The sequence below is a fragment of the Massilia arenae genome (assembly GCF_008014745.1).
Lineage (GTDB): Bacteria > Pseudomonadota > Gammaproteobacteria > Burkholderiales > Burkholderiaceae_D > Telluria > Telluria arenae.
Genome location: NZ_VPFD01000007.1, coordinates 55016 through 112185 on the forward strand (window position 1 = coordinate 55016; position 57170 = coordinate 112185).

The 57170-nt window shown below is 63.1% G+C and carries 48 protein-coding genes and 2 pseudogenes (1 of these 50 cut by a window edge); 19 read left to right on the top strand and 31 right to left on the bottom strand.

Annotated elements, in window-relative coordinates:
* From FVD38_RS08475 to FVD38_RS08490, 4 genes are all read right to left on the bottom strand, one after another.
* Positions 1 to 136 carry the start of a flagellin N-terminal helical domain-containing protein gene (locus tag FVD38_RS08475; protein ID WP_147934410.1) on the bottom strand. The gene continues 1466 nt to the left of window position 1, outside the view, so only the first 136 of its 1602 coding nucleotides appear in the window; it begins with the start codon at positions 134 to 136; the stop codon falls past the left edge of the window.
* 348 nt (positions 137 to 484) lie between these two features.
* Positions 485 to 2026 (bottom strand): sensor domain-containing diguanylate cyclase, encoded by a 1542-nt coding sequence (locus FVD38_RS08480; RefSeq protein WP_229493518.1) that lies wholly within the window; start codon positions 2024 to 2026, stop codon positions 485 to 487.
* Positions 2027 to 2199: 173 nt separating this feature from the next.
* Positions 2200 to 2847, bottom strand: a complete 648-nt coding sequence (locus FVD38_RS08485; protein WP_147934412.1) for a response regulator — start codon at positions 2845 to 2847, stop codon at positions 2200 to 2202.
* Positions 2844 to 3950 (bottom strand): sensor histidine kinase, encoded by a 1107-nt coding sequence (locus tag FVD38_RS08490; RefSeq protein ID WP_147934413.1) that lies wholly within the window; start codon positions 3948 to 3950, stop codon positions 2844 to 2846. Before FVD38_RS08490 ends, FVD38_RS08485 begins: the two co-directional genes overlap by 4 nt.
* 112 nt (positions 3951 to 4062) lie before the next feature.
* Between FVD38_RS08490 and greB the strand changes: the two genes are divergently transcribed.
* Together greB and FVD38_RS08500 are read left to right on the top strand one after the other, a co-directional pair.
* On the top strand, positions 4063 to 4632 hold the full coding sequence (gene greB / locus FVD38_RS08495) for a transcription elongation factor GreB (protein WP_147934414.1): 570 nt from the start codon (positions 4063 to 4065) through the stop codon (positions 4630 to 4632).
* Positions 4633 to 4660: 28 nt separating this feature from the next.
* A complete protein-coding gene (locus tag FVD38_RS08500; protein ID WP_147934415.1) occupies positions 4661 to 5269 on the top strand; it encodes a biliverdin-producing heme oxygenase in 609 nt (202 codons plus the stop codon).
* A gap of 142 nt (positions 5270 to 5411) precedes the next feature.
* On the opposite strand, the gene FVD38_RS08505 is transcribed toward FVD38_RS08500, so the two are convergent.
* From FVD38_RS08505 to FVD38_RS08520, 4 genes are all read right to left on the bottom strand, one after another.
* On the bottom strand, positions 5412 to 7658 hold the full coding sequence (locus tag FVD38_RS08505) for a RelA/SpoT family protein (protein WP_147934416.1): 2247 nt from the start codon (positions 7656 to 7658) through the stop codon (positions 5412 to 5414).
* A 78-nt stretch (positions 7659 to 7736) separates the two neighbouring features.
* Complete coding sequence (rpoZ, locus tag FVD38_RS08510) at positions 7737 to 7940, bottom strand: DNA-directed RNA polymerase subunit omega (RefSeq protein WP_123069763.1); 204 nt, start codon at positions 7938 to 7940, stop codon at positions 7737 to 7739.
* Positions 7941 to 8017: 77 nt separating this feature from the next.
* The gene (gene gmk / locus FVD38_RS08515; RefSeq protein ID WP_147934417.1) at positions 8018 to 8665 is read right to left on the bottom strand and encodes a guanylate kinase; all 648 of its coding nucleotides are present in this window, start codon (positions 8663 to 8665) and stop codon (positions 8018 to 8020) included.
* 211 nt (positions 8666 to 8876) lie between these two features.
* Positions 8877 to 9764 carry a YicC/YloC family endoribonuclease gene (locus FVD38_RS08520; RefSeq protein WP_123067721.1) on the bottom strand — a complete coding sequence of 296 codons (888 nt, stop codon included), beginning with the start codon at positions 9762 to 9764 and terminating at the stop codon, positions 8877 to 8879.
* A gap of 94 nt (positions 9765 to 9858) precedes the next feature.
* Here FVD38_RS08520 and FVD38_RS08525 point away from each other — a divergent pair, with 94 nt between their 5' ends.
* The 5 genes from FVD38_RS08525 to hemW all read left to right on the top strand — a co-directional run bounded on the left by FVD38_RS08525 (position 9859) and on the right by hemW (position 14430).
* On the top strand, positions 9859 to 10863 hold the full coding sequence (locus FVD38_RS08525) for a serine/threonine protein kinase (protein ID WP_147934418.1): 1005 nt from the start codon (positions 9859 to 9861) through the stop codon (positions 10861 to 10863).
* Positions 10864 to 10865: 2 nt separating this feature from the next.
* Complete coding sequence (locus tag FVD38_RS08530; protein WP_147934419.1) at positions 10866 to 11792, top strand: PP2C family protein-serine/threonine phosphatase; 927 nt, start codon at positions 10866 to 10868, stop codon at positions 11790 to 11792.
* A gap of 17 nt (positions 11793 to 11809) precedes the next feature.
* Positions 11810 to 12541, top strand: coding sequence for a ribonuclease PH (rph, locus tag FVD38_RS08535; protein ID WP_147934420.1), 732 nt, complete (start codon positions 11810 to 11812; stop codon positions 12539 to 12541).
* Between the two features lie 61 nt (positions 12542 to 12602).
* Complete coding sequence (gene rdgB / locus FVD38_RS08540; protein WP_147934421.1) at positions 12603 to 13193, top strand: RdgB/HAM1 family non-canonical purine NTP pyrophosphatase; 591 nt, start codon at positions 12603 to 12605, stop codon at positions 13191 to 13193.
* Between the two features lies 1 nt (position 13194).
* Positions 13195 to 14430: a radical SAM family heme chaperone HemW gene (gene hemW, locus FVD38_RS08545; protein ID WP_147934422.1), complete on the top strand. Its 1236-nt coding sequence runs from the start codon at positions 13195 to 13197 to the stop codon at positions 14428 to 14430.
* Positions 14431 to 14433: 3 nt separating this feature from the next.
* Here hemW and FVD38_RS08550 read toward each other — a convergent pair whose 3' ends face one another.
* The 5 genes and pseudogenes from FVD38_RS08550 to FVD38_RS08570 form a co-directional block, all read right to left on the bottom strand.
* Entirely contained in the window at positions 14434 to 15288 is an 855-nt protein-coding gene (locus tag FVD38_RS08550) for a zinc-binding metallopeptidase family protein (protein ID WP_147934423.1), read from the bottom strand.
* Between the two features lie 97 nt (positions 15289 to 15385).
* The gene (locus FVD38_RS08555; protein ID WP_147934424.1) at positions 15386 to 16507 is read right to left on the bottom strand and encodes a PepSY-associated TM helix domain-containing protein; all 1122 of its coding nucleotides are present in this window, start codon (positions 16505 to 16507) and stop codon (positions 15386 to 15388) included.
* The gene (locus FVD38_RS08560) at positions 16507 to 18882 is read right to left on the bottom strand and encodes a TonB-dependent siderophore receptor (protein ID WP_229493520.1); all 2376 of its coding nucleotides are present in this window, start codon (positions 18880 to 18882) and stop codon (positions 16507 to 16509) included. Before FVD38_RS08560 ends, FVD38_RS08555 begins: the two co-directional genes overlap by 1 nt.
* A gap of 77 nt (positions 18883 to 18959) precedes the next feature.
* Entirely contained in the window at positions 18960 to 19949 is a 990-nt protein-coding gene (locus tag FVD38_RS08565) for a FecR domain-containing protein (protein ID WP_147934425.1), read from the bottom strand.
* Between the two features lie 6 nt (positions 19950 to 19955).
* Positions 19956 to 20441: pseudogene (locus tag FVD38_RS08570) on the bottom strand (sigma-70 family RNA polymerase sigma factor).
* A 187-nt stretch (positions 20442 to 20628) separates the two neighbouring features.
* On the opposite strand from FVD38_RS08570, the gene FVD38_RS08575 reads away from it, so the two are divergent.
* From FVD38_RS08575 to FVD38_RS08590, 4 genes are read left to right on the top strand one after another with little or no spacing between them, the layout of a single operon-like run.
* A complete protein-coding gene (locus FVD38_RS08575) occupies positions 20629 to 23418 on the top strand; it encodes a type VI secretion system Vgr family protein (protein WP_229493522.1) in 2790 nt (929 codons plus the stop codon).
* A gap of 34 nt (positions 23419 to 23452) precedes the next feature.
* On the top strand, positions 23453 to 25195 hold the full coding sequence (locus FVD38_RS08580) for an esterase/lipase family protein (protein ID WP_147934426.1): 1743 nt from the start codon (positions 23453 to 23455) through the stop codon (positions 25193 to 25195).
* Positions 25192 to 26592: a T6SS immunity protein Tli4 family protein gene (locus tag FVD38_RS08585; RefSeq protein ID WP_147934427.1), complete on the top strand. Its 1401-nt coding sequence runs from the start codon at positions 25192 to 25194 to the stop codon at positions 26590 to 26592. Before FVD38_RS08580 ends, FVD38_RS08585 begins: the two co-directional genes overlap by 4 nt.
* A complete protein-coding gene (locus tag FVD38_RS08590) occupies positions 26585 to 26845 on the top strand; it encodes a PAAR domain-containing protein (RefSeq protein ID WP_147934428.1) in 261 nt (86 codons plus the stop codon). Before FVD38_RS08585 ends, FVD38_RS08590 begins: the two co-directional genes overlap by 8 nt.
* 110 nt (positions 26846 to 26955) lie before the next feature.
* Here the strand turns inward: FVD38_RS08590 and FVD38_RS08595 are convergent, their stop codons facing one another.
* Genes FVD38_RS08595 through FVD38_RS08605 form a run of 3 tightly spaced genes read right to left on the bottom strand, consistent with a single transcriptional unit; the run spans position 26956 to position 32811 of the window.
* Positions 26956 to 28404, bottom strand: a complete 1449-nt coding sequence (locus FVD38_RS08595) for an efflux transporter outer membrane subunit (protein ID WP_147934429.1) — start codon at positions 28402 to 28404, stop codon at positions 26956 to 26958.
* Complete coding sequence (locus FVD38_RS08600) at positions 28401 to 31559, bottom strand: efflux RND transporter permease subunit (RefSeq protein ID WP_147934430.1); 3159 nt, start codon at positions 31557 to 31559, stop codon at positions 28401 to 28403. The genes FVD38_RS08595 and FVD38_RS08600 overlap by 4 nt, the downstream gene beginning before the upstream one ends.
* 22 nt (positions 31560 to 31581) lie before the next feature.
* Positions 31582 to 32811, bottom strand: coding sequence for an efflux RND transporter periplasmic adaptor subunit (locus FVD38_RS08605; protein ID WP_147934431.1), 1230 nt, complete (start codon positions 32809 to 32811; stop codon positions 31582 to 31584).
* 166 nt (positions 32812 to 32977) lie between these two features.
* Between FVD38_RS08605 and FVD38_RS26815 the strand changes: the two are divergent.
* Both FVD38_RS26815 and FVD38_RS08610 read left to right on the top strand, forming a co-directional pair.
* Positions 32978 to 33151, top strand: a pseudogene (locus FVD38_RS26815) (TetR family transcriptional regulator); the annotation flags it as partial.
* 33 nt (positions 33152 to 33184) lie between these two features.
* The gene (locus tag FVD38_RS08610; RefSeq protein WP_229493535.1) at positions 33185 to 33595 is read left to right on the top strand and encodes a TetR family transcriptional regulator C-terminal domain-containing protein; all 411 of its coding nucleotides are present in this window, start codon (positions 33185 to 33187) and stop codon (positions 33593 to 33595) included.
* 198 nt (positions 33596 to 33793) lie between these two features.
* Here the strand turns inward: FVD38_RS08610 and tal are convergent, their stop codons facing one another.
* From tal to FVD38_RS08650, 8 genes are all read right to left on the bottom strand, one after another.
* Complete coding sequence (gene tal / locus FVD38_RS08615; RefSeq protein ID WP_147934433.1) at positions 33794 to 34723, bottom strand: transaldolase; 930 nt, start codon at positions 34721 to 34723, stop codon at positions 33794 to 33796.
* 26 nt (positions 34724 to 34749) lie between these two features.
* Entirely contained in the window at positions 34750 to 35247 is a 498-nt protein-coding gene (gene msrC, locus FVD38_RS08620; protein ID WP_123067738.1) for a free L-methionine (R)-S-oxide reductase MsrC, read from the bottom strand.
* Positions 35248 to 35275: 28 nt separating this feature from the next.
* Complete coding sequence (locus FVD38_RS08625; protein ID WP_147934434.1) at positions 35276 to 36250, bottom strand: hypothetical protein; 975 nt, start codon at positions 36248 to 36250, stop codon at positions 35276 to 35278.
* A gap of 68 nt (positions 36251 to 36318) precedes the next feature.
* Positions 36319 to 38055, bottom strand: a complete 1737-nt coding sequence (locus FVD38_RS08630) for a S41 family peptidase (RefSeq protein ID WP_147934435.1) — start codon at positions 38053 to 38055, stop codon at positions 36319 to 36321.
* Between the two features lie 93 nt (positions 38056 to 38148).
* Complete coding sequence (locus FVD38_RS08635) at positions 38149 to 39003, bottom strand: SIS domain-containing protein (RefSeq protein WP_123067741.1); 855 nt, start codon at positions 39001 to 39003, stop codon at positions 38149 to 38151.
* A 19-nt stretch (positions 39004 to 39022) separates the two neighbouring features.
* Positions 39023 to 40492, bottom strand: a complete 1470-nt coding sequence (gene zwf / locus FVD38_RS08640) for a glucose-6-phosphate dehydrogenase (protein ID WP_147934436.1) — start codon at positions 40490 to 40492, stop codon at positions 39023 to 39025.
* A gap of 186 nt (positions 40493 to 40678) precedes the next feature.
* Positions 40679 to 41059 carry a response regulator gene (locus tag FVD38_RS08645; RefSeq protein ID WP_147934437.1) on the bottom strand — a complete coding sequence of 127 codons (381 nt, stop codon included), beginning with the start codon at positions 41057 to 41059 and terminating at the stop codon, positions 40679 to 40681.
* Positions 41053 to 42240 (bottom strand): sensor histidine kinase, encoded by a 1188-nt coding sequence (locus FVD38_RS08650; RefSeq protein WP_147934438.1) that lies wholly within the window; start codon positions 42238 to 42240, stop codon positions 41053 to 41055. Before FVD38_RS08650 ends, FVD38_RS08645 begins: the two co-directional genes overlap by 7 nt.
* 489 nt (positions 42241 to 42729) lie before the next feature.
* Here FVD38_RS08650 and FVD38_RS08655 point away from each other — a divergent pair, with 489 nt between their 5' ends.
* The 3 genes from FVD38_RS08655 to FVD38_RS08665 all read left to right on the top strand — a co-directional run bounded on the left by FVD38_RS08655 (position 42730) and on the right by FVD38_RS08665 (position 45889).
* A complete protein-coding gene (locus FVD38_RS08655) occupies positions 42730 to 44169 on the top strand; it encodes a methyl-accepting chemotaxis protein (RefSeq protein ID WP_229493524.1) in 1440 nt (479 codons plus the stop codon).
* Positions 44170 to 44288: 119 nt separating this feature from the next.
* Positions 44289 to 45362, top strand: coding sequence for a catalase family peroxidase (locus FVD38_RS08660; RefSeq protein WP_147934440.1), 1074 nt, complete (start codon positions 44289 to 44291; stop codon positions 45360 to 45362).
* Positions 45359 to 45889: a cytochrome b gene (locus FVD38_RS08665; protein ID WP_147934441.1), complete on the top strand. Its 531-nt coding sequence runs from the start codon at positions 45359 to 45361 to the stop codon at positions 45887 to 45889. The genes FVD38_RS08660 and FVD38_RS08665 overlap by 4 nt, the downstream gene beginning before the upstream one ends.
* 9 nt (positions 45890 to 45898) lie before the next feature.
* Here FVD38_RS08665 and FVD38_RS08670 read toward each other — a convergent pair whose 3' ends face one another.
* The 4 genes from FVD38_RS08670 to pgi all read right to left on the bottom strand — a co-directional run bounded on the left by FVD38_RS08670 (position 45899) and on the right by pgi (position 52436).
* Positions 45899 to 46996 carry an extracellular catalytic domain type 1 short-chain-length polyhydroxyalkanoate depolymerase gene (locus FVD38_RS08670; protein ID WP_147934442.1) on the bottom strand — a complete coding sequence of 366 codons (1098 nt, stop codon included), beginning with the start codon at positions 46994 to 46996 and terminating at the stop codon, positions 45899 to 45901.
* Between the two features lie 222 nt (positions 46997 to 47218).
* A complete protein-coding gene (locus FVD38_RS08675) occupies positions 47219 to 49558 on the bottom strand; it encodes a DUF4214 domain-containing protein (protein WP_147934443.1) in 2340 nt (779 codons plus the stop codon).
* Between the two features lie 319 nt (positions 49559 to 49877).
* The gene (locus FVD38_RS08680; protein ID WP_229493526.1) at positions 49878 to 50774 is read right to left on the bottom strand and encodes an SMP-30/gluconolactonase/LRE family protein; all 897 of its coding nucleotides are present in this window, start codon (positions 50772 to 50774) and stop codon (positions 49878 to 49880) included.
* An 18-nt stretch (positions 50775 to 50792) separates the two neighbouring features.
* Entirely contained in the window at positions 50793 to 52436 is a 1644-nt protein-coding gene (gene pgi, locus FVD38_RS08685; protein WP_147934444.1) for a glucose-6-phosphate isomerase, read from the bottom strand.
* Between the two features lie 229 nt (positions 52437 to 52665).
* On the opposite strand from pgi, the gene edd reads away from it, so the two are divergent.
* The 3 genes from edd (at position 52666) to FVD38_RS08705 (ending at position 55679) form a co-directional block, all read left to right on the top strand.
* Complete coding sequence (gene edd / locus FVD38_RS08690) at positions 52666 to 54585, top strand: phosphogluconate dehydratase (RefSeq protein WP_147934445.1); 1920 nt, start codon at positions 52666 to 52668, stop codon at positions 54583 to 54585.
* A 20-nt stretch (positions 54586 to 54605) separates the two neighbouring features.
* The gene (gene eda, locus FVD38_RS08695) at positions 54606 to 55229 is read left to right on the top strand and encodes a bifunctional 4-hydroxy-2-oxoglutarate aldolase/2-dehydro-3-deoxy-phosphogluconate aldolase (RefSeq protein WP_187271520.1); all 624 of its coding nucleotides are present in this window, start codon (positions 54606 to 54608) and stop codon (positions 55227 to 55229) included.
* Positions 55230 to 55496: 267 nt separating this feature from the next.
* On the top strand, positions 55497 to 55679 hold the full coding sequence (locus FVD38_RS08705; RefSeq protein WP_147934447.1) for a hypothetical protein: 183 nt from the start codon (positions 55497 to 55499) through the stop codon (positions 55677 to 55679).
* Here the strand turns inward: FVD38_RS08705 and FVD38_RS08710 are convergent.
* The 3 genes from FVD38_RS08710 to FVD38_RS08720 all read right to left on the bottom strand — a co-directional run bounded on the left by FVD38_RS08710 (position 55647) and on the right by FVD38_RS08720 (position 57155).
* Positions 55647 to 56255 carry a Rhs element Vgr protein gene (locus tag FVD38_RS08710; protein ID WP_229493528.1) on the bottom strand — a complete coding sequence of 203 codons (609 nt, stop codon included), beginning with the start codon at positions 56253 to 56255 and terminating at the stop codon, positions 55647 to 55649. The genes FVD38_RS08705 and FVD38_RS08710 overlap by 33 nt on opposite strands.
* 133 nt (positions 56256 to 56388) lie before the next feature.
* Positions 56389 to 56913 (bottom strand): hypothetical protein, encoded by a 525-nt coding sequence (locus tag FVD38_RS08715; protein WP_147934448.1) that lies wholly within the window; start codon positions 56911 to 56913, stop codon positions 56389 to 56391.
* Positions 56910 to 57155 carry a helix-turn-helix transcriptional regulator gene (locus FVD38_RS08720; protein ID WP_222706905.1) on the bottom strand — a complete coding sequence of 82 codons (246 nt, stop codon included), beginning with the start codon at positions 57153 to 57155 and terminating at the stop codon, positions 56910 to 56912. Before FVD38_RS08720 ends, FVD38_RS08715 begins: the two co-directional genes overlap by 4 nt.
* Positions 57156 to 57170: the final 15 nt, after the last annotated feature.

A 57170-nucleotide genomic window follows, 5' to 3' on the forward strand; every position in this document is an offset into this window, starting at 1 on the left:
CAGCGTCATCCTTTGCGCTGTTGATACGCAGGCCCGACGACAGGCGCTGGATCGAGGTATTCAGGGACGACTGTGATGCGGCGAGATTGCGCTGCGAGTTGAGGGATGCGACGTTGGTATTGATTACGGATGCCATGGTGTCTACTCCAGAGACGTGGTCTTACGGGGTGCAGCGACCTTGCTGCTGTGTACTTTGGTCCGTCGCGCTGTTCCGTGACGTTCAAACCGCTGTTGTTGCTGGTAACGGTGCTCGATGGAAAAAGTTTAGGCCTGGTTCGAAGAAATTTCGCTTCAGGCGGCAATGCAGGCCCTGGAGTGGAACGCCCTGTCGACAAGCCCGGATGAAACTTGAGGGTCAAGAAAGATTTATTTTCAGGGGCTGAATGCACACCGGATGGCCATGTGGACAGCGCTAGCCAAACCAGATTATTATCCATTGAGCACCATCTGCTTGATGACGAGTGTAAGTCATGCAAGCCTCCCCTCAATCCGCGATCACCACCCGATTCTTGCCGCTATTCTTGGCTTGGTACATCGCTTTGTCGGCCCTCGCCATGAGCGACGCCTGTTCCTCGTTGGGCAACCTGAGCGCCACCCCGCACGAGAACGTGATCAGCATCTTCTCGTTATCGTGCAAGAAGAAGTGTCTGGTCAATTCCCTTTGTACCCGCACCATGGCCGCCGCCGCCGCATCGACCGAGGTCTCGGGCAGCAGGATCAGGAATTCCTCGCCGCCGAAGCGGGCGATCACATCCACCGCGCGCAAGGTGTCGCGCACCACCTTCACCAGGTGCTTGAGCGCGGCGTCGCCCGCCATATGGCCATAGGTATCATTCAGACGCTTGAAGTTGTCGAGGTCGAGCAGGGCCACGCATAGCGGCGTTTTTCTCCGGTCGGCGCGCGCGCTTTCGCGCTCGAACACATCGTCCAGGCCGCGGCGGTTGAGGCTGCCGGTCAGCTGGTCTTCGCGCACCAGTTCGCTCATATGCTGGAGCTCGGCTTCGAGTTCGCGGATGCGCTGCTCGGCTTCCTGCACCTCCTTGTGGGCGCTGACCATGCGGTCGCGCGAGGCCAGCGCTTCGTCCTGGGCATTGCGCATCTCGCGCAGCACCTCGTCGAGCACGCCGTTGATTTCGTTGACGTCGGTGGCGTTGCCGATGCGCTCGGAGAAGCCGCCCAGCTTGGCGTGGTAGTCGCTGGTGGCGGCGGCGGCCGAGCCGAGGCGGTCGATGAATGTCATCATCATGTTCTTCATGGTCGCCCGCACGTCGTCGATGCCGTGCTTGAGGTGGCCCTGCTTGATGATCACGTCCTTCAGGCTGCGGGTGGCGTCTTCGAGCGCGCGCGTGTCGAGCGGACCCTTGATCAGTTCCTGCACCACCAGCACCTGGCCGCGCATATAGTTGTCGTCGTCGAGCAGGCCTTCGATATTGTCGAGCAGCAGGCGGAACAAGCGCAGCAGCAGTTCCTGCTGCTCGGCGCCGTCGTCCTTGCGCAGTTCGATCTGGAAGCACAACTGCTTGAGGCGCGCCGCGATCTCTTGCAACTCGGCTTCGCCCACGGCGGTCTTGACCGCTGCGCCGAGCGCTTCGGCCTCGGCCGACAACTCCTTGTCGCCGCTCAGCAGCGAGGCGCAGGCAAACGACAGGGTGCGCGCCAGCATCTCGCGCAGCAGGACCGTATCGGGTTCTTCGTCGCCCAGCGCCATCACCGGCGTGTTGCGGCGCAGGTGGCGGTCGGCCATCTGGCCCAGCGCCTGGGTATAGCCGGTCCAGTCCTCGGCCTTGGCCGCGCGCACCATGCGCCGGCCGTATTCGGACAGCTCGCCCGGCGTCTCGGCCATGCGGCGCGCAAAACCGGCCAGGACCTCGAGCGCGCCGGCGTCGGGCGCCGACGGCGGCGCGGGTGGCGCCGGCGGGACGCCTGCGATCTCGTCATAGATCGCGCGGTAGGCGTCCGGCGTCGGGGCGATGCGGCGGGTGGCGAGGCGGCGGAAGGCTTCGCGGGCAATGTCAGCGGGATTCATGGCGGAAGCCGCGGCCGGGATGGCAGGAGGAGGCGAGATGGACATAGATTGCTGCGCTGGATTCGCGGGATTGGCGACATGATAATCAGCTTTTTTGCCGTATATCAATTAAAAAACGGTAACACAGCCCTTGAGCGCGCCGGTTGCCGCCGGCGCGCAACGGAATGTCACATTCAGTCCACCAAACCGTTACGGATGGCGTAAGTCGTCAGCTCGGCGCTGGTCTTGAGTTTCATTTTGACTAACAAGCGCGCGCGGTACTCGCTGATGGTCTTGACCGACAGCGACAGCTCGCGCGCGATCTCGCTCACCGTCATGCCCGAGGCGATCATGGTCAGGGTCTGGTATTCGCGGTCGGACAGGCCTTCGTGCACCGCCGCCTCGTGGTCTTCGCCGATCGCGCTGGCCAGGGTCTGGGCCAGCGCGGCGCTGACGTACTTCTGGCCGCCCGCCACCTGGCGGATGGCCGTCACCAGTTCGCGCGGCGCGCTCTGCTTGGTGAGATAGCCGGACGCGCCGGCCTTCAGTGCGCGGATCGCATACTGGTCTTCGCGGTGCATCGACAGCATCAGCACCGCCAGTTCGGGCTTGTCTTTCTTGATCTGTTTCAGCACGTCGATGCCGTTGCGGTCGGGCAGCGAGATATCGAGCAGCATCACATTGGCCTTCGACTTGCCCACCAGGCGGGCGGCGTCGACGCCGTTCTCGGCTTCGCCCGCGACATTGATGTCGCTCTGCTCGGCCAGGATCTGCTTCAGTCCTTCGCGCACGATGGCATGGTCGTCGGCAATGAAAACGCGGATGTTTATTTTTTCGGTCATTCTTCTTCTTGTGCTGCCCTGTCTGCGGCCGCCTGCGGCGCGGAGGTCCGGGTTGCCAGCCTGGTCTTGATGGTCACCATCGTGCCACCTCCGGGCGCGGACGACAAGGCCAGCGTGCCGCCCAGCGCGCTGGCGCGCTCGCTCATGCCGCGCAGGCCGAACGATTGCGGCTTGAGGCGGTCGGCGAGCTGGATGCCGCGGCCGTTGTCGCAGATCGACAGGGTGAGCAGCTTGCGCTGGCGCCGCAGCGACACCGTGACGCGGGTTGCGTCGGCATGCTTGGCGATGTTCGTGAGCGCTTCCTGGAAGATGCGAAACAGCGCGCTCGCATGGTCGGGCTCGAGCGCCAGGTCTTTATCGGGACAGCGCATGATGACGGCGATCCCCATCTGCTTCTCGAACTCGCGCGCCTGCCATTCCAGTGCGGCGACGATGCCGAGGTCGAGCGTGCTAGGGCGCAGGTCGAGCGAGATGCGGTGCACCGCCTCGATGGTGCGGTCGACCAGGTCGTCGACGTAGTTGGCCTTGTCGATCAGGTCTGGCTGGTCCGGCGGCAGGCGCGCCGACAGCATGGCCAGCGCCATCTTGATCGCGGTGAGATTGCCGCCCAGGTCGTCGTGGATCTCGCGCGCGATGCGGGTGCGCTCGTCTTCCTTGGCCTGCTCGATATGCGCGGTCAGCTCGGCCAGGCGCTCGCGCGAACGGTGCGATTCTTCCTGCTCCTGCTTGCTTGCCGTGATATTGGTCATGATGCCATCCCACTGAACTGCGCCGTCCTCGCGGGTGTGCGGGGTGGCGCGCAGGTTGATCCACTTGACGTCGTTCCAGGCTGGAATGCGGATCCGACCTTCCCAGTTCCAGGCCGCCAGGGCGGCGGCCGACATCTGCATCGCCTCGTGGTAGGCGCGGCGGTCTTCCGGCAGGATCAGGGCTTCGAACAGGGACGGATCGTCCTGCAGCTCGCCGGGCGCCAGGCCGAGCAGCGCGCTGCAGCCGTCGTTCAGGCAGGGGAAGCTGGTGCTGCCGTCGCGGTGCAGGACGAACTGGTAGACCAGGCCGGAGGTGGAAGGATGTTCGGTGTGGAAAGGGGAGGGCAGGCTCATTGTTTTGTCTCGTCGCTTCTTTTGCGCGCACTGCTTTGGGGTTGTCTGCATCATACGATAAAAGCGCGCGAATCCCGGCGCAGGCGACGCCAAGTCTCGTTACAATAAGGTCATGAATAAGGCATTTGTAAAAGAGTCCGATGGCGACGATGACGACGCCGAGGCATTGGCCCTGGTGCAGGCGATTCCCGCCGGCGCCAAGAACTACATCACCCCGGCCGGCTACCAGCGCATCAAGGACGAGCTGCTGCAGCTGATCGACGTCGACCGGCCCGAGGTGGTGCGCATCGTGCACTGGGCCGCCTCGAACGGCGACCGATCCGAGAACGGCGACTATATCTACGGCAAGCGCCGCCTGCGCGAGATCGACCGCCGCATCCGCTTTCTCACCAAGCGCATGGACTCGGCCTTCGTGGTCGATCCGACTGTTCATTACGGTAATGACCAGGTCTTTTTCGGGGCGACGGTGGGCTATATCAACAAGGCGGGCGAGGAACACACCGTCACCATCGTCGGCGTGGACGAGCTCGATCCGTTGAAGGGCAAGATCAGCTGGGTGTCGCCGGTGGCGCGCGCGCTCACCAAGTGCCGCGAGGGCGACGTGGTGCCGCTGCAGACGCCGCTCGGCATGGACGAGCTGGAGATCTTATCGGTCGACTATCCGGAGCCCGTGGCCGACTGAGTGATTGGTTCGCTGCTAAGATGAGGGCATGAACCGACCTCACGATACGGCGCCCGATGTGGACGCCCTGGCCGCGCTGCGCGCCGCCACTTCCGAACGCCACGAACGGCTCGACAGCGGCCTGCCGCTGTCCGGTCCCGCTCCCGATATGCACGACTATGCCACGCACCTGACCCTGGTGCGCGACTGGCTGGCGCCGCTGCAGGCCTGGCTGGATGGTTTCAACGATGGCCCGCAAACGGTCTTGCCGGCGGTCGGGCGGCTGGCGCTGATCGATGCCGATCTGAACGAACCCGGCGTGTCGCCGGTGCGCGTGCCTTCGACACCGCATGCCTGGCCACAGGATGCCAGCGCCGCCTACCGCTGGGGCGTGGCGTACGTGATCGAAGGATCGCAGCTGGGCGGGAAGGTGTTGTACGGGAAGCTCTCGGAGCGGCTGGCGCCGCATCCGCTGCGCTACCTGCGCGGAGCCGACGAAGGCCCGGGGCCGCGCTGGCGCGCGTTCATGCTGGCGCTGAAAGAGCACGTGAAGTCGCCCGACGAGATCGCGGATGCGTGCGCGGGTGCGTGCGCGGCGTTCGACAGCATCCTGGCGCTGAGTATTGACAAGGTCGACAAGGTCGACAAGAACGCCTGATCGGCTGACCACAGCCCGCACCCCCAGCACGTCGTTCCCGCGAAGGCGGGAACCCAAGCCTGCTTGCTAAGTGGTGCTGTTTAATTTAACTCTAAGCGTAAAACTTAGGTTCCCGCCTTCGCGGGAACGACGGCGGGCAAGCTTACGACCGCTCCCGCTCCACCCGATTGACCCCCGCCACCCGGCGCAGATTGCGAATCAGCTGCGCCAGATGCACCCGGTCCTTGATCTGGATCGTGAAGCGCAATTGCGTCATGCTGTGCTCGTCATCCTCGTCCATGCCCACATACGTGATGTTGGCGTCCGACTCGCCGATCTCGGCGGCCACGCGGGCGAGAATGCCTTTTTCGTTGTTGATCAACAGGCGGATGCGACAGTCGAAGCGGCGGTTGAGCTCGTCGCCCCATTGCACCGCGATCCAGCGATCGGGTTCCTTGGCGCGGACGCGCTTGGCCGGCAGGCAGTCGCAGGTGTGGACCACCAGCGCCTGGTCGCGCCGCAGCTGGCCGGTGATCTGGTCGCCCGGGATCGGCAGGCAACACGGCGCCAGCTGCACCGCCACGCCTTCGCTGCCGTAGATCGTGACCGGCGCGATCTCGCTGCTGGGGATCGGCTTGTTCGAGGGCAGCAGGTCGGGGTCGCCTTCCATCAGGCCGAAGATGTGGCGCGCCACCAGGGCCGGCATGCGCTTGCCGATGCCGATGTCGGCATACATTTCTTCGAGTGACTTGGCCGAGGTCTCGGCCAGCAGGCGCTCGATGACGGCGTCCGACAGTTCCGGCTTGATATTGCGCACCGCTAGCGCCTGGGCCAGCAGTTCCTGGCCCAGCTCGACCGATTCGTTGACGTCGATCGCACGCAGGTGGTGGCGGATCGCCGAGCGCGCCTTGCCGGTGCGCACGAACGTGAGCCAGGTCGGGCTCGGACGCGACTCCGGCTTGGTGATGATCTCGACGATGTCGCCGTTGTGCAGCTCGGTGCGCAGCGGCTGGTCTTCGTTGTTGATCTTGACCCCCACCGTGTGGTCGCCGATGCCGGTGTGGATCGAGTAGGCGAAGTCCAGCGCCGTGGCGCCGCGCGGCAGCGCGATGATCTTCGACTTGGGCGTGAACACATAGACCGAATCCGGGAACAGGTCGACTTTCACGTGTTCGAGGAACTCGGCCGAGTCGCCGGTCTGCTGCTGGATGTCGAGCAGCGACTGCAGCCAGGCATGGGTGCGGTGCTGCAGGTCGGTGATGTTGGAGTCGCCCGTTTTGTACAGCCAGTGCGCCGCCACGCCGCTTTCGGCGGTGCGGTGCATCTCTTGCGTGCGGATCTGGAATTCGACCGGGGTGCCGTAGGGGCCGATCAGGGTGGTGTGCAGCGACTGGTAGCCGTTGATCTTGCCGATCGCGATGTAGTCCTTGAACTTGCCGGGCATCGGCTTGTACAGGGCATGCAGGGTGCCGAGCGCCACATAACAGTTGGGCACGCTGTCGACCACGACGCGAAAGCCATACACATCCAGCACCTGCGAGAACGACAGGTGCTTGTTGCGCATCTTTTTATAGATGCCGTACAGCGTCTTTTCGCGGCCGTCGACTTCGAACTGCAGTCCGCTCGAAGCCAGCTGGTTCTTGACCGCCTCGAGGATCTTCTTGACCACTTCGCGGCGGTTGCCGCGCGCGGCCTTGATCGCCTTCGACAAGGTCTGGTAGCGCAGCGGATACAGGTGCGAGAACGAGAGGTCTTGCAGCTCGCGATAGATATTGTTCAGGCCGAGGCGGTGGGCGATCGGCACATACACTTCCATCGTCTCGCCGGCGATGCGGCGCTTCTTGGCCGGCACCATGACACCCAGCGTGCGCATATTGTGCAGGCGGTCGGCGAGCTTGATCAGGATCACGCGCACGTCGGACGCCATCGCCAGCAGCATCTTGCGGAAATTCTCGGCCTGGGCTTCGAGCTGGCTCTGGAACTCGATCTTCTCGAGCTTGGACAGGCCGTCGACGAGGTTGGCGACCTGGGCGCCGAAGCGCTCGATCAGCTCATCCTTCTTGACGTCCTGGTCTTCGATCACGTCGTGCAGCAGGGCGGCCATGATGGCTTGCGCATCGAGCTTCCACTCGGCGCAGATCTCGGCGACGGCGATCGGATGGGAGATATAGGGCTCGCCCGACTTGCGGACCTGGCCCAGGTGCATCTCGTCGGAGAAGCGGTAGGCTTCCTTGACCTTCTTGAGTTCGGCGGGCGTGAGGTATTCGGACAGCTTCGCGATCAGCTGCGTAACGGACGCTACGCCGGGCGCGACGGGCTCGGCAAAGTCCGGAGGACGATTGTCGGCGCGCCGCTCGCGTGGAGCAACGGGGTTGCGTGAATTGGTCGAATCTGGAGGAAACAGGTTCATTACGTTAATCGTCAAGCCGTAGTAGGTACAGAATAACAGAAGACGGGATGACGCTAATTCAGGCAACCCCGAAGGGAATTACATCGGCACTTTTTTCAGCATTTCGATGCCGACCTTACCGGCGGCGATCTCGCGCAGGGCGACGACGGTCGGCTTGTCCTTGGCTTCGACCTTTGGGGTGTGGCCTTGCAGCAGCTGACGAGCACGGTAGGTGGCGGACAGGGTCAGCTGGAAGCGGTTAGGGATGTTCTTGAGGCAGTCTTCGATGGTGATGCGGGCCATGTGTGCTCCTAATGTGCAATAAATACAAAACGCGAGGGCAACGACAACAGTGAAAGCGCGCCTAAATGGCGCGCTGATCAGGATTGAGGTTGATGCGCGTGGATTCCCAGCTGGGCAAACAGCGTAGCGTTGCGGGCGGCCTGTTGGGCGAACCGGCAACGTGTCGCTTTGACAATCGCCTGCAGTTCGGCCAGGGCGACGTTAAACTCTTCGTTGATGATAGCATACTCGAACTCGGGAGCGTGAGCGATCTCGCCGCCGGCCGCCAGCAGGCGGCGTGTGATGATGTGCGGCTCGTCGGTGCCACGCTTGTGCAGGCGTTCTTCCAGCGCTTCGATCGACGGCGGCAAAATGAAGATGCCGGCCGCGTCCGGGAACAGCTTCTTCACCTGGCGGGCGCCCTGCCAGTCGATCTCGAGCAGGATGTCGGTGCCGTTCTTCATCTCTTGTTCGACGGTCAGGCGGCTCGTGCCGTAGTAATTGCCGTGCACCTCGGCCCATTCCAGGAATTCGCCGCGTTCGGCGCGGGTGACGAAATCCTCGGCGCCGGTGAAGTGATAGTGCTCGCCATCCAGCTCGCCCATCCGCGGCTTGCGGGTCGTGGTCGAGATCGACAGCTTGATGCCGGGTTCCTGCGCCAGCAGGGCGTTGACCAGGCTCGACTTGCCGGCGCCGGACGGGGCGGCGACGATGAACAGGCTGCCGGAGAAGGCTTGTGGGAGCATGGGAATTCCTTTGTTAATACGTTTTGTCGCGAGTTCGTGTCGCGATAATAATGACAATCACGCTAGCATAAATACGTCGTTCCCGCGAAGGCGGGAACCTAAGTTTGCCAGCGATATCGAAACGCTTGCAACTTGGGTTCCCGCCTGCGCGGGAACGACGGTTTTGGGGCTAACAAAAAAATAAATGTCCGTGCTGAACAACGTCAGCCGATTACTCCAGATTCTGCACCTGTTCCCGCATCTGCTCGATGAGCAGCTTCAGCTCCATCGACGCATCCGCCAGCTCCTTGACCGAGGCCTTGGCGCCCAGCGTGTTCGCTTCGCGGTTCAGTTCCTGCATCATGAAGTCGAGGCGCTTGCCGACCTGGCCGCCTTTTTTCAGGATGTGGCGGGTTTCGTTCAGGTGGGCCGACAGGCGCGACAATTCTTCTGAGACGTCGATGCGGATGCCGTACAAGGTCACTTCTTGCCGGATCCGCTCCAGCACTTCCTGGCGCGTGAGCGTCGATGGATTGCCGTGGCCGGCCAGACCCAATGCATCCTGCATGCGCTCGATGGCCTTGTGCTGGAATTGCGAAATGACTTGCGGGATCAGCGGCGTGATGCGCTTGACGATCGCTTCCATCGATTCGATCCGCGATTGCAGCATCGTTTCGAGCGCCGCGCCTTCGCGCCTGCGGCTGTCGACGAAAGCGGCGATGGTGGTGGCGGTGAGCGCGGCGACGTCGGCCTGCAGCGACTCCTGGCCGATCGTCGATTCTTCGATGACGCCGGGCCAGCGCAGCAGTTCGGCCACCGTCATCGGGGATGCCTGGGCAAAGTGACGCGTCACTTCGCCCTGCAGGCGGGCGAGGTCGGCCAGCAGTTCCTGGTTCAGTGCCGAGGAGCCGCCGCTGACCTTGCGGCCGAACGACAGGCGTACCTCGACCTTGCCGCGCGTGATCGCGGCCATGATCGCCGAACGCAGGTCGGGTTCCAGCGCGCGCAATTCGTCATTGATGCGGAACTGCAGATCGAGGAAGCGCGAGTTGACGCTCTTGATTTCGATCGTGAGGGTTCCGGCAGCGCCTTCGCTGGTGGCGACCGCATAACCTGTCATGCTTGAAATGCTCAATGGGATCCCCGGTTTTTATTCTTTACAAAGCCGACATTTATCCACACAATCGCCCTGTTTAGCAAGGAAACCCACTTGGATGGCTGCACAGAATAACGCTCCCCTGCCCGATGGGCTGGACATTGCCGGATACCGCATTGTAAAGAAAATTGCGTCCGGTGGGTTCAGTATTGTTTACCTTGCCTATGACAGCGAAGGCAATGCGGTCGCCATCAAGGAGTATTTACCGAGCGCGCTCGCGCTGCGCCAGCCGGGCGAACTGGTGCCCGTCGTCGCCAAGCCGCACCTGGCCGTGTTCCGCATCGGCCTCAAGTGTTTCTTCGAAGAGGGCAGGGCGCTGGCGCGCATCGTGCACCCGAACGTGGTGCGCGTGTTGAACTTTTTCCGCGCCCACGACACCGTGTATATGGTGATGGCCTACGAATCCGGCCACTCGCTGCAAGAGCACATCGCGCGCGCCGCCGCCAAAGGCAGCCGCCCCGGCGAGCAGTTCGTGCGCCAGGTATTTACGGGTGTCTGCGCCGGCCTGCGCGAAGTGCACGCCAACAAGCTGCTGCACCTGGACCTCAAGCCCGCCAACATCTATCTGCGCCTTGATGCCTCTCCCTTGCTGCTCGACTTCGGCGCCGCGCGCCAGACCCTGCACAGCGACGCGCCGATGCTGGCGCCGATGTACACGCCGGGTTTCGCCGCGCCCGAACTGTCCACGCGCGGCGCCAGCCTCGGACCGTGGACCGATATCTACAGCCTCGGCGCCGCCATGCTGGCCTGCATGAGCTGTTCGACCCCGCAGTCGGTCGAGGCGCGCCGCGCCGGCGACAAGCTGCTCGAGCAGCTCGATAAACTGGTGGGCCGCTATTCGCCCGAGCTGATCGACCTCGTGCAAGCCTGCCTGGCGCTCGATCCACTCGCGCGTCCGCAGAGCGTGTTCGCGATCCAGAAAGCGCTGCAGGCCGCACCGGCCAAGCCGCTCGCGGCGCCGTCCGCATCGGTAGCGGCAAAGGCGGCGCTCCAAGGCGAGGCGCGCGGCGGCTGGCGCGGACTCGTCGACCGTCTCGGCGCAATCGGGCGCGGCCAGGGGTAATCATGCAATTTTCCGTCTACCAGCAAAGTCATATCGGCGGCCGCAAGGTCAACCAGGACCGCATGGGCTACTGCTTCACGCGCGACTCGCTGCTGCTCCTGCTGGCCGACGGCATGGGCGGGCACATGAACGGCGAGATCGCCGCGACCATCGCGCTGCAGACGGTGTCGATGATGTTCCGCATGCAGGCGCGTCCCTACGTCAAGCGCCCCGAGCGCTTCCTGGAAGAAGCGCTGCTGCAGGCCCACCACGACATCCAGGCCTATGCCGCCACCCACGGCCTGCCCGAGATGCCGCGCACGACCGTCGTGGCCTGCCTGGTGCAGCACAACTGCGCGGTATGGGCCCATGCCGGCGACTCGCGCCTGTACTGGGTGCGGCGCAACCAGGTGCTGGCGCGCACGCGCGATCATTCGCATTTCGAGTATTTGGTCGACCGCGGCCGCGCCGATCCGAGCGAGCGCGCGACCCACCCCGACCGCAACAAACTGTACAACTGCCTGGGCGCCTCGAGCGCGCCGAAGATCGAGCTGTCGCACCAGGTCAGCCTGCAGCCGGGCGACGTGCTGCTGCTGTGCTCCGACGGCCTGTGGTCGATGCTGCCCGAGGCCGAGATCGTGCACCGCCTGGCCACCGGCAGCGTGGTGCAGGCCGTACCCGACTTGGTGCAGATGGCGGCCGCCGTCGGCGGCGCCCAGGCCGACAACACGACCGCGCTGGCCATCGCCTGGCAGGGCGCCGACACCGCGCATGCTGGCCTGCCGAATGTGATCTCGACCCAGCTGCTGGGCGAGGACATGGTCAGGTCGACCATCGTCGAGGCCGATGCGGTCCCGGGCGGCGCGGACGCCTTCGGCGACGACGATATCGAAAAAGCGATTGCCGAGATCCGTGCGGCGATCGAGAAGTCATCCCAAGTCATCAAGTAAATAAGAAAGCAACCGTCATGACATTTGAACAGCGGCCCAGCGGCCGCGCGGTCGACCAGCTGCGCCCCGTCGCCATCACCCGCAACTACACGCGTCACGCCGAAGGCTCGGTATTGATCGAGTTCGGCGACACGAAGGTGATCTGCACCGCCAGCATCGAAGAGAAGGTGCCGGGCTTTTTGAAAGGGAAGGGCCAGGGCTGGCTGACCGCCGAATACGGCATGCTGCCGCGTTCGACCCACAGCCGCATGGACCGCGAAGCCGCGCGCGGCAAGCAGAGCGGCCGCACCCAGGAAATCCAGCGCCTGATCGGCCGCTCGCTGCGCGCCGCCTTCGACCTGGAAGCGTTCGGCGAGCGCACCCTGCACCTCGACTGCGACGTGATCCAGGCCGACGGCGGCACCCGCACGGCAAGCATCACCGGCGCCATGGTGGCGGCCCATGACGCCTTCGCCAAACTGGTGGCGGCCGGCCTGATCCCGGCAATCCCGGTGCGCCATTTCGTGGCCGCCGTCTCGGTGGGCGTGTATCGCGGGGAGCCGGTGCTCGACCTCGACTATCCGGAGGATTCGGATTGCGATACCGACATGAACGTGGTGATGACCGAGACCGGCCACTTCATCGAAGTGCAGGGCACGGCAGAGGGCGCGGCCTTCGACCGCGCCGGCATGAACCGCCTGCTGGATCTGGCGCAGCAGAGCATCGCCGACCTGATCCAGCTGCAGAAGCAGGCCTTGCAGCTGCTGTAGCCTGCGTTGCCCTTATGAAGCCGGTAAAATAGCCGGCTCATTTAATCCAACCCGCATAACCATGACCCAACGCCTGATCCTCGCTTCCAACAACGCCGGCAAGCTGAAGGAGTTCGCCCAGCTGCTCGGCCCCATCGGTTTCGAGCTGCATCCGCAGGGCGAATTCGACGTGCCGGAGGCGGAAGAGCCGTTCGGCACCTTCGTCGAGAACGCGCTGGCCAAGGCGCGCCACGCGTCGCGCCTGACCGGCCTGCCGGCGCTGGCCGACGATTCGGGCGTGTGCGTGAATGCGCTCGGCGGCGCGCCGGGCGTGTATTCGGCACGATTTGCCGGCGAACCGAAATCGGACGCCCGCAACAACCAGAAGCTCGTCGCCGACCTGGCGGGGCTTGGTGACAAATCGGCCTATTACTATTGCGTGCTGGTCTACGTGCGCCATCCGGACGATCCGCAGCCGGTGATCGCCGACGGCCGTTGGAATGGCGAGATCATCGCCAATCCGCGCGGCGAGAACGGCTTCGGCTACGATCCGCATTTCCTGATCCCGTCGCTCGGCAAGACCACCGCCGAGCTGGCGCCGGAACAAAAGAATGCACTGTCCCACCGCGGCCAGGCGCTGCGCGCGCTGGTCGAGAAACTGAAGTCCGCCTGACATGATCCCGATTAAAGTCGCCGCCCCCGGGCCGAGCGAGCCGCGTTCGCCGGCCAGCGCCGCGCTGCAATACCTGCAGCCGGGTGCGCTCAACCTCTCCGCCTTGCCGCCGCTGTCGCTGTACGTGCACTGGCCCTGGTGCGTGCGCAAATGCCCGTACTGCGATTTCAATTCGCACGAGGCGAAGGGCGAGCTGCCCGAGCAGGCCTACCTGGACGCGCTGCGTCTCGACCTGGAGCAGTCGCTGCCGCTGATCTGGGGCCGCAAGATCCATACTGTCTTCATCGGCGGCGGCACGCCGAGCCTGATGTCGGCCGCCGGCCTGGACCGCCTGATGTCCGACCTGCGCACCCTGCTGCCGCTGGAGCTGGACGCCGAGATCACGATGGAAGCCAATCCCGGCACCTTCGAGGCCGAGCGCTTCAAGAGCTACCGCGAGAGCGGCATCAACCGCCTGTCGATCGGCATCCAGAGCTTCAACCCGGCGCACCTGAAGGCGCTGGGCCGCATCCATGACGGCGACGAAGCGCTGCGCGCGGTCGAGATCGCGAAGAACACCTTCGAGAACTTCAACCTCGACCTGATGTATGCGCTGCCGTCGCAGACATTGGAAGAAGCGCGCCGCGACCTGGAAACGGCGCTGTCGTTCGCGCCGCCGCATCTGTCGCTGTACCACCTGACGATGGAACCGAACACGGTGTTCGCCAAGTATCCGCCCGCGCTGCCGGACGACGACCTCTCCGCCGACATGCAGGACATGATCGCCGAGGTGACCGGCGCGAGCGGCTACGAGCACTACGAGGTCTCGGCCTATGCCCAGCCGGGCCGGCGTGCGCGCCACAACCTGAACTACTGGAAGTTCGGCGACTACCTGGGTATCGGCGCCGGCGCCCACTCGAAGCTCTCGTTCCCGCACCGCGTGCTGCGCCAGGCGCGCTTCAAGCAGCCGGCATCCTTCATCGAGGCGGCCAAGCGCGGCAATCCGGTGCAGGAAGAACACGAGATCGGCCGCGCCGACATGGGCTTCGAATTCATGCTCAACGCGCTGCGCCTGACCGGCGGCTTCGATCCGAACCTGTTCGGCGAGCGCACCGGCATGAACATCAGTGCGATCGCGAAGGCGCTCAACGAGGCCGAGGCGAAAGGGCTGATCTACCGCGACCACAAGCTGATCAAGCCGACCGAGCTGGGACAGCGCTTCCTGAACGACCTGCAAGAGATGTTCCTGGCCGGGTAAGGCCTACGTGTCGACCGCGCCGGCCAGCGCAGCCAGGGTGCGCGACAAGCCGCCGACGATGCGCGCCATGCCGTCGTAGTCGTTACGATCCTGGGCCTGAGCTTGCGCCTGTCGCGGTGGCGCCTCGGCGTGGAAATAGGGAAAGCGCAGGAAGCCGGCATCGGTGATCACCAGCGCAGGCCCGTCTTGCGGCCCGCTGCCATGCCCGGACAGGGTGAGCCCCATCACGTGGGCCGGCGCCGCCAGCCCCTGGTGGGCCAGCCTCGGATCGCTGCGCAGGGCAGCCAGCGCCTGGCGCACCTGCGCCGACGAGTCACGCGTTCCGATAAAAGCCATGAAGTTGCCGCCATCGCGGCGGCCGGCGCTGGCGCGCCGCTCCGCGCTTGCGTAAGGCTCATCGTTCACGAAAAAGACGAAGCGGACCTCGGTGCCGTAGGCGGGATGCAGCGTCCGGGCCGCGCGCGCCAGTTCGAGCACGGCGGCCGTGCCCGCGCTGCCGGCGGCCGCGTCGTGACCGAAGTGGGCGCCGACGATGAAAGTGCGGCTGGGACGCTCGCCGGACGCCAGCCTGGACACCGTCACCTCGATGCTGCGGCCCGCATGCGCCACGTCGCCGCCTTGCCTGACACGAGGGGTATAACCGTAACGCCGAAGCGAGGTTTCGACGTGGCGGAGCGCGCCATGTCGTGTGTAATTCGGGGCGCCCGGTGCGACCGAGGCCAGCGCCTGGGTATGCGCCTGCAGGCGCGACGCCAGCGGCGGCACGCTCGAACTCGTGTCCATGGTCACCATCGCCAGCACGATGGCCAGCAGGATCGCGAGGATGACTTTCCAGTGTGAGTTGAAAAAATTGCGCATGGCGTCACACTGCGCCGCGGGGCGCATTGGCAGCAGTCGGTGAATCCAGTGTATCCAAATCGCCGCAGATACGCGCCGGCGCACCGGCAATTCCGCGTTACAACTTGGACAAGACGGGCTGCGCCGGCGTGCGCCGACCGGCGCGCAGGCGCGCCCGGCGGCGCTGCCACCACAGCACCAGGCCGGTGCCGCCGAGGGCGCCCAACATCAGGCCGAGCACGGCCACCGCGGCCTCGCCCGCGATGCCGCCCAGTTCCCCCGTATGCAGCGGATAGACGATGGAATTGATGCGCGTGCCGGGATCGAGCGTGTCCCAGCGGTGGCGCGCCAGCACCTGGCTGCTGCGCGGGTCGAGCCAGACGACCGAACGCCCGTTGGGATGCGGATCGTCGGGCACGTGCATGCGCACGGCCAGCGGGCGATCCAGGCGCGGCGTGTACAGGAACAGGCCGATGCGGCCATCCGGGAAGGCCGCTTGCGCGGCGGCGGCCAGCTCGTCGAGCGAGGCCGCCGGTCCGTCACCGGCGGGCAGCTTCGGGGCCGCGACGACGGGGGCGCCCGCGAGCCGGCTGATCCAGCCGCCGATCGGCCGCCAGGCAAGATAGGCGCCGGTGGCGATGCTCACCCCCAGGACCAGCGCGAACACGACGCCGCCGATGCGGTGCAGGTCGAAGGAAGCGCGTGTAAATCCCTTGCCGAGTTCGATCCGCAGCGAGGGCGGCCAGCGGCGCGGCCACCACAGCACGACGCCGGACACCGCCAGCAGCAGGTACACGGCCGCGGCCAGCGCCAGGATGGCCTTGCCGGTCTGCTCCAGCCACAAGGCGCTGTGCAGGCCGTGCAGCAGCGACACTATCCCTTCATGTTCGCCGCGCCGGCCCTGTTCGGCGCCGGTGGCCGGGTGCAGGTACAGCGAGCCGCGCCACTCACTGCGCACCAGCACCTCCAGCGTGGCGCCGGCTTCGCGTGGCGGACGGAAGGAGAAGGCGGCCTTGGGGCCGAATTCGGAGGCCAGGCGCGCGCGCAGCGCTTCCAGCGAGACCGCCTGCGCCGCCGGCTGCTGCGCGGCCACGAAGTAGGCCGGATGCAGCCAGCGGTCCAGCGGCCACGCCACGACCAGCAGCGAGCCGGTCAGCCCGGAGACGATCAGCAGCCACCCCAGGCCGAGCGCGGTCCAGCGGTGGCACTTGAGCCAGAGGCCGCGCAACGATGCCGTCATCAGTACGCCAGCCGCAGCTGGACGTAGAGCATGCGCGGTGCGCCTACCATGCGGCCGCCGTTGGTGTCGGTATTGCGCGTGTAGTAGCGGCGGTCGGCCAGGTTGTTGATCCCCAGCTGGAAGTCGGGTCCCTTCTTGCCCGCCATCTTGTAGCTCAGCTGCGCATTGATCACGCCGAAGCCCGCGACCCGACCGAGCGCCGCGTTGGCCGTCTCGGGCACCGTGTTCGCGGTGTCGGTGTAGTGCTTGCCCTGCGCCGTGGCCGACAGGCCGAAGGCCCACGCGTTCACCGTATAGCGTGCGCCGAGCGAGCCGGTCTGGCGTGAGTAGAAGGGCACGTCGCGGCCTTCGAACTCGCCCGACTCCTGGATCGCGCGCACATAGGTATAGTTGGCGTACAGGTTCAGGCCGGCGAGCGGACCGGTCTTGTCGAAGTCGTAGTCGAGCGCGAGCTCGACGCCGTCGTGGGTGGTCGCGCCCAGGTTGCGGAACACGGCCGGATTGGTCCCGGGGATCGACAGGATCTGGTTGTCGAAGCGCAGGTCGAACAGGGTGAGTTCGGAGCGCAGCTGCTGGCCCGCATAGCGCACGCCGGCTTCCCATGTTTTGGCGACTTCCGGGTCGAGCGGATTGGTCTCGGACATCGAGTTCAGCTGCGTGTACTGCACGGCGCCGAACGAGGTGCTGTAGGCCGTGTACAGGGTAAGGCGCTCGCTCGGCAGCCAGGAGACGTTCATCGACGGCAGCGCGCGGCTGTTCCGCACGTGGAAGGGCGTGTCGTCGGCCGTGCCGCTCGGGTTGCGGTCGCTTTCGATCTTTTCGTAGCGCAGGCCCGGTGTGATCCGCCACTTGCCGTAGGCGATGCGGTCGTCGACGTAGACGGCGTGCGCGCGCGTGCCGTTCTCGAACACCTGGATGGCGCCGACCTGCTGGCCGGTGGCGGCGATCGTCGGAATGCGCCGGTCCTGGCCCGTTTCGCGGATGTAGCGGTAGCCGACCGTGACGTCGTGGGTGGCCGGCCCCCACGCCAGGCGCTGCGTGTAGCGCGGCTCGAATCCGCGCACCTCGTTGTCGCGCGGCTGGTATTCGATGCGGCCTTGGGCGGCATTGGCCAGCGAGCTTTCGCGCGCGCTGTCGTAGGCATAGGCGCGCACCTCAAATTCCTGGGTGGCCGAGAGGGCATTCACATAGCCGACGTCGACCTGGTCGCGCTCGCCCTTCCAGTAGTCGGTGGGATGGGTGTTCTGGAACGGATCGCGTTCGTACTGGGCTGGCGTGAGGCCGCCCGGCGTCATCGACTTGACGTCGTAGTGGGCGATCTTGCCGTAGACCTCGGACGATGGGCCGAGCTTCCGGCGCCACTTCAGCGCGATGTCGTTGTAGCGGTCGTCACTGCCGGCGCGCCAATGGTCGCCCTCCATGCCGGAGTAGAGCAGGGCGACGCCGAAACCGCTATCGAGTTCGGTGCCGAGGTAGGCCGAGACCTGATGGTTCGAGCCGCCGCGTTCATAGCTGTTGTAGCGCGCCGAGGCATCCGCCGTCAGGCCGCCCTGGCTGGGCACCGGGCGGGTCTTGAAGTTGATGATCCCGCCGACGTTCTGCGGGCCGTAACGCACCGCGCCGCCGCCGCGCACGACGTCGATCGAATTGAGGTTGCCGAGACTCGTCGGCGCCAGCACCAGGTTCGGCTGGCCATACGGCGCCATGGCCAGCGGGATCCCGTCGATCAGCATGGTCGAGCGGAAGGAGTTGCGCGGGTTCAGGCCGCGGATGCCGATATGCAGGCCGACCGAGCTGCCGGTATTGCTGGTGCTGCCGCTGACCTGCACGCCGGGAATGCCGCGCAAGACGTCGGAGATCGTCGACGCGCCGCTGTCGACGATCTGTTCGCGCCGCACCAGGGTCCTGGCGCCGCCAAACCCCTGCACGCTGTTTTCCAGGCCCGTGCCCAGCCAGTCGCCGACCACCGTGATGGTCTGCAGCATGCCGATGTCGCGTGGCGTGGCGTCCGCTTTCGATAGCGCCGGCCGGCGGCCGATGACGTAGCCCTCGCCCGATTGCGGCGCGGCCTGCGCGCCGGTGTCGGCCAGCAGGGCCGCAAGGCCGTCGGCGACCGTGTAGCGTCCGTCCAGGCCCGGGCTGGCCAGGCCGGCCACGTCCTGCGGACGAAACGCGACCGTGACCCCGGCTTCGCGGGCGAAGCTGGACAAGGCCTGCGCCAGGGGACCGGCGGCGATCCGGTATTGCCGCACGTCTGGGGTGGCGGCTTGCGCATGGGCTGCGGGTGCATGCGTGGCTGCACCCAGCGTTATACAGGCGATGAGCGCCGGCAGGGTGAGGTGGGCCAGGGCGGCAGGGATGTGCGGCGACTCCAATTCGATTCCTTTCGTTTGCTTGACGGCGTAGTAGCCGAACGGGCGACGAAAAAGGGACAGGAGGATGCAAAAATTTTTCAGCCGGCCTGCGACGTCACCGTGACCAAATAGGCGGTGCGCCGGACGATGCGCACCGGCAGGGTCTGGCCGATGACGTCCAGGACATGGTCGGTATCCTCGATCCGGAACACGCCCGACACGCGCAGCTTCGCTACCTCTGGCGCGCAGCGGATGATCCCCGGGCGAAAGCGCGCGAGCTCCTGCAGGAAGGCGTCGAGCCGCATGGCGTCGGCTTCCAGCATGCCCCTGGTCCAGGCCGGGGCAGACGACGAAGGCAGGCGTGCGGGTTCGATGTCTTCGAACGCCCGCGCCGAGAACCTTACGCTGCCGCCGGCCTCCACGATCCTGCGCTCGCCGCTGTCGCGCAGGACGACTTCCACCCGGTGCTCCAGCACGTTCAACAGCGTGCGGCCGCCATCCGCGTCGAGCGCGCGCACGGTGAAGCGGGTGCCAAGGGCCTGCAGCCGTCCGTGGGCAGTATCGACCATGAAGGGCCGCGCCTTGCCGAGCGTGTCGCGGGCGGTCTCGATATAGATTTCTCCACGTTCAAGTTCGACCAGTCGCGTGCTCTCCGAATAGCGCACCGCGATATCGGTGGCCGTGTTGAGCCGCACCGCGCTGCGGTCGGCCAATACCACGGGACATTGTTCTCCGACGCCGGCGCGGAAGACGCCGTCCGCTTCGCCGCGTGACATCCGGTGGCCGAACCAGCCGGCCGGCAGCGCAACGCCCAGCGTCGCCAGGGTCTTGAGGATGGCGCGCCGGTTGCCGCCTGGTTGCCGGGTGAGGACGGGAACGCCCAGCTCGGGCGCGACCGCGCCGAATTTGCGGCTCAGCCGTTCGGCGCGCTGCCAGGCCTGTTCTTGTTCGGGCCTGGCCTGGCGCCAGCGCGCGAAGGCCTGGTGGTCGGCTTCGCCGGCCGCGCCGGAATGCAGGCGCACCAGCCAGTTCGCCGCTTCCTTGGCGACTTCCGGATCGAGCGGCGCGGTGAGGTCAGGGCCGGGCATGGTGGTTCAGCACATCGCGTTCAGGCACAGCTCGAAGCCCTGGGCCATATAGCGCTTGACCGTACGGTCGCTCAGTCCGGTGCGAGCGGCGATCTGCATATAGGTCAGGCCCTCGAGCTGCGACAGCACGAACACTTCGCGCGCCTTCGGCGCCAGCTGGGCCAGCATGGCGTCCAGCTGCTGCAGTTCCTGCTGCATGGAGACGAGTTGTTCGGGCGAGAAGGCGACATCCTCGGCGAGGGCGGCCAGCGTTTCCAGCCATGCCTGCTCGAGCTACCGGCGCCGCCAGTGGTCGTTGAGCAGGCCGCGCGCGATGGTGGCCAGGAAGGCGCGCGGCTCGACGATGCCGGGGACTTCGTCGGGCCGGCGCAGCAGGCGCAAAAAGGTGTCGTGCGCGAGATCCACCGCGTCGTCGGCACTGTCGAGCCGCTGACGCAACCAGCGGCATAGCCAGCCGTGGTTGTCCTTGTACAGAAGTTGGATGGTAGACATGGCGGATCGCTTCGCGCTGCCTGGTTTTTGCCAAGAGAGCAAAGGCCTTGCGGCAAGGATGGTCGGTGTAAATCGCAAATGATATCGATTATTGTTCTCATTTGCAATCGATGTCGGGCAACCACGGTGAGTCGTGGCAGTTGCGCCCTGTCAACCTCATCGTGATTTGGCATGGCTATGATCGGCTTTGCTCACCGGCACTAGCGAACTGTTCATTCATGAGGTGGATAACGTGATCATCGATAAGACTGCAGCCGGTGTTAGTAGTTTGACCGACATGAACCGCGCCATACGGCTGCGTCTGTCCACCCCGAGCGGTATCGTCGACGACCTGCTGTTGGTGAAATACGTCAGCGGCGTCGAGACGATCTGTGGAGGGATTGAATATGCGCTGCAGTGCGTTTCACTCCAGGCGGGCATGGAGCTCAAGCGCTTTATCGCCAATCCGGTCGAACTTCAGTTCGTGACCGACTCGGGGAAGCTTCGCACTGTATGCGGGATTATTGGCGGCGTGAGCGAAGGGCAGAGCGATGGAGGGCTTGCAACTTATCAGTTGATGGTTCGGGATGCGCTTTCGCTGCTGGAGCAGACCTGTAATACACGGGTCTTCCGCAATCGCAACGAGATCGACATCACCGAGACTATCTTGCGCGAGTGGCGCCTGGCCAATCCAATCGCAGCGGCCGCATTTCGTTTCGAGTCGGTTGGGTTGAAGCAGTACCCGCCTCGCGAGTTCACGATGCAATATAACGAATCCAATGCTGCCTTCTTGCGGCGTCTCTGGAAGCGTCGGGGTATTGCGTGGTTCATCAAGGCGGGCGCGTCGAATGAACGGGGAAGTAGCGATGTCCCGGTCCATACGCTTGTCCTTTTCGATAGCCCGAACGCGCTGGAGCAGAATCCGGCCGGTGCGGCGCGCTACCACCGCGATCACGGTACGGAGCAACGCGACAGCATTACGTCCTGGCATGCGGTACGTAAGCTGACGGCTGGGCGTGTCAATCGCCACAGTTGGGATTATGCCCAGACGTGGTCCATGAGTAGCCAGGAAACGAGTCTGGTCGACAAGGGAGCGATGGGCAACCAGTTCGCGGCCAGTCTCGATGAGTACCTGATCGATTCCCCACATGCTGGAAACAACGCCGACGATTATCGAAGCCTTGGCGTGCTGCGTATGCAGCGCAAGGAATTCGAAGCCAAGTTCTGCCAGGGAGAAAGCGGCGATCGGGACATGCGGGTTGGGCAATGGCGTCGCATGAATGGGCATCCGGAGATCGATACCCATCCGGCGGATCAACGGGAATTCGTTTGTACCGAGTTGCGGGTGGAAGCCGAGAACAACCTGCCGAAAACGCTCGACGAAAAAGTCGGACGTTTATTCTCCCTGAACCGTTGGAGCAGCGATCGCGCAGCCTTGTTGCAGGCCAGCGCTGAACGCGGCGTGCGTTATACGAACCGCTTTACATGTGTGCGGAGAGGGATCCCAATTGTTCCCGCCTACGATCCGCGCATCGAGCTTCCACGGACCGAGGCGCAGACCGCTATCGTGGTCGGACCTGCGAATCAGGAAATTCATTGTGATGAGCGTGGTCGCATCAAAGTCCTCTTTCCCGCATGCCGTTCGGAAAACCATGCGCATGCGGATGGAGCGGGCGCTTCTGGTAGCGATCGTGACTCGGCATGGCTACGCGTGGCGTCAGGGTGGGCGGGAAACCAATATGGGGCGATCTCCCTGCCGCGCGTAGGCGACGAGGTCGTAGTGGTGTTCATGGGCGGTGATCCGGACAAGCCTCTTGTCATCGGAAACGTTCACGGTGCGCGGACGCCGTCACCTTCGTTCAGCCGCTATAGCGTCCTTCCCGGCGACAAGCACCTCTCTGGAATCGTGAGCAAGGAAGGGCAGGGGACGCGGGCCAATCAGCTTCGCATGGACGACACGCCGGGGCAGATCAGCGCGCAGCTTGGGAGCGAGCATGGACACAGCCAGCTCAATCTTGGTTATCTCACGCATCCAAGGCGAGACGGTTCGGCCGAGCCGCGTGGCGAAGGTGCAGAACTGCGTACTGACGCAGCGCTGGCCTTGCGGGGTGGGCAGGGGATTCTCATCAGTGCGGACGCGTCGCTGCGCGCTGCAGGGCGGTTGCTGGATCGCGATGGATTGGCGGGGCTGTCGGAGGCGCTGACGAACATACAGAAACAGCTGGCAGAGCTGGCCGAGACGCATGAGACGGATGCGGTCGAAGGAGAATCGCTGTCACAGCTTAAGTCGCATCTTGAGCAATGGGAGGACGGTGGCAACACAGCGGGGAAATCGGCATCAGGAGACGGAGGGAAGCCGATTGTCGCTATCGAAGCGCCTGCCGGAGTACTGCTGGGTAGTCAGTCGGGTGTGGCGATTGGAGCGCAGACCCATATCGACCTGGTCAGTGTTCGGAATACGCAGGTTTCGGCCGGGCGCAGATTGGTCCTTCATGCGCTGCAGGGAATCAGTTTGTTCGCTCATTCACTTGGGACCAAGTTGGTTGCGGGGAGTGGAAAGGTTGAAATCGAGGCACAGGACGAGAGCGTGGAGATCACGTCGGCGAAACGTATTGTCCTCTCCGCCACCGAAGAAATCGTCTTGCAATCGCCGAAGGTGACAGTTGTGACGCAAGGAGCGCAAATGGCACTCGGCGATGGTGCAGTTATCCATCAATGTACTGGCAGTTTCACAGTCAAATCCTCGAAAACCGAGTTTCCTGGTGCTGGTGACGGAGGTTCGTTGTCGATGCGGATGCCGAAGAGCATGGTTGAACATGACCAGCGCGTGCGGTTGGCCGATATGTCCACCGGGGAGCCGCTTGGTGATCAACGTTATAGGGTGACATTAGAGGATGGACAGGTCATTGAAGGGCGTACCACCGCCGATGGGATGACGCAGAACTTTACTTCAGATATTCCGTTCGGTAGATATACGATCGAAGTGTTGGATAACTAATTCTACGAGTTGCGATCTAATAACAGGATGAGAAATGAATTCTTCATTCAGGCCTTATGGATACAAGCTTCCGGTGAACCCACAGACAAAGCAAGGGGGCATTGCTCAAGGATTTGTCACTCCGAAAAAAGACCGAACTCTCCAAGTGCAGTGTATTCCACCTAAAAAGGTTCTGCCTATCGTTTTTATTCCTGGAATTATGGGGTCGAACCTAAGATTGACTCGGGCACGTCAAGAAGAAATTGGGCAAAAACATAATATATCTTGGAGGCCAGATAATTTTGCAGTCACCATTCAGCAGTTCGATGATACGCCTGCTGAGAGGCAGAGTCGGCTTGACCCAAAGGTTACAGAGGTTGATACTTATGAGCCGGCGCACAACAAGACGGGAAACTCTACAGAGACTGCCGATCAAAGAAACGAGACCGTACGGTATTCGAACGGCTACGGAGGTTGGCATCGTTTCGATGGGCCATTGCTGCAAGGTGATTTGCCCGGAACTAAAAATGGCCGTACACAAGATCAAAAGGCGAGAGCGCGCGGATGGGGTGAGGTTTATTTCGGTAGTTATCAGTCTATTCTGACAGCGTGCGAAAACAAGCTTAATTCCGCATTCTCTGGCGGTGTCATGGAGAAATATCTTAGAAATTATATTGTTGGCGTGGATCCGTCAAAATGGCAGGCGCATCCGAATTTTCCAATGAAGCCTATTGATGAGAAATGCATGCGTGAAGCGGTAAAAGGGTGTTGGTTCCCCGTTCATGCTATGGGATACAACTGGTTAAAAAGTAATCGGCTGGCTGGTATCGCTATTGCGAAGAGAGTCTGTGGCCTGATTGAGGAGTATCGGCGTCAGGGATTTGAGTGCGAAAAAATAATATTTGTCACACATTCAATGGGTGGCCTGGTGGCTCGCGCCGCGATCCATTCAGGAATAGGGGGAATCAGCGATAAGGTGTTGGGAATTATTCATGGTGTTATGCCTGCAGTGGGTGCGGGGGCCGCATACAAGAGAATGCGCTGCGGTGTTGAAGCATCATGGTATAGCCTACCAGCTAATATTGGAGCAGGAATCTTAGGAGATAATGGGGAAGATGTTACTGCTGTCCTCGCAGGAGCGCCAGGCGCGCTTGAACTGCTTCCCAGTCGGTTTTATGGAATGCACTGGCTCGAATTGAGGAAAGGTGACAATCTAGTTGCTAGTTGGCCAGAAAAATGCCCTTATGAAGAAATCTACAAGGCGACAAGAAAGTGGTATGGCCTATTCAAAGAAGAGTGGATTAATCCGGCTGGACTGGTAAATGCTGGAGTCTCTCATACTTTGTGTCATCTAGAGGCGGCGCGAATTTTTCATGAAGAAATTGCTGATGTGTATCATGAGAATAGTTACGCGCACTACGGCTCTGATATTGATAGAAAGGCTTGGTATAAAGTCGTGTGGAGAGCGGAATCTTCTGCAGGATTCAAACACGGCGACTCACTTCGAACTGTAGGCGACGATCGGCGAGGGGAACTCCGACTGGTCAACACTGCAGCAAAAGAAAGGGAGGTGGACGATTCAGAGTTTGGTGTTGAAATGCAGGCCGCCGCAGAGGCCGGCGATCAAACCGTTCCTTTGCACTCCGGCGATGCTCAGCTCAGGAGTGGAAAGTTCCGGGGAATTTTTAGGCAGTCGGGTTATGAACACCAAGCAAGCTATGCTGATCCAGCAGTAGTTAATGCTACATTGTACTGTTTATTTAAAATAATATATGAAATGAATTGGTCTAGATCATGAAGAAATTTTCGCTAGATCAAAATTCATGGATTGTTGCATTGGTGGCTTCAGTTGCTGTTGCCGTAGTGGCGAGTTATGCGTTCAGATATTTTACAGGGGATTTCATGAACAATTCATCTGAACGCGTTGTTGCCATGTTTGAAAAAACTCGATTGGCGTGTTTTGGAAGATTCGTTATTTCCGTCCCGGAAGATACAGTCATCATTCATGGCGTGGCGCAGTTGGACGGTAATTTCAACGTTAAACGCGGTAAGGCAAAAAATATCGATGAAGTAACCTCATCCCGACTTCAAGAGGCAGAAGAGGAAAGAGAGTATCTATCTGCTTCGCAAATAAAGGATCTTCCGTTGGTTGGCGAGGTAATAGATGGCCTCCTGCCTGGTCAGAAGCTCGTTTTCGGAGCAAGAGGGTCAATCGGCTACACCATCCACTCTTACATGCCATTGGGAAGTGACCTATTTGTGTTGGAAGTAGATGACGAATTGAATGTAAAGTCTAGAGTCCAAGAAATGAACCGTTTCGCCTCGCAGTTACGATTACGTAGAAATTCTGAAATTCCAGGCGCTCCGGGATTTTGCGTTGATGGAGGGGTTGTCGATATCCAACCAGAATATGAAAACACTGCATTTGGGCTTCACTTCAAAGAGTTTCCAGATGTCCGTTTCTCGATAAGAATGCGAAAAAATCGTGATTATTTGCAGGAAAGCAGCAGTCCCTCAGCTTTGCGCAAGAGTGCCAAGGAACGCGCTAGTGTTATTCAGCTGGCAAGCTTCTTTGCCCGCATCACGACACTGCGCGAAGGTCGTCGTCAACTTAATGGTTGGGAAGGCGAAGAAATCCTAACCAGAAGGCCAGAATACAAAGACGATACTGATGCACACGAATTTAGGTTCTTCAGCGTGGGTCAGCGTCACGACGCACTGCACCCGCTGTTGGATATCCGTATGGATACTGGCGTGAGGGAAAACGCTAGAGCCAGTGTCAGGCCGAGCCTTACTGACGAAGCGGCATTGGTATTGTGGGACAAGCTCCTCCCAACTATTCGTGTGCGCCAGCCAAGCGATGCCACGCCGCCAAACGCGCCTTCATCCACGGTATCGCTTGGAAGTGTGATGAAATCGGGAGACATCTGTCCTCAATCCGGTTGGTGGGAATGCCTGGAAAAACGGAAAATTGAGGGTGAGCGGCGCCGATTCTTCAAGGCAGGCGACAAGTTGTCACCTGTGTTGGCAGATGGCGGTGCGAGTTTATGGAATACGCTGATCGGTAATACACATCAAATAGCAACGGTCGAGTGGAAGTTGCTTGAATACGATCCCTCATCTGCATTCTCGGTCGATACAAAAAGTGCTGGCATTCCACAAGCTGACAATGATACGAAGGAAAACGATGCCTAATGTAATTCGCTTGAACAACCCCACCAGTCACGGCGGGAAAGTAAGCAAGGTTGCCGCGACCCACTTCACTGTCGGAGGCGTTGGCGTGGCATGCGTCGGCGATACATGTACGTGCCCCGTACATGGTTCAGTGACTATTGTGGAAGGAGAGGAAAACCACACCATCGGCGGTCTTGCCGTCGCTTATGACGGCCACAAGACCAGTTGCGGTGCGACGCTGGTCTCAACGGTAACGAACTTCGTCCACAATTGATCAGGGCCGGAGTCCGGTAACGACGTCAGATCAAACGGAATCTTCTTTATAGCTGTTCAAAAAAAACCGGGCCACATGGGCCCGGTCCGTATAACAGCATTTTCAGCGGCTTAGCGCGCCGCCACCGGCGCCCCACCTTCAGCCGGCGCCGCAGGTTCGGTCCACCCGCCACCGAGCACGCGATACAACACCACCTGATTCTGCAACCTCAGCAAATTCGCCTGCACCGACAACTGCTGCGACTGGAACAGCGAACGCTGTGCATCCAGCAGGTCGAGCTGGCTGGCCGCGCCGCTCCGGTAGCGCAGGTCGGACAGGTTGAAGCGGTCGGCTTCGGCCTCGGTCACCGCGGATTGCGCGCGCAGCTGTTCGCTGAAGGTCGCCTGGCCGGCCAGCGCGTCCGCCACTTCGCGGAACGCGGTCTGGATCGACTGCTCGTACTGCGCCACCGCGATGTCGCGCTGGGCCCGGGCGCTGCCCAGGGTAGCGCTGTTGCGGCCATAGTCGAAGATCGGCAGGATCGCCTGCGGCGCGAAGGTCCAGCCCCAGGTGCCGCTGTCGAACAGGCCCGACAGCTCGGTGCTGGCGCTGCCGGCGGAGCCGGTCAGCGTGATGCGCGGGAAGAAGTTCGCGCGCGCCGCGCCGATGTTGGCGTTGGCCGCGATCAGCTGCTGCTCGGCCGAACGGATGTCCGGACGGTTGGCCAGCAGGTCCGACGGCAGGCCGGCCGGGATGTCCGGCAGCTCGGTCTTGGCCAGGGTGGCGCCGGCGCTGACGTCGGCCGGCAGCGGGCCGCCGACCAGCAGGGTCAGCAAATTGATGTCCTGGGCCCGCAGGCGCTGCTGCTGGGCCAGGGTGGCGCGCGCCGTCTCGACCAGCGAACGCGATTGCTGCAGTTCCAGGCGCGAGGCCACGCCGTTCTCGAAGCGCAGCTGGAACAGCTTGTCCGATTCGAGGCGGGTGTTGAGCGTGTCTTGCGTGATGCGCAGCAGCTCTTCGTCGGCCAGCAGTTGCAGCCAGGCGCTGGCCACCGACGAGATCAGGCTGATCTGCGTGGCCTTGCGCGCCTCTTCGGTGGCCAGGTATTGCGCCAGCGCCGAGTCGGACAGGTTGCGCACGCGGCCGAACAGATCGAGCTCGAAGGACGACACCTGCAGGCCGGCCTGGTAGGTGCTGTTGATCGGTTCGTCTTCGCCCACGGTGGCGCGGTTGCCGCTCACGCCCAGGCCCACGGTCGGCAGGCGGTCGGCGCGAGTGATGCGGTATTGCGAGCGCGCCTGCTCGATATTGGCGATCGCCACGCGCAGGTCACGGTTGTTCACCAGGGCCGCGTCGATCAGCGAGCGCAGGCGCGCATCGGCAAAGAACGACTGCCAGGCGACCGTGCTTGGCGCCGCGGCCAGCACCGGGCTAGTCGACTCGCTGGCTGCCTTCGGGGTTTCCGGGAAGGCGGCAGCCACCGGGGCCGCCGGACGCTCATAGTCCGGCGCCAGCGAGATGCAGCCGGCCAGCGTCATCGCCAGCGCCAGCGGCGTCACGAGTTTGATGTGCTTGATCATGGTTTGCTTCCTTCTTCTACGTGCTTCTGGTGTTGAGTCGCGTACATCTTACTCTGGCGCTCGCTGCCCTTGAAGAGCGTGCGGATCACCACGAAGAAGACCGGCACGAAGATCACGCCCAGCACGGTCGCGGCAATCATGCCGCCCATCACGCCGGTACCGATGGCGCGCTGCGATGCCGAGCCGGCGCCGCCCGCGATCACCAGCGGCAGCACGCCGAGGATGAAGGCCAGCGAGGTCATGATGATCGGACGGAAGCGCAGGTGGGCCGCTTCCAGCGCCGCTTCGTACGGCGACTTGCCCTCGGCCTGCAGGTCCTTGGCGAATTCGACGATCAGAATCGCATTCTTCGCCGCCAGGCCGATGATGGTAATCAGGCCCACCTTGAAGTAGACATCGTTCGGCAAGCCGCGCATATTGGCCGCGATCAGCGAGCCGAGCACGCCCAGCGGCACCACCAGCATCACGGACACCGGGATGGTCCAGCTTTCATACAGCGCGGCCAGGGCCAGGAACACCGCCAGCAGCGAGAAGGCGATCAGGATGCCCGCGGTCGAGCCGGACAGGATCTCTTCGCGCGACTGGCCGGTCCATTCGAAGGTAAAGCCGGCCGGCAGCTGGCCCGCCAGGCGCGCCATCTCGTCCAGCGCGTCGCCGCTCGAGTAGCCCGGCGCAGGTTCGCCGGTGAGCTTCATCGCCGGATAGCCGTTGTAGCGGTTGGTCTGCATCGGGCCGGTGGTCCATTCGGTGCTAGCGAACGACGACAGCGGCACCGGTTCGCCCTGGGCATTCAGGGCATTGATGCGCAGCAGGTCGTCCGGCTGCATGCGCTGTGGCGCATCGGCCTGCACGATCACGCGCTGCAGGCGGCCGGCGTTCGGGAAGTCGTTCACATACGACGAGCCCAGCGAGGTCGACAGTGCCGCATTGATCGCGCCGAAAGTCACGCCCAGGGCTTGCGCCTTGTCCCGGTCGATGTTCAGCTTGAGCTGCGGCGCGTCTTCCAGCCCTTCCGGACGCATGCCGGTCAGGATCTTGCTCTGCGACGCCATGCCCAGCATCTGGTTGCGCGCTGCCAGCAGGGCCGCGTGGCCGTTGCCGCCACGATCCTGCAGGCGGAACGAGAAGCCGGTGCCGGTGCCCAGTTCGGGGATCGGCGGCGGGCTCACCACGAAGATGAAGGAGTCGCGCACCGCGCCCATGTGGCCGGTAATGCGGCCGGCGAACGATTGCGCGTCCTGGCCGTCGCCCTTGCGGTCGTCCCATGGCTTCATCGGGATGAACGCCAGGCCCATGTTCTGGCCCTGGCCCGAGAACGAGAAGCCGGTCACGGCCACGATGTTGGCGGTCTCGGGCTGCTTCATCACGAACTCTTCCAGCGAACGCAGCACGGTGCCGGTACGCTCGGCAGTGGCGCCCGGCGGCAGCTGGATGTTGGCGATCACGTAACCCTGGTCTTCGTTCGGCAGGAAGGCGTTTGGCATGCGGGTAAACATCAGGGCGACCACGGCCACCAGCACCGCGAACACCACCATCCAGCGTCCGGCGCGCTTGAGGATGGCGCCGACGAAGCCCTCATATTTCTTGGCGCCAGTGGTGAACTTGCGGTTGAACCAGCCGAAGAAACCCTTCTTTTCGTGGTTGTGGCCGGCTTCGATGGGCTTGAGCAGGTGGGCGCACAGCGCCGGGGTCAGGGTCAGCGCCAGGAAGGCGGAGAAGCCGATCGAGGTCACCATCACCACCGAGAACTGGCGGTAGATGTTGCCGACCGCGCCGGCGAAGAAGGCCAGCGGCACGAACACGGCGATCAGCACCACGGTCACGCCGATGATGGCGCCCGAGATCTGGCCCATCGCCTTGCGGGTCGCTTCCAGCGGCGGCAAGCCTTCCTCGCTCATGATGCGCTCGACGTTCTCCACCACGATGATGGCATCGTCGACCACGATACCGATCACCAGCACCATGCCGAACATGGTCAGCACGTTGATCGAGAAGCCCAGCGCCAGCAGGCAGGCGAACGAGCCCAGCAGTGCAATCGGCACCACTATGGTCGGGATCAGGGTGTAGCGGATGTTCTGCAGGAACAGGTACATCACCAGGAACACCAGCACAATCGCTTCGATCAGGGTGTGCACCACTTGTTCGATCGAGATATCGATGAAGGTGGTCGAGTCGTAAGGAATCGAGTACTTCATGCCTTTCGGGAAGAACTTCTGCAGTTCCGCCATGCGCTCCTTGATCAGCTCGGCGGTCTGCAGGGCGTTGCCCGACGGCGCCAGCTGCACGCCGATGCCGGCCGACGGATTGCCGTTCAGGCGCGCCGTGGTGGCATAGGCCTGGCCGCCGAGTTCGATGCGCGCTACGTCCTTCAAGCGCACGGTCGAGCCGTCCGGATTCGCGCGCAGCACGATGTTGCCGAACTGTTCGACGTTCGACAGCTGGCCGGTGACGACCACGGTGGCGCTGATCTGCTGGCCCTTGGCGACCGGCAGGTCGCCGATGGTGCCCGAGGCAACCTGGGCGTTCTGCTGCGAGATCGCGGCGGTGACGTCGGCCGGCGACAGGTTCAGGCCGACCAGCTTGGTCGGGTCGATCCAGATGCGCATGGCCTTCTCGGTGCCGAACAGCTGGGCCTGGCCAACGCCGGTGATGCGCTGGATTTCCGGCAGCACGTTGCGCGAGGCGTAGTCGCCCAGCTCGATACTGGTGATATTCGGGTCATCCGACGACAGGATCGTAAACAGCAGGAAGTTCGAGCGCGCCTGGTCTACGCGCACGCCTTGCTGCGTGACCGCCGGCGGCAGGCGCGGGGTGGCGCGTGACAGGCGGTTCTGGACGTCGACTTGCGCCAGGTTCGGGTCGGTGCCGGTCTCGAACGAGACGGTGATCGAGCCAGTCCCATTGGCCTGGCTGGTCGATTCCATGTAAATCATGCCCTGGGCGCCGTTCATCTCGCGTTCGATGATCGAGATGACGGAGTCTTCAAGCGTCTGCGCCGATGCGCCTGGATAGGCGACGTTGATGACGATCGAGGGTGGCGCGACGGTCGGGTATTGCGCGATCGGCAGCTGCTTGATGGCAACGCCACCGAGCACCATGATGAATAGCGCGATCACCCATGCAAAAATCGGGCGGTCAATAAAAAAACGTGCCATTGGAAAGTCCTATTCCTTGTTCTTATCGGCTACTGTCGGCCGGTGTGCTCGCGCCCGCCTGGGCCGGCGCCGGGGCCTGCTGGGCGCCTGCCGGCGTCCACTGCACTGGCTTGACCGCGGTGCCCGGTGGCATCATCTGCAGCTTCTGGAAGCCGTCGACCATCACTTTTTCGCCTTCCTTCAGGCCGCTGGTGACGACCCAGCTCGCGTCCTGCTGCGAAGCGATCTTGACCTGGCGCGGAACCGGCTTGTTGTCGGCGCCGATGACGGTCACGGTGTCGCCGTTCTGGCCGCCGCGGGTGACTGCCTGCTGGGGAATCAGGATACCGTTCGGCAGCGAAGCCTGCGCCACGCGCACGCGCACGTACTGGCCTGGCAGCAGGGCATTGTTCTTGTTGTCCACGGTGGCGCGCAGCGTGATCTGACCGGTGCCCTGGTCGACCGTCACGTCCGAGAACAGCAGGCGGCCGCGGGTCGGCAGCTCGGTGCCGTCTTCCAGCAGCACGGTCACCGGCACGTTGTCGGCGCCACCGCCTTGCTTCTTCAGGCGCTGCAGCTCGGTCGCCGACTGGGTAATATTCAGGTACATGCTGTCGGTCTGCTGGATCAGCGCCAGCTCGGTCGACTGGGTCGCCGACACCAGCGCGCCTTCGGTCACCAGTGCACGGCCGATACGGCCCGAGATGGGGGCGTTTACATTGGTGTAACCAACATTGATCTGCGCAACTTTCAACTGGGCCTGGGCGGCAGCGACTTCGGCTTCACCCTGCTTTTGGGCGGCGACGGCGTTGTCGAATTCCTGTTTACTGACAGCGTTGGCCTCAACCAGCGGCTTGTAGCGCTCGGCAATGGCGCGCGACGCGACCAGGTTGGCTTGGGCGCGCGCGACGTCGGCGCGGGCTGCGGCGAGCTGGGCCTGGTAAGGCGCCGGATCGATGGTGAACAGCGATTGACCCTGCTTGACGATGCTGCCCTCCGTGAAAGAGCGCTTGAGCACCACGCCGTCGACGCGGGCACGGACCTGGGCGGTGCGGATCGGTTCCACGCGCGCCGGCAATTCGCTCTGCAGCGCGACGGTCTGGAAGGCAGCGGTGACGACGCCGACTTCGGGCGCCGGCATCTGCTGGCCGGCGGGGGCGCCGGCCTTGGCCGATTCGTCTTTCTTGCCGCAGGCGGACAGCAGGACCACCGCAGCCATGGTGGCCGCCGCGACCCGGGTGAGGGACATGGATGAGGAGTTGGCAGAGCGCATTACGTGTGCATCCTTCTAGTTAGTAATTCGCGCCGATGTCACACCCCGGTCAACATATGCATGGGATGAGAGATCAACACTGGCTTTTGCAAATAATTTTATATACTATCACGACTGTATGTAAAATGTTTTAAGCACCTATTAATTTGAGGGTTACCCAAAAGAAATGGTTCGCAGGACGAAGGAAGAAGCAGCGGCGACCCGCGACAGCATTCTTGATGCAGCAGAAATCTTGTTCGCTAAACAGGGTGTTTCGCGAACGACATTACAGCATATCGCGACCGCCGCGGGTGTAACACGCGGCGCGATTTATTGGCATTTTGTCGACAAGGGTGCGCTGTTCAGCGCGATGATGGACCGCGCCACGATGCCGATGGACACCGCCATCCAGCAGCTGGGCGAGCGCCAGGTGGCCGACCCGCTGCAGCGCTTGCGCGACGAGCTGATGGCGGTGCTGCACATCGTGGTCAACGACGAGAAGGCGCACCGGGTGTTCGAGATCGCCACCCTCAAGACGGAGTTCACCGAAGACGTGGACTCGGCCCGCGTGCGCAAGCGCGAAGCGGTGGCCGAGTGGCGCGCGCGCATGGAAGCGCAACTGGCCGAGGCGCGCGCCAACGGCCAGCTGCCGGCCAGCGTCGATCCGCACAACGCCGCGACCTGCATGTGGGTGATGCTCGACGGGCTGCTGCGCAACTGGCTGTTCGACCTGGAATCGTTCGACCTGATGGCGCTGGGAGGGGAGGTGATCGATACTTTCCTGGCGGGGTTGAAGGCGCGGTGAGACGGACATTCGTCCAGCAGATTCCACCTTCTACGTTGGCCTAAAAACGTCTTTTTTGCCACTGGCAAAAAAGACTCCCCGCGAAGGCGGGGACCCAAGTTCTCTCGCACCTCCACCTATATTGAATCCAGTGGTCGGCGCATGACTTGGGTCCCGCCTGCGCGGGGACGACGTGTATGGGCGGTGCGTTTGTGACGATTAACGCATGCCTTCGATCATCTGCTTGAGCTTGATCGAATCGGCGACGAAGGCGCGGATGCCTTCGGCCAGCTTCTCGGTGCCCATCGCGTCTTCGTTCAGCATGAAGCGGAAGGTCTTTTCGTCGATCGCGATCTTCTCGATATTAGCGCTGTCGTCCTTGATCAGCTTACGCTCCACCGGCGCGTCGCTGTCGGCCAGCTTCTGCAGCAGGTCGGGCGAGATGGTCAAGAGGTCGCAACCGGCCAGCTCCAGGATCTGCGAGGTATTGCGGAAGCTCGCGCCCATCACTTCGGTGTCGTAGCCGAACTTGCGGTAGTACTGGTAGATGCCCTTGACCGACTGCACGCCCGGATCGTCGGCGCCCTGGTAGTCGGTGCCGGTCGATTTCTTGTACCAGTCGTAGATGCGGCCGACGAACGGCGAGATCAGCTTGACGCCGGCTTCGGCGCAAGCCACGGCCTGGCACAGCGAGAACAGCAGGGTCAGGTTGCAGTGGATGCCGTCTTTCTCCAGGATCTCGGCGGCGCGGATGCCTTCCCAGGTCGAGGCGATCTTGATCAGTACGCGCTCGCGCGACACGCCGTTCTTTTCATACAAGGCGATCAGCTCGCGGCCCTTGGCGACGGTGGCCTCGGTGTCGAATGACAGCGCGGCATCGATCTCGGTCGAGACGCGGCCCGGCACATACTTCAGGATCTCGACGCCGAAGGCGATCAGCAGGCTGTCGACGATCGCTTCGACCGAGGCGCCCGGTGCATCGGCGATCGCTTTTTCCAGCAGCGGACGGTATTCCGGCTTTTGCACGGCCTTCAGGATCAGCGACGGGTTGGTGGTCGCATCCTGCGGGGCATAGGCCTTGATCGACTGGAAGTCGCCGGTGTCGGCGACCACGGTGGTGTACTGCTTGAGTTGTTCGAGTTGGTTCATGTGGGTCTCTGGATGGAGTGGCGCAATTAGAAATCGGTGGCGGCAATGAATGCCGCGAGCATGGCTTCGAGGCCAGCGCGGTCTTCTTCCGAAAAACGGTCCGGCTTCGGGCTGTCGATATCGAACACGCCAATCAGCTTGTCATCCTTGATTACCGGAATGACGATTTCCGAGGCCGACGCCGAATCGCAGGCGATGTGGCCCGGGAAGGCATGCACGTCCGGCACCACGATGGTCTTGCGCTCGACGGCCGTCGTGCCGCAGACGCCGCGGCCGAAGGGGATGCGGGCGCAGGCCGGCTTGCCCTGGAACGGCCCGACCAGCAGGTCCTGGCCTTCGCTTTTTTTCGAGGGAACCGTGAAGTAGAAACCGGCCCAGTTCAGGTCGGACAGGGTGTCGTAGACCAGTGCCGAAAACTGGGATGCATTGGCGGTCAGGTCGCGTTCGCCCTCGAGGACGCTGGTCACTTGACGCACCAGCAGGTCATAGTCGGGACGGTCGCTGCGTTCGGGATTGATATGCATGGCAGGCGAAAATGCTGGTCGAAAACCGCTATTTTACAGCCACCGCAGCCGCAGGCGCTCCGGCGTCAGGCGGCGTCATCGAAATGACCAGCCTGAACCGCTCGCGCAGCCTCGGCTTGCCGTCGGGGAGCTTGCCAGGTCGATAATGCACGTCGGTCTGCAGACGCTCGCCGTTCACCCGCAGGCGTAGCACGGTCGCGTCGGCGCGCGCGTCGAGCGGCATCGCCACCCCGGTCTGGAACAGGTGCTTGCCGCTCGGGTCCAGCAGGTCGAGCAGCAGGCGCGCGCCGTCGCCCGACGCCACCAGGATGAAGTTGCCGGTACAGGCAAAGCTGTCGACGTCGCCCCGCGGGCGGAACGACCACGCGCCGGCATCGAACTGGTGGGGCGACGCCGCCGTGTCGATCCGGTAGGAAGGCGGACAGCCATCGCCGCCCTGGACGGGAGGGTCGATGCGGCCGGCCCGAAGCGGCGAGTGCGTCACGGGCGCTGCGCCATACGGTTGCTCGTCGAGCCGGCCGCCGGCCGGGGCCGCCGTCCCCAGCACCTTGCGCACGAACGCCGTTGCATCTTCGCCAGCCCGGCCGCGTAGATACTTCCGGCCGAGCAGTTCGTCACTATCGCGGTCGCGGATGGACAGGCTGGTGATGCGGTCGGGCCCGTCGTCGGACCGATCCGCGTGTTCCTCGACCACGTAGCGCGAGCGGACGTCGCCGCGGGGATGCACGACGAAGCTGCCGGGGCCGGAACGGCGATAGACCTTGTCAAGATGTAGCACGAACGGATAGTTGGCCGACAACAGGTCGTCCAGGCCGAGCAGGGGCTGGAATGGGCCCGCGCCGGGCTGGTCGAAGCCGATGCGGCGCAGTTCGACACCCTCGACATCGCTCACGCCGCGCATCACGATCGGCGCGGGCAGCCGCAGTTCGGACTTGGCCATGCACATCGTCAGGGCGACGGCCGCAACAAGGGTCGACAGGAGTAGCTTGTAAAACGTCGGCATTTAACTAGTCAGGACCGATCGGCCATCGTCAGTAACCGCCCATTCTAGACCAAATGCGTTTCTTGCCGTCAGCGCAGGCCCTTTAGATGGGCCAGCGCCCGCTCCAGGACCGGGTCCCCGCCCTTGCGGATCGACTGCACGGTCGGCCCGGCTTCGATGTCCGGCTTCAGGCCGCGGCCGACGAATGTTCCGCCGTCGGGCAGCAGGTCGCGTTTGATGCAGATGCGTCCCCAGCCGCCGCCCGGCAGGCGGATGTTCATCGGCTGGCCGGTGCTGCCGCCGGTCGTGGCGCCGATCGTGGCGCCACGCTCCAGGGCATTGAAGGCAAGGACGAAATCCTCGGCGGCCGAGAAGGTCGCGGCGCCCGTCAGCACCGCCACCGGTCCTTCGTAGACATCGCCATCGCTGCTGTGCGCAGGCGCGGAACGCGCCACCGGTTCCCAGGCCACCAGCCGCGCCTGGTGGCCGGCCACGATGCTGGCGCCGCGCATGAAGCTCATGGCGCGCGGGATAGCCTGCCGGGTCAGGTGTTCGAGTATGCGCTCGCCATGGGCAGTCGAGCCGCCGCCGTTCCTGCGCACGTCGATGACCAGGCCCTTGGCGCGCATGATCTGCGGCAGGGCCTTCGTGAATGCCTTGACGCCCTCGTCGCTGTCGAAGTGGTCGAGCGAGAGATAGGCGACGTCGCCCGCGAGCATGCGGAATCCGAATTTTTCATACTTGCTCAAGTCTTGCGGGCCGCGCGCAACGCTTTCTTCGCGCAGGCGTCCGGCACTGTCGCGCAGGGTCAGGCGCACCGGCTCGGCCGCGTCGCCCGACAGCAGCTGGTAGGAATAAGTGCGCAGCGCGTGATCCTGCGGCGTCGAGCTGCTGACGAACGGCGCCACCTTCTCTTCGGCATGGCGCTTGACCGGCACGCCGTCGACGGCGACCAGCTCGTCGCCGACCTTCAGCCGTCCCGCCAGCGCCGTGCTGTTTACGGCGATCACCATTACGGTGTCGCCCACCAGCTCGGTCACGATCGGCGGGCGCGCGTAAAAGCGCTCTTGCAGTTCTTGCGGCGCGAAGATATTGGTGTGGCCGTCGCGCAGCAGCGGCGCCAGCTGCATCAGGACGCGGTAGTAATCAAAGGTGGTCTCCGCCGCCATGACCTTGGGCAGGAACTCGAGATAGGTCTTGTTCCAGTCGAGCTGCGGAGCGTTGTCGAAGTGGACGAAATACTCCCTGGCGTCGGACCAAAACTGCGTCAGGCCTGCGATGCGCTCTTCGACGCTCAAGCGTTCACGGTAGGGCGAATCGGCGCCGAAGTCCTTCAGCATGCGCGACGGCGTCGAGGTGATCTGCAGGATGGCCTGGAAGCGCGGTTCGCCGCGCAGCGGCGCGAACGCCCCGTCGCCGAGGACCATGGCGCCGGCCTCGCCCAGCCAGGCGTAGCGCTGCATGGTTTCCAGCGCGTCCAGCGCCTTGCCGGTATTGCCGAGCCGGACGTGGATGGCGGCCAGGTCGCGCTGCACGTCGACGCCGCGAAAGTACAAGGGGCGGGAGCCCGTGCCCAGTTCGCGCGGCAGTGGCGTATCGAGCCAGGCGGCGAGCTGATCGAGGCGCTGGGCCGCCTGCTCGAGGCTGGGCCGGTCCGGATTTTCCTTGAGACTGGCGCGCACTTCATTGCGCACCGTCTGCGCGTAGTCGTAGCTGGCCTGGGCTGGCGATGTGGCCTCGGCCAGCGTATTCACCTGGCGCTCGTCGGCGCCGGCCGGCAGGGCCAGGATGGCGGAAAGAAGAAGGGCAATGGTCGAACGCGGCATCGAGATCCTCGGCAGGGCGCCCGGAAATCGGGCCCGCCGAGTGTACAAGAATGCAATGGGCGACAATCTCGCCCATTCTCACGCCGTGTGGAATCAGCCGATGAAGGAATCGAACTGCATGTCGAATTCCTGCAGCGCCTTCTGCGCGTTCTGCATCTTCTTTCGGAATTCCGGCCCGCGGCGCAGGGCCAGGCCCACCGCCAGCACGTCGATCACCACCAGGTAGGCCAGGCGCGCCGAGATCGGGGTATAGGGATCGGTCGCGAACACCAGGTCGATCGGGATGAGCAGGGTCGCCATCTCGGCCAGCGGCGTGCCGGACGGCGCCAGCACGATCACGTCGGCGCCGCCGGCCTTGGCCAGCTTGGCCGAACGGGTCAGCGCCGGGTTGTTGCCGCGCTGCGAGATCGCCACCAGCGCATCGCCTTCGCGCAGCAGTGCCGCCGCGATCGAGTGGATCGACGGGTCGGTGTAGGCCACCGTCGGCACGCCCGAGCGGAAGAACTTGTGCTGGGCGTCGGCGGCCACGAAGCCGGATGTGCCCTGGCCGTAGAACTCGATCTTGTTGGCGCGCGCCAGGATCTCGAGCGCCTGCTGGACGAGTTCCGGCTTGAGGTTGTTGCGCAGGTCGAGCAGGGTGTTGATCGAGCGGCTGCAGATCTTGTTGATCAGGTCCGAGGCCAGGTCGTCCTGGTGCGGCGCCTCGCTGGCGCCGGGCAGCGCCAGCGCCAGGCCTTGCGCCAGCTTGAGCTTGAACTCGTGCCAGCCGTCGTAGCCGAGCGTGCGGCAAAAGCGCACCACGGTCGGTTCCGACACGCTGGCGCTGCGCGCCAGGGCGGTGATGTTCTGGCTCACGGTCGCGGAAGGCGCGGCCAGCACCGCGAGCGCGACCTTGCGCTCCGATTTGGAGAGCGTGTCGAGCTGGGTGCGGATCGAGTCGAGCAGCATGATATGTCTCGGGCGCCGGTCAGTCTTCCGGCAGCGATTCTTCGCGCCATTGCAGGCCGTCGCGGCCGATCAGGGCGCTGGCGGCGGCCGGGCCCCAGGTGCCGGAGGTGTACGGCGCCGGCGCGCTGTCGTCCTGTTCCCAGTGTTCGAGGATAGGCTCGACCCATTCCCACGCCGCTTCCAGCTCGTCGCCGCGCATGAACAGGGTCAGCTGGCCGCGCAGTACGTCGAGCAGCAGGCGCTCATAGGCCTCCATGCGCGGCGCCTTGAACTGCTCGCGGAAATCGAGTTCGAGTTCGGCCTGCTTCAGGCGCATCGAATCGCCCGGGGTCTTGGCCATCAGGTTCATCGACAGGCCTTCGTCCGGCTGCAGGCGGATCACCAGGCTGTTGGGCTGGAAGCTCGACGTCGGCTGGTTGAAGATCGAGTGCGGGATCGGCTTGAAGCGCACCACGATCTCGGCCAGGCGGTCGGCCATGCGCTTGCCGGTGCGCAGGTAGAACGGCACGCCGGCCCAGCGCCAGGTGTCGATCTCGGCCTTCATCGCGACGAAGGTCTCGGTGCGCGAGCTCTTGGGCGCATCGGGTTCCTCGCGGTAGCCGGGCACCTGCTGGCCGTCGATGTAGCCGGCGCGGTACTGGCCGCGGATGATGTTCTGCGACAGCGTGGTCGGAGTAAAACGTTTTAGGGACCGGAGCACCTGCAGCTTGGCGTCGCGCACGGCGTCCGGCGCGATCGAGGTCGGCGGTTCCATCGCCACGATGCACAGCAGCTGCAGCAGGTGGTTCTGCAGCATGTCGCGTAGCGCACCGGAGTTGTCGTAGTAGCCCAGGCGGTTGCCGACGCCGATCTTTTCGGCGATCGTGATCTGCACGTCCGAGATCCATTCGCGCCGCCACAGCGGCTCGAACAGGATGTTCCCGAAGCGCAGCGCCAGCAGGTTCTGCACGGTCTCCTTGCCCAGGTAGTGGTCGATGCGGTAGATCTGAGATTCGGCAAACACCTTGCCGACGTCGAGGTTGATCTGCTTGGCCGAGGCCAGGTCGCGGCCCAGCGGCTTCTCCAATACCACGCGCGAGTTCGGCGTGGCCAGGCCAGTGGCGGCCAGGTTGTCGCAGATCTTGGCGAACAGCTGCGGCGGCGTGGCGAGGTAATAGACGCGGGTGAGCGACGGGTCGTCGCGCAGGGCCTCGATCAGCTTCTGGTAGGTCGAGACGTCGGTCGCGTTCAGCGCCACGTAGGTGATGCGCTGCAGGAAGCGCGTCCAGCTCGGTTCGTGGACCGTGTCCTTGATGTGCGGCTTCGAGTTGTTCTCGACCATGCGCAGGAATTCCTCCTGCGTTGCATCGTCACGGCCGACGCAGATGATGCGGCTGCTCTCCGGCAGGTCGTTGCAGACGTCGCGCGAGTACATCGCGGGCAACAGCTTGCGCATCGCAAGGTCGCCGCTGCCGCCAAAGAAAACGAGGTCGAAATCGGAAATAGCCATAGGGAATAGGTCTGCAGTAGGAACAGGACAATCGGAAGCTGATGTAAATTTACTACATAATTTATTCTCGATCAAGTAAATCTACTACAGGCGCATCCGCGCGACCAGTGTGCCATATCCAGTGTGCCCGGGGCGCAGAGCTCGCCGAGGCGCCGGCCTGGCCGTCACCATCGCAGTGCCGACGGCCTAGCGGCGCAGGCGCCCGATCACATCCTCGATCCGGTACGGTTTGGGGATGTACGCGTATTGCCTGCCGTGTGGGACGATGAGTTCGGGCGCCGTATAGCCCGACGTGAGAACGATATGGACGTGCGGGTGATGCAGACAGGTGGCGTCAGCCAGTTCCAGCCCGTTCATCCCGGGCATCATGACGTCGGAAAACAAGGCGTCGATGGTGGGATCGGCGGCAAGCATCTCCAGTGCCTCGGCGCCGCTGTGGGCAATGCACACGTCCATGCCATGATAGCCCAGCAGGGCGTGTGCCAGCTCGACGAGGTCGGGCTCGTCGTCGACCACGAGGACCTTGCGCGGCAGCCGGCCGTCCTTGCCGGCCGCGGGGCCTACCACGCGGCTCTTTCGCCGGCCCGGTTACGCCCGGTCGCAGGCGAGGAGAAGCCGGCGGGAAGGCGCGGCATGGTGACAGTGAACGTGGTGCCCTCCTGCGCGCTGGAGCTCACCTCGATGTGGCCGGCATGGGCGTGAACGATCTCGCGGGAAATGAACAATCCGATGCCCAGACTGGTGCATTCGCCCGTGCCGGACTCGGCGGCAATGCGCACCAGGGGGGCGAAGATGCGCGCCAGCTCATTGGCATCGATCGGGTCGCCATGGTTGTTGACGGTGATAACGACATCATCGTCGCTGCGTTGCAGTTTGATGGTAATCGGCATGTCGGCATTGCCATACTGGATTGCGTTACCCGCCAGGTTGGACAGCATCTGCCCGATCCGCGCGCCGTCGAAGATCGCCTCGATGCTGTTCGGGGCGAGGAAGTCGATCTGCATTTCCGGCTGCGAAGTGCGCAATTCATTGGCGACGTCCTCGCACACCTGGACCAGGTCGCCCTGTCTTACGTGAATCGGAATACCCGGCCCGAGGTGCGTACGCGTGAAGTCGATCAGGTCACTGACCAGCTTGCTCATGCGTTTGGCGCTGTTGTACATGCGGGTCGCTACCAGGATGTACTTCGGAGGAATATCGACCGCGGCCATGATGAGTTGCGACCCGGTGACGACCGTACCCAGCGGGTTTCTCAAGTCGTGACCGAGGATGGCCAGGAACATATTCTGAGACCGTTTCACCATGGACTCGTAGCGTGCGACCGATTCCGCGAGCGCCTGGTCGATCGCCTCGTTGAACCGTGTGATATCGGCCACGTCTGTCGCATATTCCTTGCGCTCATCGGCGATCCAGAGGGTGAGTACGCTCGAGCGCAGCGCCCGGTACTCGGAAACCAGTTGTACCACGGTATAGCCCGACAGCAGGCGCGCCTCTGCATGCGTTTCGGCAGCCGTATCGGCACGTTCCCGCTTGCCCAGGCCTTGCGATTTGGCGGTGCGTTCGGCGTCCGATTGCGTCGTGGCCAGGTCGTCGGCGATCGCCTGCAGCATTTGACGGGCATGGTCGCGAAGCTCGACGTCATCCATGGTCAAGGCCGGGGGCTCGATGGTCCGCGCGAAGTCTTCCCAGGTTTGTAGAATGCGTTCCATATCACTGTGAATGAATTCGCTTAGCCGATGATTGGTCATTGTGTCCTTGATTGTCGTTTTCCGCGAAAATCGCGAGCATCGGTCAATTCATCATAACAGTCTTCGTGGAATTTATTTCAAAATGTCGGGATATTTCATGGAAAATACGCAGAATATGCCAAATAACTTCGTTATAAAAACATAAGTATTTGTTTTAAAAGGAGAAATTTAATAATTGTCATTAATTTGGATGGATCATTCTTCGCGCAATTGAAGTGAATATCGATGAGTGAAGATATTCTTTTTCAGGTTAAATAACATATCTACAAGGATTTCCTCGAAAATTTTCAAGATATGGATTTATCTAATTGAATCTTGTCAGAAGAATTCGGTTTCAGGATTTTCATCCCGAATCGGTGGTGCGAAAGCGACGAAAGCTGGGTTAGTTGTACGGTGTGAATGACATCATGGGTAATTGCGCTTATAGTTTCCACAAATCAATACGCATCGCCACAAGGATGGCAACGGAGGGGACAAATGAACATTTGGATGAATGCACTACTCCGCAGGGCGCGCGCTCTGGCGCCGGGTTCGGGACATGGCGTGACCGGAAGCGTGCGCACGCTGGTGGTCAAGGCGCGCGACGGCAGCATCCGCACGGCGATCAATGCCGCGCGCCTGCGCAAGGAAGTCGACCAGGCCCAGGCCCAGGCGGCGCGCCAGCACGGGGCGGCCGATGCGCTGGCGGCCAGCGCGCGCGAAGTGGCCGAGCTGTCGGCCGACGTCAATGCCGGCACGGTGCGCATCGCCGACACCGCCCAGCGTAACCTGGCGGCGGCGCGCGAATCGATGGAAGAACTGGCCAGCCTCGAACGGCGCATGAGGCTGATCGAGGAACAGGTGCAGGGATTCTCGAATACGGTGACCCTGCTGGTTGGCCACCTGCGCGAGATCGGCGAATTCGGCACCGTCATCGAGAACGTGGCCAACCAGACCAATCTGCTGGCCATCAATGCCGCGATCGAGGCGGCGCGCGCCGGGCCGGCCGGGCGCGGCTTCGCGGTGGTCGCCTCCGAGGTGCGGCGCTTGTCGCAGGTGGTCAATGCCGAAGCGGTCAAGATCGCGACCGCCAGCGGCGCGATGCGCGAGCTGGTGACGTCGACCTCCGGCGCCACCGCCGGCATCCTCGACGGCGTGAACGTGTCGGCCCGCGAAGCCGGCAGCGCGGCCAGCCACCTCACCGCTTTCGTCGCCGACTTCGAGCGCATGACCACCACCGTCGACCAGATGGCGGCGGCGATGCAGTCGCTCGACGGCGTCAACCAGCAGATCAATGCGAGGGTGGAGGAGGTGGCGCAGAATGCCTCCAGCGCCAAGACCACGATGCAGGACGCCTCGCGCCGCGTGGACGAGGTGCGGGTGGCCACCGAAGAACTGCAGGGCGTACTGGCGGGCTTCCGTACCGGCGGCACCGCCTTCGATGCGCTGGTGGACACCACCACCGCGCTGCGCGACGAGGTGAGGGCCTGCCTTGAGAGGCACGCGGCCGGCGGCGCGAACATCTTCGACCAGCAATACCGGCCGATCCCGCAATCCGACCCGCCTCGTTTCACGACCTCGTACGACCGCGCGGTGGAGCGCGACCTGCAGCAGCTGTTCGACCGCGTGCTGACCGACCTGCCGGGCGCCGCCTATGCGCTGGCGGTCGACAACCGGGGCTATGCGCCGACCCACAACACCAAGTTCTCGCGGCCGTCGACCGGGCAGCGCGAGCATGACCTCGTGTATTGCCGCAACAAGCGGATCTTCGACGATCCGGTGGGGATCCGGCTGGCAAAGAATCGCGAGCCGTTCCTGTTGCAGACTTATTTGCGCGATACGGGGGAGGTGATCAATGACTTGTCGATGCCGATCGTGTTCCAGGGGAAGCACTGGGGTGCGGTAAGGATCGGGTATGACTCTGCACGGATGATGGGGCGTTCCAGCTGAGGGATGCGGCCTCTCGGCCGCGCGTCCCGGTTTGCCCATCCGTGGCGAACCGTTCCCGATGTTCATGCGACAATTCGCCGGCCTGTACTGACACCATCAGCCGAAGAAAGCCGTCCGCCATGACCAGACCCACGCCGCGCCGCGGTTCCCTTATCCTGTTGCTGCCGATCTTCCTGATCGTCGCAGTCCTGGCGCTGTTGTTCGCCTGGGTTGGCGGCTGGTTCGGGGGCAAAGGCGTCACGCCGCAGGCCATGGCCAATACGGCCGAAGCATCGGGTTCGCCCCAGCCGGGTTTCCGCCGCGCCCACAGCAAGGGCATCTGCATCGCCGGCACCTTCGCACCGACGCCAGCAGCGGCGCAACTGTCGACGGCGCGCGTGTTCTCGCAGGCGTCCACGCCGGTGCTGGGCCGCTTTTCCAACCCCGGCAACGATCCCCATGCGCCCGACAACAAGGCAGCCGTGCGCGGCATGGCGCTGCAGCTCAAGACGGATGATGGACAGGAGTGGCGCATGGCGATGAACAGCTTCCCGTTCTTCGCGTCGTCCACCCCCGAAGGCTTCCAGGCGATGAACGTCGCGCGCCTGCCGGATCCGGCAACCGGCAAGCCCGACCCGGAAAAAATGAAGGCAGTCCTGGCAAACCATCCCGAGATCGCCAGATTCATGGCGTGGTCGAAGAACGCGAAGACGCCCGACAGCCTGGCCAACACGCGCTTCAACGGCGTCAACGCATTCCGCCTGATCGACGCCCAGGGCAGGGAGCGCGCGGTGCGCTGGTCGATGCGGCCGCATGCGCCTTTCGTGGCGGCCGACCCGGAACGGCTCAAGAGTGCGAGCCGTGACTTCCTGGGCGAGGATCTCGACCGGCGCCTGGCCGCCGGGCCGCTGCAATGGGATATGGTGATGCAGTTTGCCGCGCCCGGCGATCCGATCGAGGATCCTTCGAAAGCCTGGCCCGATACCCGCCCTGAGACCAAGGTAGGGACCCTGACGCTGGTGCGCGCCGAGGCGCAGGCCGGCGGACCCTGCTTCGACCTGAACTTCGATCCGCTGATCCTGCCGAAGGGGATCGCGGCGACCGCCGATCCGGTGCTGCACGCACGGTCGGCGGTCTATTCGGTCTCGTTCAACCGTCGTGAACGTGAAATCAGCCAGGGCCTGGCCAAGTCCGGCAGCGGGAGCGCAAAATGAACCGTCAACCCCACTTCAACCTGTTGGCCCGCGTGCTGCACTGGTCGATGGCTGTCGCGATCCTTGCCATGCTGTTCGTCGGCGCCGCCATGGTGGTGTCGCTGCGTCACCGCGAGCTGCTGCTCGACCTGCATCGCCCGCTCGGGCTGGCGATCCTGTTGCTGGCGATCGTGCGCCTGGCGAACCGCCTGCGCCATCCACCGCCACCGCTGCCGGCGGATCTGCCGCGCATCCAGGTGTGGGCGGCCAAGGCCTCGCACTGGCTGCTGTATGCGCTGATGTTCGCGATGCCGATCATCGGCTGGGCCATGCTGTCGGCCGGCGCCTATCCGGTGGAGCTGTTCGGCGGCATTCATCTGCCGCCGATCCTGCCGCACAGCCCGGTCATGTATGGCTTCCTGCGCCCGCTGCATGGCGTCCTGGCCTACGTGCTGTTCTTTACCATCCTCGCTCATCTTGGCGCAGCGCTGCTCCATGCATGGGTGAGGCGTGACGGGGTGTTCGGGCAGATGGCGCGGCGGGGATAGGCCTCGCCTTCAGCGCCGGTGCCTGCCAAAGAAATCGAGCATCAGGCGGCTGGCATCCGGCTTTGCCCTGGCATTGAACCTGAGCGCCGGATCGCCGCCGCTCCATTCATGGCGCAGGCCCGCGATGCGCACCACGCGCAGGATGAGCTTGCGGCGCAGCGTGAAATCGTGGATCTCGTGCGCATTGCTGGCGCCGCCGCGTCCTGCCGGTTTCACGGTGACGCGGCTGGCAGTGGCGAGCGGAATGCCATTCAGGCGCAGCCACTGGCGCGCCAGCTGCTGCTGGTTGACGTGATTGACCACCGGATCGTCTTCGCCGTGGATTAACAGGGCCGGCATCGGCGGCAGCGGCCGGGCCGGTGTCCCCGGCGACCCCATGGCGTGGCGATCGAGCAGGGTGTGGATGGCCGCATCGGCCTGGGCCTCGGCGCCGCGGTGCATGACGTGCAAGGCGCCGATCTGGGTGTTGCAGGCGCCGAATACGGGACCGGAATGCATGCCAATCGCGGCGATCAGTTCGGGATGGTTCAGGGCCAGCACGGCGGCAATGCCGGCGCCGGCCGACAAGCCGCAGGCATAGATGCGGCGGCGGTCGATGCGGTGCCCGGCGCACACGTGGTCGATGAGCGCTGCCAGCACGCCGGTCTCACCGCGGCCTTCCTGGGCGGCGCGGTCGAACCAGCGCCAGCAACGCTGCGCATGTGCGCTCGCTGGTTGTTGTGGGTACAGCACCGCATAACCCTTCACCTGCGCCAGCCGGTTCATGCGCGTGCCTTGCGCGAATTCGGGTGCGGTTTGATGGCAGCCGTGCAGCATGACGACCAGCGGCCAGCCGGCTGGTGCGGGGTGCTCGGGAGTTCGTCGCGGAAGATACAGCCAGTAGGGGAGTAGATGATGCCCCTCGAGCCATTGTCCCGAGGCGGCCGGCAGGCGCGCTTGCGCTGGCGGCGCCGTTTTCGGCCGCGCCGGCTTGGGCGGCCTGGCATTGGCCCGCGCGCTCGGCTTGGCGCTATAGATATCGAACAGCTTGGCGACCAGCTTGCGTTGCGACTTGGCGGCACGCGCCAGGTCGCGCAGCAAGCGGGTGCTCGAGGTAGTTTTTGCCACCGCCGTCTCCGCAGTTATGTTGCAGTGCAATATAACTGCGAAGGCGGACTTCTTCGGTGCGCTGGCTCACGCCGCAGGCAGGCGGGCCGCCATTGCAATGCTGCCGGGCCAACTTCATTCGACAGGGCGATCCTGATGGCGGCTCAAAGGGCTGCGGGCCGCCGGCATGGCCGATGGTGGGGCGAGACGATGCCGCGTCGGGGCCTGTGGGGAATTGACTTGTCAATTGACGTCTGCAACCTTATCTCCCCAAAACGTCCAACTGTTTTCACACATTATAGTCAGAGGGTCGTCCACCTTGTTTTTTGCGAGAATCCAGCCGAGCGTACCCCTCAAACGTCCTGAATAAGGATCGATGAAAGCTATGATTAGCCATTGTACGCTGTGCTCCTCGCCACCCTCGATGTGCGTCTGCGGGACCCCGGGAACCTGAATTGCTCCGCTGGGTGTAAGGGCGACTGTCGTTGTGCGGTCTGGAAAATATGCCGTTCCTTGCCTGTTTTGAGGATCGAACGTGAGCCTCATTCGTTGAGTCGAAATTCGATTTACAGGGTCAAGGGTCGGGCACACTAAAGCCTGTCGCGGCCCCGTATTTGTCACACTATAAGTCGTCCTCGTTAATTCGAAAATGGCGTCGACATACCCTGGCGGTGTCGGTTTCAGCGATCCTGAATAGCTCGCAACCCTCTCGCCATTTTCGTTATTGATTAACGTAAAGGAAAAGCCAACTGGATCGATTGAAGCCATTCCGTCTTTAAATCGGAAGCTGAGTACGAGCTTGTCTCCCGAGCCAGTGGCACTACCTTCGATCCGGCTATCAGATATTGTTCCTAGTCGATAATTGCTTGCTTCGCCGGGCAACGTTTTGCCGGTGTGAGCGCCTGTACGTTTGCGGGCCATGTCATGGAAAGCCCCAACATGCGGTGTCAAGTCGATGCCAATCAGCTGAGCCACTGCCCGCGCTGTGCTAAGCAGCGTAGCGGCTTCCTGCATGCGCTCACGTAACGTTTCGGCTGCCGGGTGAATCGATTCCCGTTCAATCACGGAGTAGCTGCGTGCCTTCTTGTCCGTGAACGAAAAGTCGGGCGTTGCCGACGAATCGACACTGGCGCGGGTGACCGACATTGATGACAGAGAGATTGTGGATGCTATTGGAGCATCGGATGTCAGGTTGGAAAACGCCTGCTCCGTGCAGGTCGTGTATGCCTCTGAAGCCAGTCCAATCGTCCGGTCTTTGGTCTTTATGAAAACTGCCGCGGAAGCAGCAACCACGACCAGGTTGCCATGGGCCGTACCAACGCCGAAAGCTGCGATAGCCAGGTAAGTCGGCGATCCGAACGTCAGGGCCTGGATGACGGACTTCTGGCATTCGGAGAGTGAGAACATCGCAGCTCGCCTGGCAGACATGCTTGCAGCAGTTCCAGTGGTGCCAAGATTTGCCGCAATCGCCAGGGCAGCGCGGTGCAGATCCGTGGCAGACATGGTCGATATGGCTGTTTTTTGCTTTTGCAGTTCGCTGCGAACTCGTTCGAGCGACAGCCGGCGTTCGCCGGTTGCAGTAGGTAGTTCTGCAGCAATTTCGTCGTCCAGTTCCTGCACAAAACTGTTGATGAATGCTGCAGGCTGTTGTGGCAACACTGTCTGCACAATAGTAACTGGCAAGGAGGTTGATTGTCCTTGTGCCGTTACTTTCATGGTGGTATCACCGGCGGGTAGTTCGGGAACTGCAAATACGAGCATTCCATCCACTATGACGGTTGGAACCCGAACGTCACCTATTTGTAGAGTTGCGCCTGCCGAAGACACCCCGTTGATCTTCAGTAGCTCTGCCTTGCCAACGACAAGCGATGACGACTCATTGCCAAGTCGCGCACTCAGCTTACCCTCTCCTGGTATCCATATGCCATTCCGAATATGGGGTAGCACCTGTTCACGGTTTTCAGCGCTGTCACTGAACTGTGCCAGGACCGCTGCTGGGGTTATACTGCCAGCATTCAGGGCGCGTAACCAGAACGCATGCCCGTCCGGATCTGGTGCGCGATGTAGCACGTTGTGATAATAACGGTTCAGCAGCTCCTCATTGCTGGGCTTGTCGCCATACAGGTTGCGGAACTCATTCGAATCGACAAAGCCGGTAGCGATGGTTTCTATTGGGGTGCCGCCGTCTGCGACCGATAGCCAATAGGCGTAGCCGGAATCATCAGGCTTGCGATCGAAAGCAGCTTGATAAACCCTGTAAACAGCGCCGCCTGGTCCATTGATGTCGATAACAAGCGTTCCATCGCTGAATTTCAGCCGTCGAGTGCCGCTCGGCAAGGGCGCGCCGAGTGCGGTTTGCTTGCTGATTACCGTCGTGATGTCGTTGACAGTCGATACGGTGTAATCATTCCGGGTCCCGCTGAAGTGTTCTGTGTTTTCCTGTAATGCAGTGACTTCGCTGCGCTGCGCCGACATCACAGATTTTGCGAGAGTATTACTGATTGGCACTGGAGACGAATCGCTTTCACCGCCACATGCAGATACAAGAGCTGCGACAAGGATGAGTGCGGCGAAGGCCTTCATGTTTTGCCCCAATGTATTTTTTGCAATTATACCGAGGCTGAGGGGTGGTTGTAACGAAAAGTTACGGACTGATGTATGAAAGCGACGATGTTGGTAGGGGTGTCAGAATAGATGTTCGATACAGTCGACCTGCCCTACGACATCGCTGCTCGGACATTTATGGTGCTGGCAAGCGAGGCGCCCGCGGCACCGGGCAGACGTGTGCGGTGCAAAGCGAAGCACGTTCAGGACATCTGGCTGCCGGTTACTGACGCACAACCGCCGGATGAATGCCGGGTTGCACGCCAGTGTCTTGCGAGGAGCGAAATTCAGCTGAGATTCAAATGCGGTATTCGGGCTCTTCGCGTCCCGCCACGTCCATCTTGAGGCACAGCACCTTGCCGCTGAGCGGATACTGTTCCAGTTCTTCCTTCGACCTGCCATGGCTGGCGCTGGTGATGTACAGCGTGCGCAGATCCGGCCCGCCGAAGGCGACCGAAGTCGGGCACTTCACCGGCAGCTTAATCTCGCGCACGATCTCGCCATTCGGCGCGATGCGCAAGATGCGCGCGCCTTCGAACATCGCCACCCAGTACATGCCCTCGGAATCCATCGTGGCGCCGTCCGGACGGCCGCCGTAGTCTGCGGCCGACTTGTCGCTCGGGAAGGTCACGATGGTGCGGCGGTTGCTCTGCTCACCGGTGGCCGGGTCGAAGTCGTAGCAGTCGATGCGGTGCGTGGTGGTGTCGGCGTGGTACATCGTGCGGCCGTCCAGGCTCCAGGCCAGGCCGTTCGAGTTGGTCATGCCGCCGCTCCAGGCCTGGCGCAACTGATCCTTGTCCAGCACGTACATCTCGGCGGCCGGCTGGTCGCGCGGTTCGTACATGGTGCCGATCCAGAACCGGCCAGCAGGGTCAACCCGGCCGTCGTTGAAGCGCACCTTGGACGGATCATAGGGCGCGTCGGTGATCGGCTTTTCCGAACCGTCGGTGGTGTTCAGGCGCAGCAGGCCGTGACGGGTGGCCACGACCAGGAAGTTGTTGTCGTCGATCGCCAGCGCCGACGGGTTCGACCCCATCTTCCACGAGGTGAACTTGCCGCTCGCCGCGTGCAGGCGGTTGACGGTGTAGCCCTCGATATCGACCCAGTACAGCGCCGATTCGACTTCATGCCAGATCGCGGACTCGCCGACCAGCATCGGCGCATCGTGTACTACTTCAAATTTTTCCGTTGCCATAGTGTGATGGTGAAGGTTTCAGAAGGCCGCTTTGGCGCGGGCGATCAAGCCGTTCGTAGAACTGTCGTGCTGGGCTGGCGCGGGTTCGCCCGCCAGCTCGGCTTCGATCTTCTTCGCCAGCACTTTACCTAACTCAACGCCCCACTGGTCGAAACTGTTGACATCCCAGATCACGCCTTGCACGAAGGTCTTGTGCTCGTACAGTGCGATCAGGGCGCCCAGGGTCGATGGGGTCAGGCGTTCCATCAGGATCGTGTTGCTTGGGCGGTTGCCCGGGAAGGTCTTGTGCGGCGTGAGGCGCTCGATTTCGTCTGGAGCCAGGCCTTGCGCCTGCAGGTCGGCGCGCACCTCGTGCGCCGTCTTGCCCTTCATGAAGGCTTCGGACTGGGCGAAGCAGTTGGCCAGCAGGGCGGTGTGATGGTTGTCCATCTCGTGGGCCGGACGCAGGGCGGCGATGAAATCCATCGGCGTCACGTCGGTGCCCTGGTGCAGCAACTGGAAATAGGCGTGCTGGCCATTGGTGCCACACTCGCCCCAGATCGCCGGGCAGGTTGGCGTATCGACCGGCTGGCCGTCACGGGTCACGCGCTTGCCGTTGCTTTCCATGTCGAGCTGCTGCAGATAGGCCGGGAAGCGGTTCAGGTCCTGGTGATAAGGCGCGATCGACACCGAGGCGCAGTCGAGGAACTGGCGGTTCCAGAAGCCGACCAGGGCCAGCAGCGTAGGCAGGTTCTGCTCGAGCGGCGCAGTGCGGAAGTGTTCATCCAGCTCGTGCGCGCCGGCCAGGAAGTCCTTGAAGTAGCCGAAACCCACGGCCAGCGCGACCGGCAGGCCGATCGCCGACCACACCGAATAACGGCCGCCGACCCAGTCCCAGAACGGGAACATGTTCGCCGGGTCGATGCCAAAGGTTTTAATCGCCTCAGTGTTCGTCGAGACGGCGACGAAGTGCTTGGCCAGCGCCTCTTCGGAGGCATGCTGCAGGAACCAGGCGCGCGCGGTCTGCGCGTTCATCATGGTTTCCGCCGTCGTAAAAGTCTTGGAGGCGACGATGAACAGCGTGGTTTCGGGATCGACCTGGGCCAGCGCCGCGTCCATGTCGTGGCCGTCGACGTTCGACACGAAATGCATGGAGAGGCGCGGGTGCGCATAGTGGCGCAGGGCCAGCACCACCATCTTGGGGCCGAGGTCCGAGCCGCCGATGCCGATATTGACGATGTCGGTGATCGGCTTGCCGGTATGGCCCAGCCATTCGCCGCTGCGTACGGCGTCGGTGAAGGTCTTTACGCGATCGAGCACGGCGTGGATGTCGGCATTGACTTCCTGGTCGTCGACCACCAAGGTCGCGCCGCGCGGCGCGCGCAGGGCGGTGTGCAGCACCGCGCGGTTCTCGGTGTTGTTGATCTTTTCGCCGGCGAACATCGCATCGCGACGCGCCTCCAGACCGCGCTCGCGCGCCAGCCCGACCAGCAGTTCAAGCGTGCGCCCGTCGAGGCGATTTTTTGAATAGTCTAGGAACAGGCCTGCAGCCTCGTCGGAGTAGCGCTCGAAGCGGTCGGGATCGGCGGCGAACAGGTCGCGCATCTGCCACGACTTGGCGGTATCGGCATGTTGGGCGAGGGCTTGGAAGCTGGCGGTACTGGTCAAAGGAGGCTGGCGCATGGGGTCGGGGTGCGTGGCACAATGTTGGCAATAATGGATTATCGAATAATACAAGCATCTGCGCGTAAATTCACTACAAAAAACAGCGCGAATTCAATTTGCCGGATGCTTCCCTTCACCAAGTGACGCCGCTCGGCCATTCCGTCCCCATAGTGAGGCCGGTCGGAAACGAGCGCAGCGTACCGATCTGTAGTAAAATTTCAGATACTAAATTCAGGAAGGAACGAACATGGCGCTCCACCCCGTAGTAGAACAGGTCACCAACCGCATCATCGGGCGCAGCAAGCGCTCGCGCGCGGCCTATCTCGAACATCTCGAGGCGGCCCGCATCAAGGGCGTCCAGCGCGGCGCTCTGTCGTGCACCAACCTGGCCCACGGCTTTGCCGCCTTCCCGGCCAACGACAAGCTGAAGCTGCGCGAATACAAGGAACCGTCGGTCGCCATCGTTTCTTCCTATAACGATATGCTGTCGGCGCACCAGCCGTTCGAGTATTTCCCGAAAGTGATCAAGGAAGCCGTGCGCGAAGTCGGTGCCGTGGCCCAGTTCGCCAGCGGCGTGCCGGCCATGTGCGATGGCGTCACGCAAGGCCAGCCAGGCATGGAGCTGTCGCTGTTCTCGCGCGACGCCATCGCCATGGCGACCGCGGTCGGCCTGTCGCACAATATGTTCGACGCCGCCCTTTACCTGGGCATCTGCGACAAGATCGTGCCGGGCCTGCTCATCGGCGCGCTGCACTTCGGCCACATCCCGGGCATCTTCGTGCCGGGCGGCCCGATGACCACCGGCATCTCCAACAAGGAGAAAGCCGCGATCCGCCAGCGCTACGCCAAGGGCGAAGCCACCCGCGAAGAACTGCTCGAAGGTGAGTCGGCTTCGTACCACGGCGCCGGCACCTGTACCTTCTACGGCACCGCCAACAGCAATCAGATGCTGATGGAAGTCATGGGCCTGCACCTGCCGGGTTCGGCCTTCATCACGCCGGGCACGCCGCTGCGCGATGCGCTCACCGCCGCCGCGGCCCATCGCGCGGTCGCGATCTCGCAGCAGGGCGGCGACTACATGCCGATCGGCCATATCGTCGACGAGAAAAGCATCGTCAACGCCATCGCCGCGCTGCACGCCACCGGCGGCTCGACCAACCACACGCTGCACCTGGTGGCAATCGCGCGCGCAGCCGGCATCGTGATCGACTGGAACGATTTCGACGAGATGTCGAAAGTGGTGCCGCTGCTGACCCGCATCTATCCGAACGGCGATGCCGACGTCAATCACTTCCAGGCCGCGGGCGGCCCGGGCTTCGTGATCCGCGAACTGCTCGACGCCGGCCTGGCGCATGAAGACGTCAACACCATCCTCGGCCACGGCTTGCGCAATCACTGTAAAGAGCCGTTCCTGGGCGAAGACGGCAAGGTCGTGTTCCGCGACGCCACCCCGGTGAGCGGCGACGAGAACGTGCTGCGTCCAGCCACCAACCCGTTCAACAACAACGGCGGCATGGTGCTGGTGAAGGGCAACCTGGGCCGCGCGGTGATGAAAGTCTCGGCGGTCAAGAAAGAACACTATTCGGTGGAAGCCCCGGCGCTGACCTTCGATTCGCAAGAAGACTTCATGCACGCCTATAAAGACGGCAAGCTGAACCGCGACTTCGTGGCCGTGGTCCGATTCCAGGGCCCGCGCGCCAACGGCATGCCGGAACTGCACGCGCTGACCCCGGCGCTGGCCAATCTGCAGGATGCCGGCTTCAAGGTGGCGATGGTCACCGACGGCCGCATGTCGGGCGCGTCGGGCAAGGTGCCGGCGGCGATCCACGTGTCGCCCGAGATCCTGGCCGGCGGTCCGCTGGGCCTGGTGCGCGACGGCGACATGATCCGTGTCGACGCCAATAGCGGCACCATGGAAGCGCTGGTGCCGGCGGACGTCTGGGCCCAGCGCAAGCAGGCCACGGCCGACCTGACCTCGAGCCACATCGGCATGGGCCGCGAACTGTTCTCCATGTTCCGCAATTCCATCAGCGCGGCGGAGGAGGGTGCTGCCACCTTCCCGCTGCCGTCGCCGAAACAGACCGTCGTGCCGCTGCACGAAGGTATCGATGCCGGCGAGATCATCCCCGGCTCCGACGAAGACCACCTTTTCAGGACTAACAAGTGAGCCAACCAATGAGCCAATCAATGACCCTACTTGAGATCATGCGCTCGGCGAGCGTCATCCCCGTCATCGCCATCGACGACCCCGACCACGCCGTGCCATTGGCCAAGGCCCTGGTTGCGGGCGGCATCCGCGTGCTGGAAGTGACCCTGCGCACCGAGCATGGCCTGGGCGCGATCCGCGCCATGAGCCAGGTCGAAGGCGCCATCGTCGGCGTCGGCACGCTCACCCAGCCGGAAGAATTCGCGGCATCGCGCGACGCCGGCGCCGTGTTCGGCGTCTCGCCGGGCCTGACCCAGGCGCTGATCGACGCGGCCAAGTCGAGCGGCCTGCCGCTGCTGCCGGGCGTGATGACGCCGTCCGAAGTGATGGCGGCGCGCGAACAGGGATTCAGGCAACTGAAGCTGTTCCCGGCAGTGCCGGCGGGCGGCGTCGGCATGCTCAATGCGATCGGCGGCCCACTGCCGGACGTGACCTTCTGCCCGACCGGCGGCATCTCGATCGAGAGCGCGCCGAAATTCCTGGCTTGCAAGAACGTGGCTTGCGTGGGCGGCTCGTGGCTGACCCCGAAGGACGCGATCGCGGCCGGCGACTGGGCGCACATCACCGAGCTGGCCAAGGCTGCGGCGGCGCTGCGCGCTGGTTAAAAACCTATCCCGATAGGCGTCGCTGCTTTTTGGCGACGCTATCGACTAACGCCGGGTACGCGTGTACGACTGGCGCTATATGCCGTTCCGCCGCGTAACTGCGCGATGACGCCGAACGGCAGCAGTAGTTTCATCCCTCCTGCCTCCTGCCCGACAGCACGCGCGGCGATCCGCCCGCAATCCACTGGTTAGATATTGACGTCGCTCGTTCGCTGTACTGACCGTTGGCAACTCTTTCGGCACCAGCTCGGTCAAGAATGTTTTCAAATGAAAACCACACTGATCTCCGTTGTTGCCGCGTTCGTGACGGCAGTACTTGTGTACATCGTCATGCTCATGTTTGCAACAGGCATGTATGTCGAGACTGTCGGGAACATCATCGTGCTGTCGTCGGTCGCTGTGGGCATCGTCACAGCCTTAACACTGCGGCTTCGAAGTCGCCGCCAGTAAGCAGCGGCCCCAATCGCGAGGCAGGTTCGCCACACTGCCGGGATCGGCCAGGAAGTCCGCAAGCACCTCTTCATACAGCGCCAGACTACCTGCGTAACGCCGCTGGCGCATCGCCGCCGGAGAACGAAAGTGCTTGAGCGCGAAGTAATCCGCCAACAGGTCGCCTTGCGCCTCCATATTGAAGTCTGCAAGCGTTTTGCCCGCTGCCAGTTCGTAGTGGTACGGCAGTCCTAAACGCACTGCACCGCGTAGCCGCACCGCATATCCAAGCTGATGCTGCCACACATGCACCATTTCATGAAGATACCAGTGCACTGCTGGCGGGTCGCCCCGCGTGTAATCGGGCAGGAAACAGGAATGGTGAAAGTACATGCTGCCGTTGGGCGTCATGCAGCAGTTCTTCGGTTGGAAAGGCATGTAGCGGCGAGCGTGGACGCGCACTCGCTGATAGTCGATGGAGTCCTTGAACAGCAGTCGAGCCATAGCCGTCTCCCCGGAGGTCAAGCTCCGGGAGCGCTGTTCGTTGTGAAGGCCGCGGCGGGTTTTCCGCAGGCGTCCGCTGATTTCGTAGTCCATGGGCGAATCCTACAACAGTGTCGATGGAACGGCTCATGACGCTCGAAACCGGGTGATGTGCAAATCGATTTGTGAGACCTGTTGTCCGACTACCTCGTCCTCAAATTTCTCAAGAAACCGGCCGCCTGAGCCGTCACGACTCGTCGTCGGAAAGGCTGGGCGATTTCCAACTGGCGTAAAGCGTAGGAAGACTGACAAACCACGCCATATTTGCCATGAACAGGGCGTAGGCGACGCCGGCGATTTGTTCAAGCGTCCACCCTTTTAACGCCGCACTCAGCAGCAAGACAGGTCCAGCGACGATATTGACCAGTGCCAGCAATGCCATGCAGAAGAAGAACGCGTCCCTGCGCAACGCGGCTTCGCGCTCGTCGTCATCGATGGAAGACTTGCCCAAGGGGCCCTGGAGGGCAATGGCCGCTGCCGGCGGCATGAGCAGGGCGGCGACGCCGTACACCATGGAAGGCATGGCGAAGGCGGTCGCGCAGGAGACCAATCCCGCACCGGCAGCCATCGGCAGCAGCGGCAGCCAGCGCATCGGCTGGTGTCGCCGTCCACCGGCATGATTCGACATGTCTTGTCGAACCTGTCGGGATGCCCCGGACCACCAGACCAATGTATCCATCCACTGCAACGGCGTCTTGTGTTTCGCGCTCATTCGTCTTCTCCCGCTCTTTTCAATGTCATGGCGATCGACTCGAAGCGCTGGAATGAAAACAGCATCTCGACGCTGACGCCGAAGTGCATGGCGATCTTCATCGCCAGCTCCAGGCTGGGTTTGTAATCTCCCCGCTCCAGATAGCCGATCGTCTGGTTGTTAACGCCAACCGCCTCGGCGAGTTCCCGCCGCGAGATACCCCGCTCTGCGCGAAACACCGCAATTCTGTTGTGTAGCGTCATATAAATCGGTGAAAA

Excerpts from the sequence above, each read along its gene's own strand:
- FVD38_RS08480 (WP_229493518.1), bottom strand. The coding sequence starts at position 2,026 with ATGAATCCCGCTGACATTGCCCGCGAAGCCTTCCGCCGCCTCGCCACC.
- FVD38_RS08485 (WP_147934412.1), bottom strand. The coding sequence starts at position 2,847 with ATGACCGAAAAAATAAACATCCGCGTTTTCATTGCCGACGACCATGCC.
- FVD38_RS08490 (WP_147934413.1), bottom strand. The coding sequence starts at position 3,950 with ATGAGCCTGCCCTCCCCTTTCCACACCGAACATCCTTCCACCTCCGGC.
- greB (WP_147934414.1), top strand. The coding sequence starts at position 4,063 with ATGAATAAGGCATTTGTAAAAGAGTCCGATGGCGACGATGACGACGCC.
- FVD38_RS08500 (WP_147934415.1), top strand. The coding sequence starts at position 4,661 with ATGAACCGACCTCACGATACGGCGCCCGATGTGGACGCCCTGGCCGCG.
- FVD38_RS08505 (WP_147934416.1), bottom strand. The coding sequence starts at position 7,658 with ATGAACCTGTTTCCTCCAGATTCGACCAATTCACGCAACCCCGTTGCT.
- rpoZ (WP_123069763.1), bottom strand. The coding sequence starts at position 7,940 with ATGGCCCGCATCACCATCGAAGACTGCCTCAAGAACATCCCTAACCGC.
- gmk (WP_147934417.1), bottom strand. The coding sequence starts at position 8,665 with ATGCTCCCACAAGCCTTCTCCGGCAGCCTGTTCATCGTCGCCGCCCCG.
- FVD38_RS08520 (WP_123067721.1), bottom strand. The coding sequence starts at position 9,764 with ATGACAGGTTATGCGGTCGCCACCAGCGAAGGCGCTGCCGGAACCCTC.
- FVD38_RS08525 (WP_147934418.1), top strand. The coding sequence starts at position 9,859 with ATGGCTGCACAGAATAACGCTCCCCTGCCCGATGGGCTGGACATTGCC.
- FVD38_RS08530 (WP_147934419.1), top strand. The coding sequence starts at position 10,866 with ATGCAATTTTCCGTCTACCAGCAAAGTCATATCGGCGGCCGCAAGGTC.
- rph (WP_147934420.1), top strand. The coding sequence starts at position 11,810 with ATGACATTTGAACAGCGGCCCAGCGGCCGCGCGGTCGACCAGCTGCGC.
- rdgB (WP_147934421.1), top strand. The coding sequence starts at position 12,603 with ATGACCCAACGCCTGATCCTCGCTTCCAACAACGCCGGCAAGCTGAAG.
- hemW (WP_147934422.1), top strand. The coding sequence starts at position 13,195 with ATGATCCCGATTAAAGTCGCCGCCCCCGGGCCGAGCGAGCCGCGTTCG.
- FVD38_RS08550 (WP_147934423.1), bottom strand. The coding sequence starts at position 15,288 with ATGCGCAATTTTTTCAACTCACACTGGAAAGTCATCCTCGCGATCCTG.
- FVD38_RS08555 (WP_147934424.1), bottom strand. The coding sequence starts at position 16,507 with ATGACGGCATCGTTGCGCGGCCTCTGGCTCAAGTGCCACCGCTGGACC.
- FVD38_RS08565 (WP_147934425.1), bottom strand. The coding sequence starts at position 19,949 with ATGCCCGGCCCTGACCTCACCGCGCCGCTCGATCCGGAAGTCGCCAAG.
- FVD38_RS08580 (WP_147934426.1), top strand. The coding sequence starts at position 23,453 with ATGAATTCTTCATTCAGGCCTTATGGATACAAGCTTCCGGTGAACCCA.
- FVD38_RS08585 (WP_147934427.1), top strand. The coding sequence starts at position 25,192 with ATGAAGAAATTTTCGCTAGATCAAAATTCATGGATTGTTGCATTGGTG.
- FVD38_RS08590 (WP_147934428.1), top strand. The coding sequence starts at position 26,585 with ATGCCTAATGTAATTCGCTTGAACAACCCCACCAGTCACGGCGGGAAA.
- FVD38_RS08595 (WP_147934429.1), bottom strand. The coding sequence starts at position 28,404 with ATGATCAAGCACATCAAACTCGTGACGCCGCTGGCGCTGGCGATGACG.
- FVD38_RS08600 (WP_147934430.1), bottom strand. The coding sequence starts at position 31,559 with ATGGCACGTTTTTTTATTGACCGCCCGATTTTTGCATGGGTGATCGCG.
- FVD38_RS08605 (WP_147934431.1), bottom strand. The coding sequence starts at position 32,811 with ATGCGCTCTGCCAACTCCTCATCCATGTCCCTCACCCGGGTCGCGGCG.
- FVD38_RS08610 (WP_229493535.1), top strand. The coding sequence starts at position 33,185 with ATGGACACCGCCATCCAGCAGCTGGGCGAGCGCCAGGTGGCCGACCCG.
- tal (WP_147934433.1), bottom strand. The coding sequence starts at position 34,723 with ATGAACCAACTCGAACAACTCAAGCAGTACACCACCGTGGTCGCCGAC.
- msrC (WP_123067738.1), bottom strand. The coding sequence starts at position 35,247 with ATGCATATCAATCCCGAACGCAGCGACCGTCCCGACTATGACCTGCTG.
- FVD38_RS08625 (WP_147934434.1), bottom strand. The coding sequence starts at position 36,250 with ATGCCGACGTTTTACAAGCTACTCCTGTCGACCCTTGTTGCGGCCGTC.
- FVD38_RS08630 (WP_147934435.1), bottom strand. The coding sequence starts at position 38,055 with ATGCCGCGTTCGACCATTGCCCTTCTTCTTTCCGCCATCCTGGCCCTG.
- FVD38_RS08635 (WP_123067741.1), bottom strand. The coding sequence starts at position 39,003 with ATGCTGCTCGACTCGATCCGCACCCAGCTCGACACGCTCTCCAAATCG.
- zwf (WP_147934436.1), bottom strand. The coding sequence starts at position 40,492 with ATGGCTATTTCCGATTTCGACCTCGTTTTCTTTGGCGGCAGCGGCGAC.
- FVD38_RS08650 (WP_147934438.1), bottom strand. The coding sequence starts at position 42,240 with ATGACCAATCATCGGCTAAGCGAATTCATTCACAGTGATATGGAACGC.
- FVD38_RS08655 (WP_229493524.1), top strand. The coding sequence starts at position 42,730 with ATGAATGCACTACTCCGCAGGGCGCGCGCTCTGGCGCCGGGTTCGGGA.
- FVD38_RS08660 (WP_147934440.1), top strand. The coding sequence starts at position 44,289 with ATGACCAGACCCACGCCGCGCCGCGGTTCCCTTATCCTGTTGCTGCCG.
- FVD38_RS08665 (WP_147934441.1), top strand. The coding sequence starts at position 45,359 with ATGAACCGTCAACCCCACTTCAACCTGTTGGCCCGCGTGCTGCACTGG.
- FVD38_RS08675 (WP_147934443.1), bottom strand. The coding sequence starts at position 49,558 with ATGAAGGCCTTCGCCGCACTCATCCTTGTCGCAGCTCTTGTATCTGCA.
- FVD38_RS08680 (WP_229493526.1), bottom strand. The coding sequence starts at position 50,774 with ATGGCAACGGAAAAATTTGAAGTAGTACACGATGCGCCGATGCTGGTC.
- pgi (WP_147934444.1), bottom strand. The coding sequence starts at position 52,436 with ATGCGCCAGCCTCCTTTGACCAGTACCGCCAGCTTCCAAGCCCTCGCC.
- edd (WP_147934445.1), top strand. The coding sequence starts at position 52,666 with ATGGCGCTCCACCCCGTAGTAGAACAGGTCACCAACCGCATCATCGGG.
- eda (WP_187271520.1), top strand. The coding sequence starts at position 54,606 with ATGACCCTACTTGAGATCATGCGCTCGGCGAGCGTCATCCCCGTCATC.
- FVD38_RS08705 (WP_147934447.1), top strand. The coding sequence starts at position 55,497 with ATGAAAACCACACTGATCTCCGTTGTTGCCGCGTTCGTGACGGCAGTA.
- FVD38_RS08710 (WP_229493528.1), bottom strand. The coding sequence starts at position 56,255 with ATGGACTACGAAATCAGCGGACGCCTGCGGAAAACCCGCCGCGGCCTT.
- FVD38_RS08715 (WP_147934448.1), bottom strand. The coding sequence starts at position 56,913 with ATGAGCGCGAAACACAAGACGCCGTTGCAGTGGATGGATACATTGGTC.
- FVD38_RS08720 (WP_222706905.1), bottom strand. The coding sequence starts at position 57,155 with ATGACGCTACACAACAGAATTGCGGTGTTTCGCGCAGAGCGGGGTATC.